This is a genomic window from Kitasatospora sp. NPDC096204, assembly GCF_044763205.1.
In the GTDB taxonomy this organism is placed as follows: domain Bacteria; phylum Actinomycetota; class Actinomycetes; order Streptomycetales; family Streptomycetaceae; genus Kitasatospora.
In genome coordinates, this window is record NZ_JBIWFT010000043.1 from 1 (window position 1) to 57,671 (window position 57,671).

A 57,671-nucleotide genomic window follows, 5' to 3' on the forward strand; every position below is an offset into this window, starting at 1 on the left:
CGGCGCAGGGTTCGGGCCAGCTCGGCCCCGTAGGCGCCCGTTCCCTCCACCCCGACCGCCGTGATGGTGCCGAACGAGCGCAGCCAGGACAGTAGTTGGCGGTATCCGGTGCCGGTGGCGGGGAACTCGCGGTCGGCCAGATGGCGGCCGATCCGGTCGATCACGGCCGCATGGTGCGTCTCGCCGTGGGTGTCGACACCGCCTATGACTTCCAGGGCCTGATCCGTCATGCTGGTCACTGCCGTCCTCTCACTGAACCGGGTGGGGCGGCACGCGCCGGCCGGGCGGGCGGACAAGACAGTGGCGGGGCTTCTGACCAAGCTCCTATAAGGTCACGAGCGCCCGTCCGGTCGCGTGCGGTGGCTCCTTCGAGCGGGCCGACATATCCACTAAAGGACAGCCTGTCGGCGTCGGTCAGTCCGTGAGTCAGACCCACCGAAGGAAGCCACACACATCCTCACTGTCAGTCCTGGTGGTGCAGTTCGTACCAGCGGGCGATGGAGTTCTTGTAGCCCTGCGGCATGGCCAGGCCGGGTACCTCGTCGCGGTGGAAGAGGCCGGCTTCCTTGTGTTCGTGGCTGACGACCGGGGCCTGGTGCGCGTCGGTGGCGGTGCAGCCGTAGGTGACGATGAAGACCTGGCGGCCGGGGATCGGCTCGTACATCCACACGTCCAGGAGGGGGCCGGCGGTCGCCGTCCAGCCGCTCTCCTCCTGGATCTCGGTGACGACCCGTTCTTCGGGGGTCTCGGTGCCCTCCAGCTTCCCGCCGGGCAGCTCCCATTCCTGGCGTTCGTTCTTCAGCAGCAGCACGCGCTGCTGCGGGTCGAGCACGACGCCCTTGATGGAGATCGGGAAGGCCTTCGGCACGTAGGGCTGTTCTGTCTCGGTCATCGCTTCTTCCGGGGCGCGCGGGCGGTCACGGGCGTGTCGAACGTAGCAGTTTCGGACCGGCGCGATACCTCGCAGCCTGATGATCGCGCTTTGACAATCTGTCACTTTCCATCCGGTGGCCGAGGCGTGGAGAGTGTGTCGTCTCCCACCCGCTCGGCCCCACGAGGGAGCTTCACCATGCCGTCGTTCGACACCAGTGGCATCAGCAGCGACAAGTTCACCGCGGGCGGACTGGACGGAGTGGCACGTGAGCAGGCCCGTGAGGCGCTGCGCGAGGACGGACTGCTGAGGCTCGCCAGGTTGGGCGGGCGCGACGATGTACTTCTCGCCGCCGGCTGGTTGATGTCCTCGTTGCGGCAACACCGGGATGCCGACCCGGACAGGCTCACCGTCATCCGCGACACCGGCCGCCACAGCGGGCGGCCGGGCTTCGCGGGCCTGGGGCGCGGCGCGCTGGCTCTGCACACCGAGTGCACGCAGCACCCGGATCCGCCGCGTCTGCTTCTGCTGGCGTGCGCGCGGGCCGGCGACAGCGGTGGTGAGACCCTGCTGGTGGACGGCCGGGCCGTCCTCGCCGAGCTGGCCGTGCAGCACCCTGCCGCCATCGAGGCATTCTCCGCGGAGCGGGCCGCCTACTTCGGCGGGTCGAGTGGCCACTTCGCCCCGGTGTTCCAGCCGCTGCCCGACGGTCGGTGGCGGTTGCGGCTGCGCCAGGACGACCTGGCCCGGTTCTCCCCCGACGCCCAGGCGCATCTGCCCGCCCTGCGCCAGGCCATCGACCGCAACACCCAGCGGCTTCGGCTGGCCCCTGGACAGGGCGTCGTGCTGGACAATCATCGTCTGCTGCACGGCCGCACCGGCTTCTCGGGTGAGCGGCTGTTACTGCGGGCGCTGGGCGATCCGCACCCTGCGCTCGCTCTCGGGCCCGGATTTCTCCAGTCGTGCTGCCCTAGCAGCCACTCCGCCCCTCGCGAGCGCACCCACCCCGCGGGAACCTCCGTCGGACCGCCCACCTCGCAGGGCAGCTAACCCTCGAAACGCGGCATTGCCGCCCCATCGACTCCTGGTGACGCGGGGCGCACCCGCGCTCCGGCTCCAGGTCCCGCAAGGGAAACCCTCAAGGAGGAGCCACCATGGCTCAGATGATCCAGGCCGAGACCAAGGCCACCACGGCCGTCGCCGTCGGCGACGAGTTCGACCTCGACGTGCGCACCGTCGAGACCGCCGACGCGGCCAGCCTGCAGGTCCTCACCGACGACGGCTGCGGTTCCACCTGCGGCGCCTGCACCACCGGCGTGCACTGACCCTCCCGGGTGGTTCCCCGGGACCTGCTCCCGGGGAACCACCCGTCCTCGCCCCGCATCTGTCTCCGAATCCCGAGGTCCGCAGCGATGCGCCCACCCGTTCCCAAGGCCGCCTACCGCGCCGCTGACGCGGCGCTCGTACGCGCCGTCGCCCACCCCGACCTGCCAGTGCCGAACTGGCCCGACCTCTCAGCCACCGGACCCGCCGAGACCCTCCAACAGGCACAGTGGCTGCGAACCCTGTGGGCCGACGACCACCTCGCCCAGGCCCTCCAACTGGCCAGCCCAACCCTCGCCGATCGCATCGCCCAGCTGATCGGCGCCCCCCAGCCCAACCCGCGCTCAGTGCGGCGCGCCGCGCTCTCCACCGCCCGCTACCTCCTACGCGCGGCCGGCCGCGCCACCCCGTTCGGACACTTCGCGGGTGTGCAGGCGGCATCGTTCGGACCGTCCTGCGTCGTACGTTGGGGCGACAGACACCACGCTGTCACCAGCGCCTCGGAGTCCTTGATCGCACAGGCTGTCGACGTGTTGGAGCACCGCCCCGCCGTGCTGGCGCTCCTGGACGTGACGGCGAACAACACCGTCCAGGTGCAGGGCGATCGCCTCATCGTCCCCCACCGACCGGTCTCCCGGACCGACGGCAGCACGGCCGCGGCCGAGACGACTCTGCGCCGCACTCGCCCCGTCGCCTTCGCCCTCTCCGCTGCCCGGCTTCCGCTCCGCTTCCAGGACTTGGCCGAGACCATCCATGCCGATTTCCCCACCGCATCGGCCGAACAGGTCACCGGCATCATGTCCGAGCTCGTCGCCCAGCGTGTGCTCATCACGAACCTGCACGCTCCGGCGACCGACCCTGACCCGCTCGGGCACCTCCTCACTGTCTTGTCGAAGATCAGCGCCGAGCGTGTTCCCGAGGCAGCCGAGATTCTGACGGTCCTCCGGACCGCCAGCAGGTGTAGTCCGGTGCCCGCCGTCGACCTTCGACTGGACGCCGACCTGGTCCTCCCCCGCTCGGTGGCCGACGAGGCCGCCCGAGCCGCCCACCTACTGGCCCGTCTCAGTGCCGCGCCCAACGGCACAGCAGCGTGGCGGGCCTACCACCAGCGCTTCTACGAGCGCTACGGCCGCGGCGTGCTGGTTCCGCTGCTCGACGTGGTGGCCGACAGCGGGATCGGCTGGCCGGACGGCTATCCCGGTGCCCGGCCGTCCGAGAAGCCGCGCTTCGACGAACGCGACGAGCTGCTCGCCGCGGTCGCCCAGCGAGCTGCTCTCGACGGCGAGCGTGAGGTCGTCCTCGACGAAGCGCTGTTGGCCTCCCTCCAGCTGGGCCCGGACGAACCGCGCCTTCCTCCGCACCTGGAGGTCATCACCCGCGTCCACGCCCGCAGCCGGGAGGCACTCGACCGGGGCGAGTTCCGGCTGGAAGTGGTCTCGGCGTCCCGGGCCGCCGGCGTCTCAGTCGGCCGTTTCCTCCATCTCCTCGAACCCGAGCACCGGGCGGCGTTCACCACCCTGCTGGCGGACCTGCCGACGATGGACGAGCACGCCGTCGCCGCCCAGATCTCGTTCCCGCCTCTGGACCCGGCCAGCGGGCACGTCGCCCGGAGCCTGCCGACGGGCCAGCTGATGATCAGCCTCGCCGAGCACCGCCCCGCCACCGAAGGCGTGCTCGGCCCGCAGGACCTGGCGGTGGGTTGCGACGGGCGGCGTATGTACCTGGCGGCACCGGCACTCGGCGTCCGGATCGAGGCCTCCGCCACCCATGCCCTCAACCTCCGCCACCACACCCCGCCGCTCGCCCGGCTGATCACTGAGCTGTCCCGCGCCCAGGCCGCACAGGTCACCCGATTCGACTGGGGCTCACTCCACGCCCTGCCTTTCCGGCCTCGGCTGCGGCACCGGCGGGTCATCCTCTCCTCCGCCACTTGGCGCCTCACCGCCGCCGAGCTTCCCTCCGGCGATTCCTCACAGCGAAGGTGGAACGAGGCCCTCACGTCGTGGTTGACGCGGCACCGCGCCCCGCGGCACGTGCTGCTCGCCGCCGACAGTCAGGGCCTTCCCCTCGACCTCGACCATCCCGGCCACCGGACCCTGTTGCGCGATCACCTGCGCTCCGCACCGCACGCCGTCCTCGTCGAGGAACCCGACCCGGTCGACCTCGGTTGGGCCGGCGGCCGGGCCCACGAGATCGTCGTTCCCGTCACCGCCACCCGGGCACCGGCGTGGCCACGTCTGCCCAAACCCACCCCGAGTCGGATCCTGAGGCGAGGCCACGGCGACGCCCCTGGCACCTCACGCGTGCTGCTCGCCTCCCTCTACGGCGACCTGGAACGCCAGGACACCGTCCTCGCCCGGCACCTGCCCGACCTCCTCGCACAGCTCGGGCAGCCGAGGTGGTGGTTCGTCCGCTTCCGCGACCCACGCCAGCACCTGCGGCTGCGCATCTCCCTGCCCGAGCCGGCCGCCTTCGGCCCCTCCGCCACCGTGATCAGCACCTGGACCGCCGAACTCCACCAGGCCGGCCTGCTGTCCGAGGTCGCCTACCCCACCTCGTACACCGAAACCGGGCGCTGGGGCGAGGGACCAGCCTGGGACGCGGCGGAGGAGGTCTTCCGCGCCGACTCCGCCGCCGTCCTCGCCCAGCTGTCCCAGCCCGCTCTTCCCGATCGGCAGGCCCTGCTCGCCGCCCACGCAGTCGCCATCACCGCAGGATTCACCGGATCGACCACCGCCGGCCTGCGCTGGCTCCTCGACAACGTCCCCAGCCAGGCGCCGACCGCCGTCCCCAGGCCGGTGTTCCACGAAGCCGTGCGCCTGGCGGACCCGGCCCACGGCTGGGCGGCGCTGCGTGCCGAACCCGGCGGCGCCGCGACCGTGGACGCCTGGTCCGCCCGACACCGGGCGCTCGACTCCTACCGCCGTTTCTTCCCCAGCCCGTACACGGAAGGCGTGCACGCGGACGACGTGCTCGGATCCCTGCTGCACTGCGGCTTCGTCCGCGCGCACCGCATCGACTTCGACGACGAAGCCCAGGTCCTCTACCTGGCCCGCGCCGCCGCCCTCGCGCGCCTCTCCCGGGACGGTGACCAGTGAACACCCCACACCCCGCCGTCCGCCTGTCCGACCGGATCGCCGAACTCCTCACCGACCCCGAAGCGGTACCGGCCACATGGTCGTCGCGCCCGCAGTGGCGCCAGTCCCTCGCCCACGGCACACCCGGCATCGCCCTGCTCCACATCGAACGCGCCGCCACCGGACGAGGCCCATGGGAGCCGGTACGCGCCTGGCTGGCCATCGCGGCCAACGGGCCGGTGACCAGCGGCACGGACAGCTACCTGCACTACGGCGCCCCGGCTCTCGCGCACGTTCTCGCCTGTGCCGCGCAGGCACGGCCCGGCTCCTACAGCAGCGCCCTCACCCACCTGGACGACGTCATCGCCGTCGACGCACTGCGCCGCTGCGACGAAGCCCTCGCCCGCATCGCCCGGGGCGACCTGCCGGTGCTCGCCGAGTTCGACGCCATCCGCGGCCTGACCGGCGTCGGCACGGTCCTTCTCCGCCGCGACCCGAGTGGCGAGGCGATCCACCGCATCCTCGGCTACCTCGTCCGCCTCACGGCCGACGTGAAACACAAGGGCCGAGCACTGCCCGGCTGGTGGACCCCGGACGGTCCCTCCGGCACGCCGGACGAGCGCTTCCCCGGCGGGCACGCCAACACCGGCCTCGCCCACGGCATCGCCGGCCCGCTCGCCCTTCTCTCCCTCGCGCTACGCCGAGGTGTCGAGGTGGACGGCCAGCGCGAGACGACCCGCACCATCCTGGCCTGGCTGGAGCGCCAGCGCGACGGCCACGCCTGGCCGTACTGGATCACCCCCAACCACCTGGACGGTACCGCCCGCATGCCGCTGGCGCCGCAGCGGCCGAGCTGGTGCTACGGCACCGCCGGCGTCGCACGCGCCCAACAACTCGCTGCCCTCGCTCTCGGCGACTCCCGCTTGCGCCACGATGCCGAGCACGCCCTCGCCACCGCGCTGACGGACCCGAAGGCGCTCGCCGCGACCACCGACCTGTCGGCCTGCCACGGATTCGCCGGGCTCGCCCACATCGCCCACCGCGCCGCCGACGATGCCCTCCCGGACAACGCGGCCCGCCTACGCTTCGCCGTCGCGCTGCTCCTCGATACCGCCCATCCGCCGCGCGCCGACCCCGACGAACAAGCACACCGCCTCCTGGCAACGGCAGGACCCGAATTCCTGGAGGGCGCCGCCGGCACCGCCCTCGCCCTACTCGCCCCCGCCACCGGCACCACCCTCGCAACCAGCTGGGACACCTGCCTCCTGACCTCCTGACCAAGGACTCCTTCAATGACCACCAGCTGGATCCAGCACGACCTCACCATCGCCGACCCCGGCACCGTCCACCAGATCACCGCCCACCACCTGACCCCCGTCCTCGCCCACGCCCAGAACTCCGGCGCACTGGAGAACTGGTGGTACATCCGCAAAGGTGGGCTGCGGCTGCGCTACCGCGCCACCGCTCCCGTCCCCGTCCTCACCGCGCTCCTCGACACCCTCGTCGACGTCGGACTCCTCTCAGGCTGGGCCACAGTGGTCTACGAGCCGGAGACCGAGGCCTTCGGCGGCCCCGAGGCCATGGAGATCGCCCACCGACTCTTCCACGCCGACAGCCGCCACCTGATGGCCCGTGCCGCCAAGCCCGACCCACCAGCACTCGGCCGCACCGAGACCTTCGTCGTCCTCGTATCCGCCATGCTCCGCTCCGCCGGCCTCGACTGGTACGAACAGGGCGATGTCTGGGCCAAGTTCGCCGCCGAACGCCCCGCACCTCCACCCCTCGCACCCGAACGGGCCGCCGCCCTGACCACCGCGATGCGCCGCCTGATGACCCTCGACACCCGACGGCTGTCCCGCCCCGGTGAACCGCTCGCCGGACACGCCGACTGGGTCAAGGCCTTCGAGGAGACCGGACAGGACCTGGTCCGTCTCGCACGGGGCGGCCTCCTCACCCGCGGACTGCGCGCCGTCCTCGCCCACTTGATGATCTTCCACGCCAACCGTTCCGGCCTTCCGGTCGAGCACCAATCCGCAGCCGCCGCACGCGCGTTGGACACCATCTTCCATTCCGGCGAAGGCCCCAAGCCCTCGCAGTCCACCATCCGCACAACCACTAGGGTCGCCCACGTGACTACGCTCAGCAACAACAACACCACCCCCGTCGAGCAACTGCGCGACAGCCTCACCGACAGGCTGCTCGACCAGGGCGCCATCCGCACCGACGCGGTCGAGACCGCCTTCCGCACCGTCGCCCGCGAGCACTTCCTGCCCGGCTTCCCCCTGGAGGCCGCCTACGCCGACAACCCCACCTACACCAAGACCGACGGCTCCGGCACCCAGATCAGCGCCGCCTCCCAGCCCGCGATCGTCGCCCTGATGCTGGAGCAACTCGGCGCCCGGCCCGGCCAGCGCGTCTTCGAGGCCGGAGCCGGGACCGGCGTCAACGCCGCCTACCTGGCCACCATCGTCGGCCCCGACGGGCACGTGGTCTCCGTCGACGTGGACGACGACCTCGTCGACGGCGCCCGCAAGCACCTCGCGGACGCCGGGATCACCAACGTCGACGTCGTCCTCGGCGACGGCGCCCTCGGCCACCGCGACGCCGCCCCGTTCGACCGGCTGATCGCCACCGTGAGCACCAGCGAGATGCCCACCGCCTGGCTCCAGCAGGTCAAGCCCACCGGGCGCATCGTCCTGCCCCTGCGCCTGCGCGGCACCGCCTCGCGCACCATCGCCTTCGAACGTGCCGAGAACAGCTGGGTGTCCGTCGACGACCAGCTCGCCGTCTTCATGCCGCTGCGCGGCAGCATGGACGACGCCCGCCGCACCGTCCCCCTCACCCACGAGGGCGACGTCACCCTCCAGGTCCACAAGGACCAGACCGACGCGGTCGACACCGACCTGCTGCTCGGCGTCCTCGACACCGAGCGCCACGACATCTGGACCGGCGTCACCATCCCGGCCGGCACCACCTACGAGTACCAGGACCTGTGGCTGGCCCTCACCCTCCCCAACTCCCTGATGCGGATGAGCGTCACCGGCAACGCCCGCGAACGCGGCGTGAACCCCATGTTCGGCTGGGGCGCCATGGCCACCGTGGAAGCCGCCTCCCTCGCCTACCTCACCCTGCGCTCCGGCGAACCCGACGCCGCCGGCCGCAAGACCTACGAGACCGGCGTCATCGGCCACGGCCCGACGGGCGCCGCCCTCGCCGCCCTCGTCGCCGAACAGATCCACACCTGGAACGTCGGCTTCCGCGGTCGGCCCCTGCGCTTCGAACTCCCCGACGCCCCCGCCACTGCGGACACGGCCGCCGGCCGCTTCGTCCTGGACCGCCCCCACCACCCGATCACCGTCACCTGGGAGTAGCCCGCGTGCACCCGACCGGACCGATCGCCCAGCGCTTCCCGCTGGTCGCCCGCCCCCGGCCCGCGTGCCTGCCCCTGACCGACCGTGTCAGCCGGCTCACCGAGCTGGCCGACACGGCCTCCCGGCAGGCCGACCCGAGCCTCGCGTCCACCGTCTTCAACCAGGCCGCCCTCCTCGCCTCCGACCTCGCCCTACCCGACTACGCCCGCGAGCTGTGCCACCGCCACGCCGCCCTCTACCTCACCCGCGGCCCACTCCCCGCAGCGAGCGCCATCCGCGGCCTGGAACCGATCGTCAACCTCGCCCGCCTCCACATCCGTGCCGGCCACCACCAACGCGGCCACCAACTCCTCCTCGACCTCTACCACTCGGTCACCACCGCCACCGAGACAACGCTCGATGGCATCACCGTCCCCGCCCGCCTCACCGAAACCTCCGAGCAACGCGCCGAAGTCCGCCAGTGGCTCTGGCGCATCGTCATCGCCGACGGCACCCGCGCCCTCACCACCGCCGGCCGCTGGACGGACGCCCTGCACCACATCGAGAAACACCGCGGCATCGGCCAGCGCATCCTCGACGGCCGCCAGGTCGCCGTCCTCGCCCGCGCCACCACTGGCGACCTCCCCGGCGCACTCGCCCTGCTGGCCGCCACCGAGCCCGGCGAACCCTGGGAGAACGCAGTCACCGCCGTCCTCACCACCCTGTGCCGCCCCGGCGACCGACACGCCGCCAAAACGGCAATCGACCACTGCCTCGCCCTCGAACCAGCCGAGGGCCTGGCTGTCTTCACCACCCGCCTCACCCTCGCCGCCCTCGACGCCCCAGCCCCGAGCGCCCCCGCTGCCCGAGTCCTCGCAAGCCTCCTGGCCATCCGAACCGCCGAGTCCGGTGACGGCTACGCACTTCGGGACCTCCTCACACACCCCACGGCCCTCTCCTACCTCTTCCCCTCACAGGTCGATCCGCTCAAAGAGTCGCTGGCAACCTGTGCGTTGAGCACCAGCAACCTGCCGCTGCCCCTCGAAGCCGCCTTGGAGAACGCGCTCGCCCATGCGAGCGCTGTGCTGGAAGACTCCGCATCGGACCCGACCACGCCCGGAGGCGACCCGCCCAAACGCCGCCGTACGGAAGCTCATCGCCGTCACTCGCACCTGACGCACGAAACCGACCCAACAGAGGGATCCGGTCGACAGTGATCGGTTATCCGAGGATTTCCCGCCTAGAGTCATCGATCGGAACAGTCGCCCGCCGCCCCGCTTCTCCGGAGGTGATGAGGCGTCCCGTGATGCCCATATGGTCGCGACCCTCACCGTGGCCGCCGAGGCGGCCGTCGGCAACGCGAAAATGTACGCCCGCGCCCGCCGGCGGCAGCGTTGGCTGGAGGCGAGCGCCGAGGTGACGAACAGCCTACTGTCGGGCAACGGGAAGCAGGTCTGCTGCCGGTCGAGGGCTCGTTCCTGGGGAGCGGCCTTCCGCGCCGGCAGGATGGTGGCTCCGGAAGGATCCCCGGATCGTGGCAGGACCGCCTCTGTGACAGGGGCTCGGCCCGACGGTCGCGGTGCCCGTGGGCACCGCCGAGCGCGGCATCCGGGGCATGCTGCCGGCCCACTGTTCCAGGAGAACGAGTCCGGTCCGCTTTTGTGGTTCACAGGCCAGGCGGCCGTGGCAATGGAGATCGCCGAGCCCCGCCGCGACTCCAAGCAGGTGGCCCCGCTGAAGGAACGCGACCGGATCGCCCGCGACCTGCACGACCTAACCGTCCAGCGGCTCTTCGCCACCGAATGACCCTCCAGGGCGCCACCCGCTTCATCGAGCGCCCCGAGGCGACCGACCGTGTCCTGCGGGCGATCGACGACCTGGACGAGACCGCGAGAGCCATCCGCGCCACCATCTTCGGCCTGCACCCGCGCGAGTCTGGCCCGGCGGCGAGTGGTCTGCGTGCCCGGCTCGTTGACGTCGTCGACCGGGCCGCCCACTCCCTAGGTTTCACCCCCACCCTGCAGATGACTGGCCTGCTCGACGCCACCGTCCCCGCCGAGATCGCGGACGCGGCCGTCGCCGTCCTGGAGGATGCTCTGTCCAACGCCACCCGCTACGCCCGGGCCAACGCCGTCACAGCCACACTCACGGCCGACACCGACCTGTCCATCACCGTCACGGACTGGGTCGGCCTCCCCGAGGGCGGACGCCGCAGCGCCCTCGCTAACCTCCCCCGACCGGACCGCTGCTCTGGGAGGCACCTTCGCGCCCGCACCCTCCCCGAACGCGGCACCCAGTTGGTCTGGCAGGTGCCGCTACCCAACGATTAGGCGTCAGTTCGGTGAAGGGACTCACTGTGCGCGCGTCACGGATCAAAGAGGCCGTACGGTGCTCTCTCAAGCACCACGTATGAGGGAGAGACATGCTGTTCGAGGTCCTGGACCGCCGACGATTTCCATCTTCGGATGGCCCGAGAGCATCTATCCTCGTACCTGACGGCTGGAACGACTTCGGCTATTACACCCTCTACGACCTCTGGTTCCGCGATGGAAACGGTGACGCCACACAACTCGGCTCTTTGAAGATCGGCCGATTGGGCCTTGAAATCGACCAACGACCTGTCACTGCGGGTTTGTTCAACTCTCTGGACCACGATCAGTTCTCTGTTGGACAAGACGACAGCTACTACGAGGAAATCCAGAAGCTCGGGGATGACACCCGCCTGGCGATCCTCCGTGGTCTTCGTGACATCGCCCTCGACGAGGGCATCTTCGACCTCGCCATCGACGAGGACGTCACCCAGACATCGCTGTTTCGCTCTGTCGAACTGCCGACGGTCGAGCACCAGTTCAGGAGAATGGCTCGCGGGGGCGCACGCCTGACCGACTACCGCTTCCAGTACGTAGCACCGGCACCAGGGGATGACCCGGGCGAGACAGGCAAGGCTCTCACCTTCGAAGTGACGGTCGGAGCCACCCCGTCGACGAATATCCATGTACTGATCGGGAGAAATGGGTCAGGTAAAACGACGGTACTGCGCAACATCGCGAGTTCGCTCGCGCTCCCGGATCCCGATCATGCAGCAGTCGGCACTACAAAGATGATCGATCCCATCATCGATGCCGCATTCACCAACTGCCTCATGGTCACGTTCAGCGCATTCGACGTTTTCGCCCCGCTCCCTGATACCACAGCGGCCGAGGGAGTCGTCGGGCACGCCTTCATTGGCCTGAGAGAAACGAACGATCCGTTCCGTCGTGACAGGGTTCAGCTGCTGGACGACTTCGCCGAGAGCATTGAGGATGTCCTCCGACTGGGGAGACAAGAGCGATGGCTTCGCTTGGTCGAAATCCTCCAGAGCGACCCTTACTTTGAGCAGATACCAGCAGCGTCAATGATTGAATCCCTACTTGAAGACCAGGCCTTGCTGGATCTGGACGAGTTCCGCGGAGAGTTGTGGGAGAAGACAACTGATGTCTTTGAAAAACTGAGCGCAGGACACAAGATAGTTCTTCTGACCGTCACCCGACTGGTGACGGCGGTCGCCGAGCGTTCCCTGGTACTGGTCGACGAACCCGAGACTCACCTCCACCCACCGCTGCTAGCCTCCTTCGTCCGGGTTCTGTCCGACCTTCTTATCGACCGCAACGGCGTCGCGGTGATCGCCACTCACTCTCCTGTCGTGCTCCAAGAGGTGCCTCGCAGCTGTGTGTGGAAGGTGACCCGATGGAACGACGGTCGCGCACCCGAGCGGCCCCAGATCGAGACATTCGGAGAGAACGTCGGAGTACTTACGCACGAGGTCTTTGGGTTGGAGGTGCAGCGCTCCGGTTTCCACCAGGAACTGACGAACGCCGTCAACCGCTTCGAAACGTACGAGGAAGTCCTCAACCACTTCGGCCGCCAGCTAGGCAGTGAGGCCAAGAGCCTTGTCCGCGTGTTGCTGGCCGCCAAGTTGTCCACCGGGTGCCGCTAATGTGGCCCCTTGAGCCACCAGCCGTCTCGGCCCAGGAGTGCTACGAGGCCTGCATAAGCAGTATCCAGTCCACGGAGGAGAATCCCCATCTCCCCGAAGCGCTGACATCCGCGACCGGGTCGGTGCTCGATGCCGCCGAGCGCTTCGAGCACGCAGCCAAGGAACGGGCACTCCACACACTTGACGGTACCGACTTCCAGGTCAGCGGCCTCAAAGCCACCGATGCAGCCGCAGCAATCTACAAGCGGGGAATGGTTGCCAACAAGCCAGGTCGGCGTATCTACAACGTGATCATGGCCGCACCACCTCACCAACGGTGCCCGCTTTGCGGGCAAGGCCTGGTAAGGCAGATGGACCACCACCTGCCGAAGGAGAGGTTCCCTGCCCTGTGCGTGGTTCCCCTCAACCTGGTGCCGGCCTGTGGCGACTGCAACCACCGGAAAGGAGCGAAGACACCGGAATCCGCTGAGGCAGCCCTCCTTCATCCCTATGTCGACCGAATCGATTCCGAGCGGTGGCTCAACGCACGTGTCAGACACGACGACGATCCTTCGTTGGAATACTTCGTGGATCCTCCCGGCTCCTGGGATCCAGTGCTTTCCGCACGCGTGCAGAACCACTTCGACTTCTTCGACCTCGCTCGGCTGTATGCCACACGTGCGGCTGCGCTGATCTGCGACATTCGACGCCAGATAGCCCGGTTGGTCAGCGCAGCCGGGCCAGAGGAAGTGAACGCATACCTGGCAGACGAAGCAGAGACGCGATTCGCCCACCAGCTCAATGGCTGGGAGGGGGTGGCTTACAAGGCCCTCGCAGCGGACGACTGGTTCTGCCGGGGCGAGTTCTTGGTGCCCCGCCCGTGACCAGTCAGGTCGGCCCACCACCTAACCGGCGCCCTGATCGGCCTGCCCACGGTACCGCCCGGCTGGCAGAGCGGAGACGTCCTGTAGCCGTGCCGGCCACGCCTACGCACCGCGCCGCCGGTGAGGCCCCGCCCCTCCAGCGGACGACGCAGCGTTGTCGCGATCTAGTCTTCAGGGTCCTGCTGCGGAATCGGGGCATCGAAGATGTCAACGACGAACTCCGAGGTACCGCTGCCCTCATAGTCGACGTCACGATCGCTGTGAAGCAGCGTGTGGATCCTCACCCACCGGCCCCCGGCGCTCGCGCTTGCTGCCACGCCGAGGGCAGCACGAACGGGCCCCTTCCCGGGATGCGGTTGCTTGCTGGTCCAGGTCTCCAGGAGTTCGACTCCAGCGGGGAGTTCCCAGGAGCGCGGCTCGGCACTAGCCGGTACCGAGACCTCGTCATTGCGGAGCTGGACAACCCAGTCGACATCGCCATCGCTGCCGCGCTCATTCGACATCCGGATTCCCAGGCCGATCATGTAAGCACCCTGGAGGTAGTCCTCAAGTTCGTCGTCGGCCTGGCTGAAGTAGACAGCCTCGCGGACGATCTCGATCGGGCAACCGAAGCCGGTGAAGGCTCCCGCCTCCGGCGGGCACTCTTCCTTGAGGTAGCGCTTCGTGGCCATTTGAACGGCCTTGGGGGTGCCGTCCAGCACCGCCTGCAGCGCGCCGTCGTCGCGGTCCGCCAAGTAGTTGTTGAGGGCCCCGACGAGGTCGTCGGTCAGGTGGAGGTCGCCCCCTCCGAGCGTGGTGACCGCCTCCAGACGATCGTGGGGGTCCTTGTGGAGGGCGAAGACCCTGCTCCGCCCCGGGCTCGTGTGCGCGATGAACGAGTTGACCATTGTTCTGTCCTGCCGGACCTCTCATGAGCCGTGCCGCTGCGCGCACGCGTGCGTCAGCGCCACCAGGGATAGGGAGAATCCGCACAGCGACGTGTCGCTCGGATTACGAATCCGAGCGCATGGTCCACCAAGCGGCGCCGTCAGACCCGGCACTTCAGCCCGGGTCCGCATAGCAAAGGGAACGTACCGCGGGACCGTGGCCCTCCCAAACCGCCCTGTGTAGAGCAACTTTGGAGCTCCCGGAAACACCGACGGCACCCGGCCGGTACAGAGGAGAGTCCGTGTCTTCGCACTTCATGACCGTCAAGCAGACCGCAGAGCATCTGAACATGTCCGTTCAGTGGGTCTACCGGGAGGCGCCCAAGGCCGGTCTCGTCCCGTACCAGTTCGGGCGTGGTCGGAACGCCAAACTACAGTTCAAGGTCGCCGAGGTCCAGGCCTGGGTGAAGCAGCAGCGGATGTCCGGCGGCTGATGTCGGGCAGCGACACATGTGGGGCCCTGTTCGGCGGCGAACAGGGCCCCACATGCTTCAGGCTGCGAGTCCGAGGTCGAGGACCTGGGCGGCGTGCCCGATGGAGCCGGGCATGAGGTGGCGGTAGATCTTGAACGTGACGTCGATGCTCTTGTGGCCCATCCACTCGGCGACGTCGGTGATCGGGATGTTGTGGCTGAGGCAGTTCGAGGCGAAGAAGTGCCGCAGGCCATAGAGCGTCATCCCCTCAGGAATGTCGGTCTCGCCGGCCCGCTTGATCCGGTCCCACTGGTTCTGCAGGTAGTAGGACGGGTACGGCTTCGCGATGTCCAGCGGGTGGCGGAGCAGGTAGCCGTCGATGGTGCCGTACGTGTCCGCGTACGACAGCAGGCTGAGCCGCGTCCGCGTCGGCAGCGGGACGTCCCGGTAGACGCCCTCCTTGCGGTGCTTCAGCGGCGCGTAGTCCTTGGTGGTCTGATTGACCTGCTCGGTGACGCGGTAGACGTCGTCGGCGACGATGTTGTTGACGTTGACGGCCAGGGCCTCGCCGTTGCGGAGGCCGCAGCCGCTCATCAGCTCGGCGACGAGGTTGAAGGTCTCGTCTCCGGCCTCGCGTATCCCGCCGAGCTGGACGAGCGAAGGGATGATCGCGCGCTTCGGGTCGTACTGGGGCGGGGTGACCCCGTCGAAGGGGTTCTCCGGGTAGAGGCCGAGGCGGTGGGCGTCGAGCAGGATCGCCTTGAGCTTGTCGAAGGCGTTGGCCTGGGTGGCCAGGCCAACGCCGTTGCGCTCCATGGTCTGGATGAAGGCGTCAACGACCTTGTGGTCGAAGGTGGCCATCCGGCGGCTGTGGAACGCCGGGTAGAGGTGGTGTTCGAGGAGCGAGTCGAGGTGCCGCAGCGACGCCGGGGCGAGCGCGCGTTGGCCGGCCTTCCACTCCTCGGTGTACGTTCCGAAGTTCATCGCGCCGTACTTGCGGTTGCGCTCGGCCTTGCTCTGGCTCCAGGGGTTCTCGCGCTTCGCCCGGTAGATCTCGGTGAGCCGGTCGATCGCCTTGTCCTGGGTGGCGAAGCCGGACTCCTCGGTCTGCCTCCCGGAGGCGTTGCGGAAGCGGATCACGTAGGTGTGCGGGCACTTCGACCACCGCGCCTGCGGGTGCTCGCAGGTCTTGAAGAAGGTGCCCATGCCGCGGGCCAGGGTCCTCGGGGCCATCGTCTGCGGTCTCCATCCCGTCCGATGCTGACGTTTTGCTGACCGCAGATGGTCCGCCACACCCCTGACCTGGGAAGAAACGCAAATCACGTGGTATGTGGTGGAACTTCATCGGACGGTCCCACGAGGACATCGTCCAGGCCCGCGAGGAGTGGCAGGCCGCCTCCGACCGCTTCGGCGCCGTCGAGGGCTACCCGGGCGACCGCCTCCCCGCCCCGGAGCTCCCGGGAATCCCCCTCAAGCCCCGCGGAAACGCGCGCTGACCTGGGAGTTTGCCAGTCAGGGGTGCGGCGGCCGGATCCGCCGCACCCCCGAGCCGGAGTCCCCTACACCCACCCCGAAGCGCCCCTGTCGACAGTCGCCTCCGCACTCGACACGTGACACCGTTCGACCATCCATGACAGCGCCTGACAGGACTGATGCTGACCCAATGCCGAGTTAGCTGACAGACCATCATGACAGACCGGAGCACTCACGGAGCCCGGGAAGTCATCGTCAGATGCCGCCATGAGAACCGGCGGATGCCCCGGCACGGCCCCTCGCCGGCTGCCGAAGGACGGTCACCACCGGAGCGGCGCGGGCCGGAGAAGACAGCCACCATGCCGCCCGCCCCTCACCGACGATCTTGCTTCAGGCCAGTTAAGCGACAAGAGCGGGCCTGCCGCCCCAGCGGATGCCCTTCTCGCTGCGGATGCGGGTGCGCTCGCGGCGTTGGGCGGCCAGGACGTCGGGGTGGCGGGCGTTGGCGTTGCGCCAGCGCAGGTAGGCGTGCAGCGCGCGGTTCTGGACCATGTGGTTCGGATGGTTCGAGTTCGCCAGCGTGAACTGCCGCAACGGTCCGGAATGCGCCTCGATCGGGTTCGCCGTGCCGACCGACCCGAGGCTCGCCCTCTTCGGCGCCCTGGTCGAGCCGCTGCCGCTGGACTGCACGGAGGAGTCGGCCGCCGAACTCACCGTCCGGTGCCGCGAACTCGCCCTGGACGGACCGTTCGGCTACAACGACGAGTACGCGATGCTCGCCCTGCGCGCCTTGCAGGACGCCGGTGTGGACGTCCCCGGGGCGGTGGCCCTGGTCGGCGCCGACGACCTGCTGCTCGCCCGGCTGCTGCGGCCCCTGCTGAGCTCGGTCCGGATGCGGCTGCCGTCCGGCGAGGAGCTGGCCGAGCTCGTCGACCGCATGGTCTCCGACCCGGAGGCGCCCCCGGTCAGCCTGGACCTGATGACCGTCGAACTGATCGCCCGCGGCTCCTCGTAGGGCCCTTCGCCGCACCCCCGCCGTCGCTCGGCGGGGTTCGCTCCCCGGTGCGCGGACGCCCGGGGAGTGGCGTGTTGACGGACCGTCGACGCCCGATCGCCGAGGGTCGGCGGTGTGACCGGGGACACATCAGTGACATGTCACACCCTATTGCTGGGTCTGTTCATTACATGAAACGGTTCCTCACGCGCTCGAACGCCTCCACTTCCCCTCCACGGTGCATTCACCTTCCCCACACCCCCACCCCTTTCCTAGGAGCGACGTTGCGTCAGCTTCCCCGCCTGCCCGGACTGCTGGCCGCAGTCGCCGCGGCAGGCGCCCTGCTGCTCGGTGTGTCCACCACGCCGAGCCTCGCCGCGGCCCCCACGCCCAAGCCGACGGCCACCCCCACGACCGCCCCGCTCGGGAACCCGACGGCCGGTGACCACCTGCCCCCGAGCGGTGCCACCACCGAGGACCCGGCGAGCCCGGCCGCGCCGCTGGACCACCGTCTGACGGCGGCCCAGCTCCCGCCGCTCAGCCCGCCCGTGCCCGAGGCGGACACCGCGTCCGCACGGACACCGCGGTCCCGCGCCCTCGTCCAGGCGGCCCCGGCCGACGCCGCCGCCGCGTCCTGCACCGTCGGCGACTTCAGCGGCCGGTCCGGGGCGGACCTGGTCTCCTTCGTCAAGGCCTCGACGCCCGACTGCATCAACACCCTCTTCGGCGCCTCCGGCTCCAACGCCTACTGGACGTTCCGCCAGGCCCAGATGGTGACGGTCGCCGACGCCCTGCGGACCACCGCCGCCACCTACCCCGGCGACAACTCCACCGGCGCCCTGCAGCTCGTCCTGTTCCTGCGCGCGGGCTACTTCGTGCACTACACCTACCCGAGCACCGTCGGCAGCTACGACGCCGCGCTCACCGACGCGGTGGCGCGCGGCCTCGACGCCTTCGTGTCCTCCCCCCACTTCACCGACGCCACCGAGTCGAACGCCCCGATCGCCGGCGAGGCCCTGGTCCTCACCGACAGCGCCGATCTGCAGGGCCGCTACCTCGCGACCTACCGGCAGGTCCTGAACGCCTACACCAGCGCCTACAACGACTCCCGGCCGCTGGTGAACTTCGTCAACAAGGTCTTCACCCCGCTCTGGCGCGGCCACCAGAACCCGGCCTACGTCGCCGCCGTCACGGCGGACCCGGGCATCATCGACACCCTCGACGCCTTCGCCCTGAACCACCGGGACGTGCTGGGTACCGCCAACTCCTTCCTGGCGTCCAACGCGGGCATGGAGATGTCCCGCTTCGTCAAGTATCCGGCCCTCCAGCCCAAGGTCCGCCCGCTGATCAAGGGCCTGCTCGACGTCTCGTCGATGACCGGCTCGACCGCCGCGCTCTGGGTCGGCGCCGCCAACTCGGCTTCCTCCTACGACCAGGCCCAGTGCTCCTACTACGACGTCTGCGACCTGTCGAAGCGGCTGGTCAAGGCGGTGTTCCCGACCAGCCACACCTGTGACACCCGCACCATCCTGTCCCAGGACCTGACCGCGGCCGAACTCGCCGCCGTCTGCGACGACCTCAAGGGCGAGGACGCCTACTACCACCGGTTGGTCCGCGACAACGGCCCCATACCCGGCCAGTACGAGTCGACCGTGCAGATCGTGGTGTTCGCCAGCCGCGAGGACTACCAGACCTACGCCGGGGCGATGTACAGCGTGCCCACCGACAACGGCGGCATCACGATGAACGGCGACCCGGGCGACCCGGCCAACCTGCCGTACACACTGATGTACCGGCACCCCAACGAGAACGGCTTCACCGCCCGGATCTGGAACCTCAACCACGAGTACGCCCACGTCCTGGACTCGCGCTACAACATGAAGGGCAAGTTCGGGCAGCAGATCAGCTACCCCGCCCTGTGGTGGATCGAGGGCTCGGCCGAGTACGCGTCGTACACCTACCGCAACGTCACCGACACCCGGGCGATGGCCGAGGCGGCCAAGCACAGCTACCCGCTCAGCAGCCTGTTCCAGAGCACCTACAACAACAGCGACACCAACCGCACCTACATGTGGGGCTACCTCGCCGCCCGCTACATGATCGAGCGCTACCCGACCACCGTGCAGACCATGCTCTCCAAGTACCGCACCGGTGACTACGCCGGCGCCTACAACTACGTCAACTCGATCGGCACGCTCTACGACAGCAGCTTCGACAGCTGGCTCGACCGCTGCGCGGCGGGCGACTGCCTGGCCGACGGCACGCCGACCGCGGACTTCGACTCGGCCGTCTCGGGCCTGAGCGTGAAGCTGACCGACCGCTCCACGCAGACCGGCAACGGCTCGATCGCCTCGCGCGTCTGGGACTTCGGCGACGGCACCACCTCCACCGAGGCCGCCCCGACGAAGACCTACGCCAAGGCGGGCACCTACAAGGTCGCCCTGACCGTCACCAGCAGCACCGGGCAGACCGCCACCCTGAAGAAGCACGTCACGGTCTCCGTCCCCGTCCCGCAGCCCTGCACCGGCAGCAGCCGGCAGGAGATGGGCCAGTTCTGCTACCGCACCGACCGGGCAGCCGGCGCCGGCCAGCTGGACTACCTCTACGTCTACCTTCCGGCGGGCGCCACGACCCTCACCGTCACCGCCACCGGTGGTACCGGCACCGCCTACCTGTACTACAACCCCACCACCTGGGCCACGAACACCAACGCCACCGCGTCCTCGACCACCAACGGCACCACCCAGAGCCTGACCGTCACCAACACCACGGCCGGCTACCGCTTCATCAGCCTGTACGGCGCGACCGCCTTCAGCGGCGTCACCGTCACCACGCAGTACTGATCCCTCCCTGCCCCCGCCGGACCGCCCCGCGTGGCCGGCGCACGGCCAGCGGCCCGGGTGAGCAGTCACCTGCTCGCCCGGGCCGCCGGCCGTGCGCCCTCCCGTCGTCAGGCCCCGTCCAGGGTCTCCACCAGCGCCGCCAGGAACTCCTTCGGCCGCTCCAGGTGCACGCTGTGCCCGGCACCCTTCCTCATGGGCCGCGGTCACGTAAGTCCCCAAGTCCTCGGACCTTGCGTCCGTATCCTGTGATTCCGATGCCGCCCTTCGGCCGGCACTCGGGTTCGTCGGTGCTGAGGAGGGATGAGACTACTGTGACCGGTCTTGAGGCCACTCGCGCCGCGTTGCGCGCGCTGGAGGGACGGCCGTTCACGGCCATCGGCCGGGCCGCGACGCTTGTCTGGCTCACGTTCGGTGACGACGCGCCATGGGTGGACCACCGTGGCGAGCACACAGTCCGCCCGGAGATGTCGCTGCACTTGCAGTGCCGCTGGCGGCTGCTCAACGGCGTGTCCACGATGGTCCAGGAGGGCGATCTCTATGTTCCGGGCGCGCGGGCCGAAGCCGGATTCGAGGCCGGGGGCGAGATCGGGACGAGCCGGTTCGACGACCGCACCGAAACCGTCATGCAGCTCATCGCAGCAGATGCTCCCGTCGTCGACCACGTGCGCATCGGCGACGAGTTCGACCTTCAGCTGATGCTTTCGTCCGGCATGTCCTTGGAGGTGTTCCCGGCAGGGCGCCCGGAGTGGGAGGACTGGCGGTTCCTCAGCTCGGGCGAAGGGCGTCCGCACTATGTGGTGGAGAACGGCTCGGTGTTCCAGGCGTGAGCTCGCCGTGCGTCCCTGCCGCTCGGAGACCAGTTCGTGGAGGTCGTCTGCCTGGGCCGCGCTCAGCTGCCGCATGGCGAAGTCGTCCAGGATCAGGACGTCGGGGCGGATCAGCTCTCGGATGCGCTTGTCCCAAGTGCGGTCCGCGTGGCCGCCGGCGAGCTCGGCCAGGACCCGGCTGGTCTTCGCGAAACGGACGTTCGCGCCCTGTCGGAACAGGGGCCCTTGCAGACGCCGCACCGCTCCGGTCGCAGTGCGGGCACGCGGGCAGCCGGGACAGGCTCGGCTTGTCGATCTTCCGGTGCTTGCGCCAGGGCGCGCTGCGCGGTCGAGCGGCTGATGCGGGAACTCGGGATCGAGGGCGTCATCCGCGGGCAGCGGCGCCGCGCCACAGTCCCGGAGCCGGCCGCGCCGGGATGCCCGTCTCGCCCATCCCCGCACTTCTCCTGCCGACCACGACGTCCCCGCGTCCCCACGTCCCGTCCGACGGCCGACCACCGCCGCGCGGTTCACCGGAACACCCGTGCGCCACTCGTCGGCGGTCGCCGGGAGCAGCCACCGCACAGCGGGAAGCACGGCCGGAAGGGCTTCCGGCCGTGCTTCCCGCAGGACTTCCGGTAGATCTACCAGATGCGCTTCGAGACCACCGAGTTGTCGGGGAACAGGCCGCTCCTGGCGCCGTTCCACCTGATCGTGATCGTCCACGAGGTGTTCCCCAGGGGCGTCGGGAACACCGCCGGTGTCGAGGCCGACGGGGCCAGCGAACCGGCCGGGCGGCGCCAGCCGTCGAAGGTGCGGCCGCCGTCGCTCGACGTGGTCTCCCACACGTATCCGTCGTTTCCGATGCAGGAGATCATGGCGCGCTGCTGCTCGGCGTAGCCCGACTGACCGGGGCCGACCACGGTGGACTGGTTCCCGAGTCGCGCCGCCCCCACGCCGCTGGCGCACTCGCCACCGCCGTTCACCTCGGACAGATCCAGGACCGCGCCGGTCGTGGCATCCGTCGTCTCGCGCCACACGTGGTGGTCGGTTCCCGTGAAGAAGCTGCGCAGCACCGATCGGTAGTACTCGGTGCCGTAGACGGCGATCTGGCTGTCACCCTCGATGTCCGTGGCGTTGGTGCCGAGGAGTGCGTGCGAGTCCACCCGCCAGCCGCTGGACGTCAGTGTTCCGTTGTAGTTCCTCAGGAACGTGGTGTTGATGCGCCGGTAGGTGTTCGGTGCCTCGATCATGAGGTCCCGGGTGGCCGAGCTGATGGTGAGGATCGGGCTGCCGATCGCGTTGGCACCGGCCGGGAGCCGCACCCAGTCCGCCCAGAAGTTCAGGGACCCGTTGTTCGCCTGGCTGTACCAGATCTCCCCGTCCATGCCTCGGATGACGACCATCGCGCGCCCCGGAGGGAACTCGACGATGCGCGGCGGCGACGTGGTCCGGGAGGCGTTGTTTCCGCCGAGCGGGTGCCAGCTCCCGCCGTTGTAGCGGAACCAGATGTTGTTGTCCGTGCCCCGGGCGACGTCGTACGTGGCACCGCTGATCGTCACCGAGTACACCGCCGACAGCACCCGTGACTGATTTCCATCGAGACTGATCCACTCCGTCTCCGCGGCCTGCGCCGGACCGGGCGTGCCGGCCAGTACCAGGACCACCCCGGCGAACGCGGCCAGCACCGCGTGCCAGCCGCGGACCATACGCTGACGAACCAAGGACACAACGACCTCCCTGCCGTTTACCTGCGACGTCCGACGTTCCGTACGTGGCGTTCGACGTTCCGTACGGACCGTTCGAGTGAGGAGTCTCGTCCGTCGTGGTCACGGTGGTTGCCGCTGCGCGCACTGGCGGATGCCCCCGAGCGCACGAAGCCGCACCGCCTACTCGCCGCGCCACGCACACCATCAGACGAGGTGTCAGGCATCATCGGGCGGCCCCACGAGGACATCATCCAGACCCGCGACGAGTGGCAGGCCGCCTCCGACCGCTTCGGCGCCGTCGAGGGCTACCCCGGCGACCGCCTCCCCGCCCCGGAGCTCCCGGGAATCCCCTTGAAGCCCCGCGGCAACAAGCGCTGACCCGCGCCGCTACGCAATCGGGGGTGCGGCGACCAGGTCCACCGCACCCCCGAGCCGGAGCCCACTGGCGCTCACCCCGAAGTACCCCTGTCGGCACTCGCTTCCGCACTCGACGCATGACACCGTTCGACCATCCGCGACAGCGCCCGACAGGGCCAATGCTGACCCAATGCCGAGTTGATGATGGCCCGTCAGGACTGACCCGGGGCACTCACGGAGTCCGGGAAGTCATCGCCGGGTGCCGCCGCAGCAACCGGCGAATGCCCTGCCGCGGCCCCCTCGCCGGCTGCCGAACGCGACGTTTCCCGCACCCACGGCGCGGGAAACGTCGACTCCGCCCGCCAGGGCGCGTATTGGTCGTGATCAAGCGGCAGCTCTGGTGATGTCCCTGATCCAGATCATCGCGCCGCGAAGGTGGAGGCCGGCCCGCGAAAATCACTGTTACGTCTTCGCCGCACAGTGATAGGCCTTCTACGGTCGCATCCCGCTGGACTCCCAGAAGCTCGAAGGCGACCGGCACCTCTTCGACCTGCTGGAAGAGTGGGACATGGAATAAGACTGCCTGGAGTGAGACCGCGCACCCAGGGTGCGTATTTGGTTGTGATCATTCCGGGAAGTTGCTCTCGCGACGCGGTCTGATCCGGTGGACCGTGTTCCGTGACGCGAGTGCAACTCTCCGATGTGGAGTGGCAGTTCATTGAGCCGTACCTGCCTTTCGGCGAGTACGCCGTCACGTCCTGGCCCAGCTCCTGCCCGAACGGCGGGTCCGTACCAAAGCCCACATCGTCAAACGAGCGGTTTCCGAGTACAACGCACGCGGACCCGCTGTCGACCGAGCCACCTACAGGCCCACCATCAGCATCAACATGCTCACAACCGACCCTTGACGCAGCCCAGACCGCCCTGACTGAACGGCGTTGGTGCTAGAGACGGACTCGGTCCGCGGGTGCGACACCGGCGGCGAAGACCCCCCGATCGATCCAACCTCCGCTGTTTCCGCCGTTGTTGAGCCATGCCTGCACCGAACCGTCGTCGGCGACCAGCAGGTAGTCGGCCCTGAGGTCACCGTTGACGTCGGCGAAGCGGACCCGGCGACCCGAGCCGTTGCCGGCGGGGCCGGAGGCGAGGGTGCCGTAGGCGGTCCACCCGCCGGCACCGTCGCCGCCGTCATTGAGCCATGCCTGCACCGAGCCGTCGTCGGCGACCAGCAGGTAGTCGGCCCTGAGGTCACCGTTGACGTCGGCGAACTGGACCCGGCTGCCCGACCCCGCACCGCCAGGCCCGGCGGCGATCTGGTGGTAAGGGCCCCAGCCACCGCCGCCGTCCATGCCCTGGTTGAGACAGGCCATCGTCCTGCCGTTCTCGTCGACGGTCAGGTAGTCGGCCTTGCCGTCCCCGTTGACGTCGGCGAAACGGACCTGTCCCCAGGGCGCGAGCCCCCCGGCGACCCGCGAGCGGGCCCCCCAGCGTCCGGTGTCGGAGACGCCACCGGTGTTCAACTGGGCGTCCACCGAGTTGTCGGCGTTGACGATGATCCGGTCGGCCGCGCCGTCCCCGTTGAGGTCGGCGTACTGCTCGCTGCTGTAGCCGGGCACCGAACCGGTGGAACGGACCATGCCACTGCTCCCGGCGGGGTCGGCGCATTCGGCACGGGTGCCGGTGCCGGCCCAGCCTCCCTGGCCGTCGCCGCCACGGTTGGCCCAGACGCACGGCTCGTAGGGCCGGCTGCTCCAGCTGTACGCCGTGCCCAGGTAGTCGGCCTTGCCGTCACCGTCGATGTCGGCGAAGGCGGTCTGGTGGATCGGGAAGCCGACCCCGGAGGCGATGCGGCCCCGGGCGATCCAGCCCGGCTGGTCGCTGTCGCCTCCGTTGTTGATCCACGCCGTGACCTGTCCGCTGTCCCCCACGATCAGGTAGTCGGCCCTGCCGTCGCCGTTGATGTCCGCGAACCTGACATGGCCGGGATCGGCCCCCGCGGGGCCGGAGGCGAACTTCCGGGCTGCCGCGAATCCCCCTGCTCCGTCGCCGCCCCGGTTGATCCAGACATCGGCCGCACCGTTGTCCCGGACGATCAGGTAGTCGGCCTTGCGGTCCCCGTCGACGTCCGCGAACCTCACGTTGCCGAGGTTCGCGCCCTCGGGGCCGGAGGCGAAGGGCCGCTCGTCGAAACCGGCGAACCCGTCACCACCGCGACTCACCCAGGCCCGCACCTGCCCCTGGTCGCTCACGACCAGGTAGTCGGCCCTGCCGTCGCCGTTGACGTCCGCGAACCTGACACGGCCGGGATCGGTGCCGGCGGGGCCTGCCGCCCACACCTTCGCCGGGGCGAATCCGCCTGCGCTGTCGCCTCCGTTGTTGGTCCAGGCGGTCACCTGCCCGCCGTCCCCCACGACCAGGTAGTCGGCCTTCCCGTCGCCGTTGACGTCCGCGAACCCGACGTTGCCGGGATCGGCGCCGACGGGCCCGGATGCGAACTTGGACTCGACGAACCCGCCGTTGCCGTCGCCGCCCCTGTTCAGGTAGGCCGTCACCTCTCCGTGGTCACCCACGACCAGGTAGTCGGCCTTCCCGTCGCCGTCCACGTCGGTCTGGTGGTCACGTCCCGCCGCGCCCGCCATGGGAGGGGCCGGTGCGATGGCGACCGTCTCGGTGATCCACCCGTCCTGGGCCGCCTGCGCGAGCCCCTCGGAGAAGGCCCCGGCGATCTTCGTGTAGCCGACGGCGGTCGGGTGCAGGCCGTCGCCGCCCCGCATGTCGGCGCTGTCCACCACGCCCATGTCCACGAACCGCACCTTCATGTCCTTGGCCCGCCAGGCGTCCACGAGCGGAGGAAGGAGCCGGTTGTAGGCGGTGAACAGCGGCTGGAAGCGGGCCCAGCCGCTGGTCGGGTCGGTGGGAGGGACCGAGCCCAGCAGCACCGTCATGTCCGGCGCCATCGCGTGGATCTTGCCCAGGAGCTTGTCCATCCGGTCCCGGGCCTGCTCGGGCGTTGTGGGCGCACCGCGGTTGAGGTCGTTGGTGCCCGCGATCAGCGTGATCACGTTGGGCTTCGCGGCGGGAAGCCAGGTGTCGAGGTCACCGGCCGGGTAGCCGTTGTCGGTCAGCTCGTCGATCCGCCAGCCCGAGTGGCCCTCGTGGTCACCGTCGAAACCGCCGTCGCCGTTCCGGAGCGAGCCCACGAAGTCCAGGTTCCCGGCATGTTCCCGCAGCGTCTCCGACAACTCCTTGCGATAGCCCAGGCTGTCGCCGCTGCTCCCCACTCCCTGCGTGATGGAATCGCCCAGCGGCATCACCGTGAGCCGTGGCACACTCCAGTCCTGCCCGGTGTGCGTGGTTCTACCGGGAGACTTCACCAGGGCAAGCATGTGTCGGAGAGCGCTGAGCGTGTACGTCACGCCGTCGACTGTCACGGAGCCGACAGCACCGCCCATCGCGGTGAAGTAACCGGCCGAAAGATGCACCCAGCTGGTGATGATCGTCTGATAGGCAGCACCCACCGTCCAGCTGCCCGTAGCGGATCCGTTCAGGACGGCACGGATCTTGTTGCATATTTCCGGGAATCTGGCCGACTCGGCGAGGGTCACCGCCAGCCGGTCGATCCAGGTCTTCACATCGGCCTGGTTACCGCCCCCAGTGTATGAGGCAAGGCCCCTGAGTGCGGTCTCAAGTTTCGGGATCGATACGGAAATTCCTTCGAGGTTGGCGTAGTTGACAGCCTGGAAGATGGTCTGGACGGTTTCACCGGGGAACGCGGCACGGACCCTGTTGGCATACTCGTTCAGAACGAACAGGTTTCCGACGGAATTGCGAAACCCCACCAGATAGGCGTCACCCTGCTGGAATACCGCGGTCAGGCCGCCGACCGCGTCCGAAAGCTCGCCGAGCGGCACCTCGAAGTACTTCTGCGCACGGTCCACCACCGGAACGGTGGAGAGGGCGGAGCCGGCCCACTTCCACTCCTTGCTGCCCACCGCGCCCGTCACACCGTTCCTGATGCTGTTGACCGTGTTCAGGAACCCTCGCGAAAGCGACGAGTTCTTCGCCGCGTGGGCCGGCTCGGGGAAGGTGGAACCGAGGGTCGTCAGGCAAGCGGTGAGGAGGACGACCAGAGCCGATCTCATCGCCGCATGTGGCATGAAGCGAAACTTCGTGATCATTTTTCGCGATCCTCTGTCATGCCCAGTAGTCGAATGTCGCTACGGGTGTTCCCTGCGAGACGGTGCCGCCGTCCCGGTAGTAGACGATGGTGTACTGCTTTCCGCTCTGGAGCTTCTTCTCCACGGTGCGGGTGCAGTAGGAGGAGCAGTCACCCAATGCCCATTCCCAGCGGAACGGCTTCGTGGACGTTCCTTCGTAGACGGCGATCCAGTCTCCCGAGCCGTAGGCGTCCCGGCCGTCCGGCACCATGTACGTGACTGCGACGCCGCCGACGGCCCCCTTGGAACCGCGGGCATTGGTGGGCGCGACGTCCACGATGTGGAACTCGGTGTTGACGCCCCCGATCTCGTCCGTCCTGGGCCTGCTGGTGGAACCGTCGCCGGGGGCCGGACAGTCGCTCTGGGGCTCGCATTCCTCGGGAGCGGCCAGACCGGCGGACGCCGCCCGAGGGGCGTCCTCCGCCGAGGCGTAGGCGCCGCCGCCCAGGAGGAGGAATCCGGCGACAAAAGCGGAGAGGGCTTTCTTCCTGGTGCTGATCATTCTCAATTCTGGTCTCTTTCTCGTCTGTTGTGATCGCGAGTCACCGGACGGTCCGGGTGGATCGACGGAGGGCCCACCGAACCGGCGAGCGGCGCGGGCGGGCCGACCGCAAGAGCGGAGCGGCAGGGACCGCGGCGGGCCCCCGCCGCGCACCGGCAGGTCGAGGAGGTCGAGATGAGAGCCGCCCCCGGTCCGAGGGGTGCGGGTGCCGCCTTCGTCGCGTGCGATCGCCCCCCGGACACGCCGACGTGGTCGAGCCGCCCATCCCCCTGCTACGTCTCCTGCGAGGCGGCTCGCCGGCGACGCTACGCTCCCCGTACGACCTAATGCAAGGGGCCTCGCATTACGCTCGCCCTCAGGATGTGGCGTTACGCTCGGTTCCGTGAGCGAACAGGAGAAACCGCAGTCACGGCAGCCCGCGCCGAAGGGATCACCGCAGAAGGCACCTCCGCTACGGCGTCGCGGCGAGGCCATGCGCCAAGCGGTCTTCGAGGCCGTGATGCGCCTGCTGACCGAACGCGGCCCGCAGGGGGTCACCATGGTCGGCGTCGCGGCGGCGGCCGGCGTCCACGAGAGCTCGCTGTACCGGCACTTCGGCAGCCGGGAGAAGCTCCTCTACGAGGCCGCGTCGCGCTACTCCGACGGCGCCCTGCAACAGCACCCGATCAGTGACGACGTCAGAGCCGACCTGCGCGCGACCCTGGCATCCCTCGTCGACTACCTGAACACACCTCAGGGGGCGGCCATCGTACGCATGGCCACCGTGGCGGTGTCACCGGAGTTCGACCGCGAGAGCACCGCCTACTGGCACCAGCGCCTCGACCACTCACTCGACATCGTCCGAAACGGCATCACGACCGGTCAGTTGCGCGCCGACACCGACCCGAAGCTGGTCGTCGACGCCCTGATCGGGCCGGTGTTGGCACGGTCGGCCCTGTTCCGCCAGGTGATGGCGAAGCCTGACGCGATGCGCCTCGTTGACCAGGTGCTCCGCGGAGTCCTGGCGTAACCGCGCGGATTCGACCCGGAGCACATCCTCCGCCTGTTCAAGGCACCCCGGGCCGGACCGCTCCGCACTTCCGTGCCGCGGACATGGCCGATCTCCGGACCCGCCCGGCCGTCGCCGCCTCCAGGTCGGGCCCCCTCAACACCGGCGGATCTTCAGGTCCTTCAGCCCGTTCTGGAAGATGGAGACCAGCCGCATCGGTCGTCCGCCCGCTGGAGATATTCTCCGCTCCGGCCCTCGTCGGCGACCGGCCCGTCACCTTCTGGCTCGTCGAATCGGCGGACAGCACCGTCGCCGTGGGGGCTGCGGCGTGAACCCGAACTCGACCAAGGCCCCGACCCGCCCGCGGCGCCCGTTGCCGCTACCCGATGTCCTCGGCACCGTGCACATCCCCGACCCGCTCAGCCCCGGCATGGCCGGACTGGCCTCCTACCTCACCCGACGCCACGCCCGGGTCACGGTCTCCCCCGTGCGGGCGAGCCTTCATACCGGGCTGGTCGCGCGACTTGAGCGTCGCGGGGCCGTTCTCCGAGCGCGTACGCCGCCGAGCCCAATGTGCCGATCCGAACGGCTCCGGCCGCCGAGGACACCCCGATCTGGACCGCCCCGGCTTCCGAGAGCCTCCCGATCTGGACCCTCTCCGGCCAGTGACCAACGTGGGGCGCCGCTCCACGCACTCAGCGGCGCCCCACCACACCGTCCCAGATGGTTCACCTGCAACGCACACCGGCCGCGAGTGCGTCCGGAACGTGTCATCCAGCTCCCGGATCCCGGCGACCGGGGCCGGTGGCTCAGGCGCGGTGGCGCCGGCGGAGCCAGAGCCCGGTGCCGACCAGCAGCACGGCCGCGGCGGCGGTGCCGACAGCGGCCCAGGTGGTGGAGTCGGAGGTGTCGCCCGCGGAGCCGGAGCCTGCGGCCGGTGCGGACCCGGCGGGAGCGGGCTCGGACACCGGCCCGCCGGTGGGCACCGGGACGGGCCCGGCGCTCGCCCCCGTCGACGGCGACGCGGCCTGGGACGACGCGGCCGACGGCACCCCGGCCGGGGGCGACGCGGCCGCCGTACCGGCGGGCACCGGGTCGTTGATGACGGCGTCCGCCACGTCCAGTTCGCGCTGGGCATGGCCGAGCGAGGGGAAGGCGCAGTCCACGGTCACCTGCCAGTGCCCGGCGGGTAGGATCTCCCGGGTGGTGTACGTCCCCGGGCGGCCCGGGACGCCGACCAGCCGCCAGGGGCCCACCGCCCGGCCGTCCGCGGCGGTGGCGGAGAGCGTGCCGGCGAACTCCTCGGTGGCCGGGTCGTGGTCGTTCTCCCAGGTGGCGACGGTGCTGACGTGGCCGTTCTGCTGGCCGGTGACGTCCAGGTGGACGCTGTCGCCGTGGGCACCGGCCGGTGCGGCGGTGGGCAGGACGGCGGCCGCCGCGAGGGCGCAGGCGGCGAGGAGCGGGCGGGTTCGCATGACGGGCGTTCCTCGGGCAGTGTGGGGGGACGGGAGCGGGAAGCGGGGGCGCCGGGCGCGGCCACCACGGAACGGGTGGCCGCGCCCGGCGTACGGGTCGCCCGGCCCACGGGTCGGGCGACGCGCGGGTCGGGCGGCCCGCGGGCGGTCGGAGGGGCCCGCCTACGTGGTCTTCAGGAGCGACCAGTTCTGCTGCGGCCGGCCGTTCGCCTGCTGCAGCTCCAGCAGCCAACCGCCGTAGTACCAGCGGGTGCTGAGCCCCAGCACGAGCGTGGCGCCGTCCGCGGTGACCGTGAACCCGCCCTCGGCGGCGTTGAGTTGCCACTTCTGCGCGGCCACGCCGGAGCAGGGCTGCTGGGCGACGTACTGGCCGGCCACCGGGGCACCGCCGAGCTGCAGGCACTTGCCGGAGCGCGCGGACTTGATCCGCACCGCGCCGTTCCCGGCGTCCTCGAACTGCCACTTCTGGTTGGCGTAGCCGGTGCGCTGGTAGGCGATGGCCACGGTGCCGTCGTTCATCGAGCTGCCCCACAGGTCGGCGGCTTGCCCGGTCAGTCCGTTGACCATGGTGTAGCGCGTGCCCGGCTGCGGGCGGCCGGCGTCGGTGACCGTGCGGAAGGTGGCGGCGCGACCGGGCTTGCCGACCGCGCCGGCGGCGTCACGCACGGCCACGGCCACGGTGTACGAGGTGCCGGGGGCGAGGCGGACCACGCCGACCACGGTCGAGCGGACGGTGCCGATCGCCTGGCCGTTCAGCAGCACGTCGTAGCCGGCCGCAGCGGGTACGGCGGTCCAGCTGAGCACGGCGGAGTTCTGGGTGACCTGGCTGACGCTCACCGCGGGCCCGGTGTTGCCCGCCGTGGGGGTCGCGGTCGGAGTCGGAGTCGGAGTGGGAGTCGGGGTCGGGGTCGCGGTCGGCGACGGGGAGCCGGTCGGCGTGGGGGTGGTGCCGCCGGTGGGCGTCGGGGACGGCGAGGGCGTGCGGGTCGGCGTGCCGGTCGGAGTCGGGGTGGGCGTCGGGGTGGGCGTCGGGTTCGGGCCACTGCCACCACCGGCGATGAGGAAGCGGTTGTTGGCGACGTTCCAGTGCGTGGTGAGGTAACTGCCGGGCGACGGTGCGGTGTTGTAGTAGTCGTCGTGGTTGCAGTCGAGCCGGTCGTCATGGGCGCGGTCCGGGCAGACGGTCCGCATCTGCGGGTAGTCGGGGGCGTCCGAGTAGCACATCACGTCCCACTCGTCGACGCAGTGCCCGGCCTTGCTGGAGTTGGGCGCGCTGTTGTTCACCGCGCCCAGGTTGTGGCCGAGTTCGTGGGCGGCGGTGCTGCCGCTCCAGCAGCCGGAGTCGGTCCGGCCGTACGAGGGCCCGAAGTTGCTCAGGTTGTCCTGGCCGGGGCGCTCGTCGCCGGCGAAGGTGCCGATCCCGCAGTACACCTTGGCGTCGGTGAACATCATGTACTTGCGGTCCTTGCGGTTGAACCCCTGCGCGGCGAGGGCCCGGTTGCTCGCGTTGAAGTCCTGGATCTCGGCGTCGGAGATCTGCACGTTCAGCACCGAGGCGCTGCAGTCGGACTCGGTGACGAAGCGGACATGCCGTTCGCCGCCGGTCTCCGCGGCGCTGGCGTTGTAGATGACGTCGACGTCGGCGGCCCACTTCTTGAACGAGGCCAGGTACTGGGCGAAGCGGTCGTTGCCCGGGCCGTGGACGTACACCGCCTGGACGCGGTTGCCGCTGCTGCCGTCGCCCTCGCAGACCAGCTTGGACCCGGCGGGCGCGGCCGATCCGCTCGGGGCGGCGTCCGCGGCGGCGCCGGCGCCGCCGAGCAGTGCCTTCTGCGTGGCGTCCAGGACGGGCGCGGAGCCCTTCAGCAGGTCGGCGGCGGCGGGTGCCTGGGCTCCGGCCGCGGGGGTGAGCGCGGGTGTCTGGGCGGCCGGGGCCGCGACCGGCGGGACGTCCTGGCGGATGTCCACACCCTTGGGCGGCACATCCGGGCCGTGGCTGCACTGGGTGCTGCCGGTGACCTCCAGCGTGCCGCCGCAGCGGTCGCTGCCCGGCAGGCTCAGTCCGGCGTAGACCAGGCCGCGTTCGGGCTCGTCCTTGGGTATCGCCTTGAGCGGCGCGGCCTTCTGGTCCCGCTTCGGGGCGGGCGCCTGGGTGGCCCCCTCGGCGGTGCCGGTCTCCCCCGGTCCGCCGTCGTAGCCGACCAGCCCGGCCTGCGTCCCGGAAGCGTCGAACCCGTCGGCCGCGGCCGTGACGGCGCCGTTCAGGGCCGCCGGCTCCAGCGCGGTGCGGATGCCGAGCGTTCCCGCCACCAGCCCTGCCGCCACCGCCGCGGCCACCAGGGCGCTCCTGCGGGTGAGCCTGCGGCGCTTGCGCCGGCGAAGCCCGGTGCTCCGGTGTCCCATCGCGTTCCTTTCCTCGTGCGATGACCCGGACCCTGTGGTGAAGGGGTCCGGGCCTTCCGACACTCCGGAGAGCACGCGGTACGCCCGGCGATAACAGAAACCTCTTGCGAAAACATTCAGCGCGTTCGAAATCGCGGGCGACGGCGACGGCGACGCCGACGCCGACGGCGCGCATCGCGCATCGCGCGCAGCACGACGCGCCTGGTCAAGACCTGACGCGGCGTCACGCGGGGCGGCTGGCCCCGTCGGGTGATCTCAGGGCGCGGGTTCCGCGTCGGCCGGTCGACGGCTCGCATAGTCGGACCGTCACACCCACCGATCATGGGACGAGCCGATGATGCGATTCCCGCGCCGAGAGATCCTCACCGCCGCCACCGCCCTGCTGCTCGCCCTCGCGGGGTGCGGGGCACCGCAGGCCCGACAGGCCGCGCCGTCGCCGTCGTGGGATCCCGGTGCCACGGCCGCGCCGACCCCGCCGGGGCCACGGGCGTTCACGCTGGTCGCGACGGGGGACGTGCTGCCGCACACCGAGATCATCCGGCAGGCCCGGGAGGACGCCGGGGGCGACGGCTACGACTTCACCCGGATGCTCGCCGGGGTCGAGCCGGTCGTCGGCACCGCCGACCTGGCCATCTGCCACATGGAGACGGTGTACGGCGCCGACGGCGGTCCCTTCACCGGCTACCCGTCGTTCAAGTCGCCCCCGCAGGTGGCCCGGGCGCTCAAGGAGACCGGCTACACCTCCTGTGACACGGCCTCGAACCACACCCTCGACGACGGGCCCGACGGCATCCGGCGCACGCTCGACGCCATGGACGCCGTCGGCCTGAAGCACACCGGATCCGCCCGCAGCGCCGACGAGGCCGGCCGCCCCGCGCTGCTCACGGCAGGTGGCGCCACGGTGGCCCAACTCGCCTACACCTACGGAACCAACGGCATCCCGCTGCCGAAGGAGCGCCCCTGGGCGGTCAACCTCATCGACCGGGAGCGGATCCTCACCGACGCCAGGGCCGCCCGGGACCAGGGGGCGGACATCGTGGTGGTCAGTCTCCACTGGGGCACCGAGTGGCAGGACGCCCCGGACGAGCAGCAGCTCGCCCTCGCCCACGACCTGGCCGCCGGGCAGAGCCCCGGTCGGCCCGACATCGATCTGGTCCTCGGCACCCACGCCCACATCCCGCAGGCCTACGAGAAGATCAACGACACCTGGATCGTCTACGGCCTGGGCGACCAGCTCGCCGGACACATGTTCAACCCCACCGGTGCGGAGGACCCACGGGGGAACTGGAGCTCGATCGCCCGGTTCACCTTCTCGCCGCCCGCCGGACCCGGGCAGCGCTGGACCGTCGCCAAGGCCGAGTTCGTCCCCCAGCTGACGGACCTCGGTCCGCCCTACCGGGTCCTCGACCTGACCGAGGCCGTCCGCCGCGAACCGGGCCGCGCCGACTACGCCCGGGCCCTGGACCACATCCGGTCGGTCGTGCTGAGCCGTGGCGGCGGCGCCGCGGGGCTGACCATGGCCTCCTGAGCCGCCGTCCGGGCGCCGGTGGCGGTACGTACGGCTTCCGGGAGGGACAGCGGCGCGCGGAGGAACCCCGCGGTGTCACCGGTGGCCGCGACCGCGCCGGCCCTGTCCGGCAGGCGCGGGCGACGTCGGGGGTGACGAGGTCACGGCTGCCCGGGTCGGGAAGTCAGGCGAATTCGCGCAGGCGCGGCCGCACGCCCAGCGCGGTCAGGGCGAGCGCCGCCGCCAGCACCGCCGCGCCGAGCCCGGCGGTGCCGGCGTCGAGGTCGCCGTCGGTGCCGGCGACGGCGTCGTCGAAGGCGTGCTGGTTGATGGCCTGGTTGTCGTCCAGGGCGGCGCTGAGGACACCGAAGTCGGCGTTGGACTGGCCGGGGGTGAGGCCGGTGTTGAAGGTCACGGCCTCCTTGAGCCTGCCCTGGGTGTTGAGCTCGCGGATCTTCCGGTCATCGCGCTGGTACTGCTGGAAGGCGGTCAACACCCGCTCCGCCGCGTCCTGTTCACCGGCGAAGGTGATGTTGCGAAGCTCGTCACCGAGGTATCCGCCGAAGCCCACCCGGCCGTGGTCGGCCCGGTGCCGGTCGGCCACCGCGGCGAGCCTGTCGTTGTACGTGGCGAGGGTGGCGCCGTCGATGTGGGCGAAGGACTGGGTCTTGTCGACGAAGCTCTGCTCGTAGGCGGCCGCCCGGGACGGGTCCGTCAGGTAGCGGCTCTCGTCGGCGTTGAGGTCGTAGGCAACCGCGCGGGCCCGGCTGAGGGCGATCACCGAGTCGAAGGAGTTGCGCTTGGCGACCACCAGGTTGTGGTCCGCTCTGGAGACCAGCGTCAGCGAGGCGACCAGGCCGACGGCGACGAGCAGGGTGGTGGCGGCCAACGGCAGGTTCACCAGCCGCCGGAAGCGCGCCCTGAGCAGCCACTGCAGCAGCCCGAGCGCGACCAGGGCGAGCAGACCGCCGGCCAGGATCCCCCACCGGTCGTCGGCCAGGGCGTGGCGCTGGTCGGCGTAGCCGCGCTCCACCACGGAGGCGTTGGCCGCTGTCACGCCGTCGACGGCGGGCAGCAGCCGCTGGCGCAGGAGGTCGGTTGCCTGCCGGTAGGCCGCGAGGGCATCCGCCGACGGGCGCCCCGCCGGAGCGTGGGCCTGCTCCTCCAGCAACTGCGCGCGGGCCACCATGGCTTCGTAGCCGCCGAGTTCGCCGATCACGGCGTGTACGGACCGCTGCCCGGCCTCGTCCCCCGCCACCGCCTCTGTGACGCGTTGGAGGTCGGTGTCGGCCTGGGCGCGCCGCTGTTCGTAGGTGTCCAGGGTCTGCGTGCGCAGCGCCGCGTAGTCCGGGTCGGCGCCGAACAGCAGCAGGTTAGCGGACTGGGCGTCCATGTCGTTGAGCGCGAAGTACAGGTCCGCCGAGCGCACCACCTGTGGGGCGGCCTCGTGACCGATCACGTCCGTGCCGTTCCGGGCCCCGCCCAGGGCGGTACCGGTCACCGTGCCGGCGGCCAGCAGCACGGCCAGGCAGAGTCCGGTCAGCCCGCGCACCAGGCGCGGGGTGTTCCACCAGGCCCGGACCCGCCAGGAGCGGACGAACCGGTGGCGGGGGGCGCGCGGCCCGGGACCTGGTACGGCGGCTCCCTGTCGCGCCGTCTCCGGTGCGACTGTGTTCCCCACGACCGCCGTACCGCCCGACGTACCCGTTGGCATCGCCGCGCGCCCCCTCCCCCTGTTTTTCACTGGCCGCCGAACCATTCCCCGGACGAACCGGCCGGGGGATCGGGATTCGGCAAACGGTCCGCCGTTGGGCCCATGCCCGGGCGGCGAATCGTTTCCTCGCAGATGACGCTAGGTGCGCTCCGGCGCTCCGCCGCCCGCCCTGACGCGCCCTTGACGCTTCCGAGGCCCGTCTTGACGGGGCATTGGCGCCGGATCGGTCCGGCCGCACCGCTCGGCGAGGGCCTCGGAGGCCGGGGGGTGCACCCGGTGCCGGTGGCACGCGGCACCGGGTGGGTCCGTCGGGCTACTGCCCGGCCTTGCGGCCGTGGTTCGCCTTCTTCTTCCGGCGGGCCTTCTTCTTGCGGGCACGCTTGGACATCGCGGTTCCTCCGCTCTCTCGGGTCGTACGGGTCAGGCCGCCTGGGCCACCAGCTGGTCGGCGAGCTTGGCCAGCCGCTTCAGCGAGCGCCCCTCCTGGGCGGCAGGCGCCGCCTGCGCGACCGAACCACCGTCGTAGTAGGCGCCGTTGGCCACGACCGTCTCCGGCAGGCAGAGCCGCACCACCGCCTCCGCCCCCTCCGCGGCCGGCGCGCCGGTGCGCCCGTAGAGCGGCAGCAGCGCGGTGGCGCACTGGCCCGGGTTGAGGCTGACGGCGGTGATGCCGGAGCCGGCCGGGGCCATCTCGGCGGTCGCCATCGTGAGCGCGAGCTGCGACTGCGCGTACGCGGCGACCCGCGAGTACTTCTTCGTCCGGTGCGGGTCCGACCAGTTCATCGAGGCGGTGCGGTGCAGCGAGGAGGAGACGTTGACGATCCGGGCGTCGCCGGCCGCCGAGAGCGGTGCGCGCAGCAGCTTCGCCAGCAGGTGCGCGGCCAGGAAGTTGACCTGGAGCGAGACCTCGTTGCCGTCCTCGGTGAGGATGCAGCGCTCGGGGGCCATCGCGGCGGCGTTGTTCACCAGCAGGTCCAGCGCCGGGTAGTGCTTGACGACCGTGCCGGCCAGCACCGCGACCTCCGCGAGGTGGGTGAAGTCGGCTGCCAGCTCGACGAGTTGGTCCCTCCGGGCGCCCGCATCGACCAGCCGGGCGACGGCCGCCTCGGCCTCACCGGTGGTGCGCGCGTGCACGAGGACCGTCACGCCGTGCCCGGCGAGCAGTCGGGCGGTCTCCCAGCCGATGCCGGACGAGGCGCCGGTGACGAGGGCGGTGCGGGCGGACAGAACAGCGTCGGACATGACCCATCCAAGGGTGGAAGGGCACCGGCGGGGTGCGGAGGAGGTGCGGCACGGAGCCGTACGCCTCCGGGGCCGCCGGTGCGAAAAGGGGGTTGATGCGATGGACCGCCGTCCGTTCCCCCGCCCTCGGAGCCCTCCGGAGCAGGGGAACGGACAGCGGTGACCCACACGGGCACGACGAACGGCACCCGGCCCGTGCGCGCGGCCGGTGGAGAGCGGGAAGGGGCTCGACCTACCGGACGACGATGGCGACCGCGACAGCGACGATCCGCGGCCGACTATGCGGCGGGCGGTCGTGGTGACGTGTCGAGCGGTGCATGCCCCCCATCAAAGCCCTCCCCGAGGCCCGGAGCAAGTCGCTTCACCCTCCCTGACGAACCCCTGACGATCTCCTGACGCCCCGCCGACGACTCCTCGGCGACGCAACGGCCCCGGACCCCACCGAGGGCGCCAACCCTCCTGAGGCCACCGACAGTTGCAGATCACCGCGCCAGTCGGGCATCGGCGGGCATCACACCACCGCGCGGGCCAGGCTGATCACGTACGCGGTACCACCGCCGGCCGCCTCCTCGACGGCCAGCTCACCGTTCATCGCCTCCACGAAGCCCCGCGCCACCGCCGGACCCGTGGGCTCCACGGCACCGGCACCGCGGCCGTGGACGGTCACCCGGACGTCCACTCGCCCGGCCACCACGCCGGCGTCCACCACCGCCGTCCCACCGGAGACCAGGACGTCCGCGATCGCCCGCTCCAGCAACCCCGGGTCCGCGAGCACCCGCGGCAGAGCCGCTCCGAGGTCGACGCGGACGCCGGCCAGCCCGTCGGCGGCGGCCCGCACCACCTCGGCCAGCGCCGTCGGCCTCAGCACCACGGGCATCACCCCGGCTCGCAGCCGGCTCAGGTCCAGCAGGTTGGCGACCAGCCGCTCCATCCGTTCCACCTCGGCACCGATCCGCTCCCCGGCTTGCTCCGGCAGCCGCCCGGCCTCCCGACGAACCGTCGCCAGCGGCGCCCGCAGGTCCTTCCCGAGAGCCTCCAGCAGAGCGGTGTGCATCGCGTCGGTGTGCGCGAGCACCTCCGCCGCCGCCGCCTGCGCGGCCAGCCGTTCCCGTTCCCGGGCCAGCCTCAACTGCGTGACGTACGGCCCGAGCAGCCGGGTGTCCTCCTCGGTGAGCGGTGCGCCGCGCAGCGCGAGCACCGCTCCGTCGCCCAAGCCGACGGAGAACGACGCCTTGTCAGGCTCCGACGGCGCCTCCACCCCGGCCGAGGCCACCGGTTGCCAGAGCGCCTCCCCCGTACGCAGCAGCACGGCGGCACCCTCCAGACCGAACACCTGCCGCAGCTCCGCCACCAGATCGGACAGCGCCCGCGGCCCGGACTCCACCGTCTCCCCCGCCAGCCGGCCGAGCACCGCCGCCTCCGCCCGTGCCCGGTCCGCCTGCTGCGAACGGCGCGTCAGACCGTCGATCAGGTGCGAGATCACTCCGGCCACCGCGAGGAACACCAGCAGCGCCGCGACGTCCGCGCCCCGTTCCACCGTCAGGCTGTGCCGCGGCGCGGTGAAGAACCAGTCCGCCGCCAGCGCCCCGGCGGCCGTACTGCCCGCCGCCGGCAGCAGCCCGCCCAGCCGGGCGGTTCCGGTCACCACCAACAGCAGGCACAGCAGCACCCCGGACAGCCCGAGCGAGTACCGCAACGGGGACAACGCCCACGTCAGCGCGACCGCCCCCACCGGCCCCAGCAGCCATGCCAGGCGGCGCCGCCGGACCGGGAGCAGCGCCGGGCGCCGGCGCCGCGGCGAGGGCGGCACGGTCAGCAGCCCCGGCTCCGGCGGCGGCAGCACGTGCACGTCGATCGGACCGGCCAGCCGGATCACCCGGTTGATCACCGAACCGGAGAGCAGCTCGCGCAGCCTGCTGCGGCTGGTCGGCCCCAGCAGGATCTGCGTGGCGCTCTCCGAGCGGGCGAAGTCCACCAGCGCCCGGGCCACGTCGCCGCCGCTCACCTCGACGTAGCCGCCGCGCAGCTCCCGGAGCAGGTCCCGCTGCGCCGCCAGCCCCGGTGGCTCGTGCTCGGCCGTGCCGTCGTCCAGCCGGACGTGCACGCCGAGCAGGTCCCCGTGCACCCGGGTCGCCGTGCGGGCTCCCCGACGGATCAGGTGCTCGCCCTGCGCGGCACCGTTCAGGGCGACAAGGATCCGCTCCTTGGTCTCCCAGGGTGCCCGGATGCCGTGCCGGGCCCGGTAGTCGGCCAGCTCCTCCTCCACCCGGTCGGCGAGCCAGAGCAGCGCCAGCTCCCGCAGCGCACCGAGGTTGCCGGCGCGGAAGTAGTGGTCCAACGCCACGTCGATCCGGTCCGGAGGATAGACCTCCCCCTGCGCCATCCGCGCCCGCAGCGCCTGCGGGCTCAGATCGACCAGCTCGATCCGGTCGGCCGCGCGCACCACCTCGTCCGGGATCGTCTCCCGCTGCGCGACACCGGTGATCTGCTCGACCACATCGTTGAGACTCTCCAGGTGCTGGATGTTGAGCGTCGTCGCCACGTCGATCCCCGCGTCCAGCAGCTCCCGCACGTCCTGCCAGCGTTTCCCGTTCCGCCCGCCGGGCACGTCGGTGTGCGCGAGCTCGTCCACCAGCGCGAGCGCCGGGCGGCGCGCCAACAGCGCGTCCACGTCCAGCTCCGTCAGCTCCACCCCGCGGTACGCGACCGGCTTGCGGGGCAGCACCGGCAGGTCCCCCAACTGCTCCTCGGTCCCGCGCCGACCGTACGTCTCGACCAGGCCGACCACCACATCCAGCCCCTCGTCGCGCAGCCGGCGCCCTTCCCGGAGCATGGCGTACGTCTTCCCCACCCCCGGTGCCGCGCCCAGGAACACCCGCAGTTTCCCGGCCACCGCCGCCACCCCGCCGTCTCTCTCCGCCTCCGGTTCCACGCCCCGCCCTACCCGACGCGGACGAGCGGGCGCCAGGAGCGATCCGGCTCGGCCTCACGCAGGCCCGCGCGGGTGACCGCGGCGACCACGGCGACCACGGCGACCACGGCGACCACGGCGACCACGGCGACCACGGCGACCACGGACAAATCCTCCGACAGCCGTGCCCGAAACCTCGTCCGCCGCGTCGACACGGCGGCACCCGACGAACTCACCCTTGCCCCTGTCCGCGTCCTCGGCCGGCGCCACCGCGGCGCAGGGCGCAAGGCTATGCGACCAGCCGCTGCGCTCCCGGCAACCGCCGGCGCGGATTCGCCCCGTCGGCCCAGCGGTCCAGCGGCCCCGGCAGCCGGCCGCATGGCGCGGCCGTGTGTCCGGCACCGCCGGCGACGACCCCGGCCGGCTCCGCTCGGAGGCGTCCTTCGCCCACCTGTGCGCGGCGGCCCCCTCCTCACCAGGTCACGGACGCGATCCCGGTGCGGCGGCGCTGCGGGCGGTCGGATCCACGCCCGACGGGCCCGCTCCTCGCCGGTGCGGATGCGGAACCCGAGTCGCCGGCCCTGGACCGGTGTCAGCCGCCGGCGGGGTGCTTGGGAAGGGCGCGGTGGGCGTACCAGGCGTCGCGGGCCTGGGCTCGGGTGCCGGCCGGGTTCGCACGGTGCCAGGCGCTGGTGAAGCGGTTGAACTCGAACTGCTCCCCGATCTCGCGGGGCCGGACCGTCTCCGGGCGGGTGGCGTGCCAGTGGGCGACGGCATCGGCCAGGGTCCGGCCGGCGCTCCGGGCGATGAAGTCGCGCATGAAGGCGTCGAAGTGGAAGCCGGGGCCGATCGTCTCGACGAAGTACCTCCGCAGGACCTGGCTGCACCGCTGGCCCGGCGGGATCACCGTGTCGCCGTCGACGGGCGCGGCCAACTGCGCGGTCGCCGGGGAACGGCGGGCCGGGGCGGCCGGTGGCGGCGTACCGTCCAGCGTCGCGGCGAGCCGGGCGGTGAGCGCCGCCTTGCCGCCGTGCCGCGCGACACCCATCGATCGGGCGAGAGCCGTCAGCTCGTCCAGTGTCCAGTACCAGCGCAGCAGTTCGGAGCCGGTGAGGCCGGCCGTCAGTGGGGGCCTGGACTCGGTGGCTGCCGCTCCGGCGTTCCGGTTCTCGATCACGGCTGTGATTCTGCCGGATCGTGTTCCAGGGGTTCGTCCCGGCCTTGTTCCCCCTCTCCCCCACTCCGCTGCCCCGGAGTGACGGCATCGGCGGTGCCGGCCGCCGAGCCCGAGTACCGGACCGACCGGCTGTCAGCAGGGGAACAGCCGACTGCCGGTGACCTGTGAGCGGAGCCTGGGAGCGTACGGATCGCGCGAACCGCACGAACCACACCGCGCCGCACCGCGCTGAACCGAACGATGCCGAACCACCGGGAGCCCGCCATGCCCTTCGTATCCGAGACCCGGCCGTGGGACGTCCACCGGCTGCCCCGCGCCGAGGGGCGGCGCTTCCTGGTCACCGGCGGCAACGCGGGCATCGGGTACTTCGTCGCCGAGCAGCTCGCCGCCACCGGGGCCACGGTCGTGCTGGGCAGCCGCGACCCGGCGAGGGCGCGGGCGGCGATCGCCTCCATCGGCTCGCGCGTCCCCGGCGCCGACGTGCGGTACCTGCCCCTGGACCTGGCCGACCTCGGCTCGCTCCGCGCGTCCGTGGACGCGCTCGGGCCGGACCGGCTCGACGCCGTCGTCCACAACGCCGGTGTGGCGCTCGACCACCCGCCGCGCCGCGAGACCACCGACGGGCACGAGCTGATGCTCGCCACCAACCACCTCGGCCACTTCGCGCTGACCCACCACCTGGCACCCCTGCTCGCGGCCACCCCCGGAAGCCGGGTCGTCACCACCGGCAGCTTCGCCGCCAAGTCCGAGCATCTGGACCTCGACGACCTCCAGAGCACCCGCGACTACCGGCCCAAGCGCGCCTACGCACGCTCCAAACTCGCCCAGATGCTCTTCGCCCTCGAACTCGACCGCCGCCTGCGCGCCGCCCGCAGCACCACGCTGAGCGTCCTCGTCCACCCCGGCGGCGCACTCGACGCCCTCACCCCCTCGCGCCCGCCCGTCCACATCCGCACCACGGGCGCACGGCTGAGCCACCTGCCGCTCGGCCTCGTCGTGCAGGGCAAGGACGCCGCCGCGTGGCCCGCCGTCCGGGCCGTGCTCGACCCGGGCGTTCGCGGCGGCCAGATGTGGAGCCCCCGCGCGTTCGGACTGCGTGGCACCCCGCGCACCGAACCCCTCTGGGACCACCTCAAGGACACCGCCACCGCCGCGCGCCTGTGGGCGGCCAGCCGCGAACTGACCGGCACCGATCCGTCGTTCGCCGGGTAGCCGACCGGGCGGCCGACTCGCCGCCGACTCGCCGCCGCGGGCGAGGGCGGCTCCGCGGCGCCGGGCCCGTGGTGCCCGCAGGAGTCCGTGAGGTGTGACGTCAACCTCGCCTGCCGGCAGAGGACTTGATGCCCCGGGCGCGATGGCGGGCACGGTGGGCTCAGAGCCGGTCGTAGACGGCGGACAGCCGCTGGAGCACTTCGGTGGCCTGGTCGAGGGCGGCGTCGTCGTAGTCGTCCAGATCGGCATGCAGGGCCTCGGCCAGCGCCTTCTGGCGCTGGCCGTGCCGGGCCCGGCCGGCGTCGGTGAGGGCGACCAGGACGGAGCGCTTGTCCTCGGGCTGGCGGGTGCGGGTGACGTAGCCGGCCGCGACCAGGCCGTTGACCAGCTGGGTGGTGGCGGCGCCGGTGGTCTCGGTGCCGGCGGCGAGCCGGCCGATGGTGAGGGGGCCCTGCTCGGCCAGGGTGCGCAGGGCCCGGGCGTGGGTGAGGGAGAGTGCGCCCGGGGTGCGGGTGGCGCGTCCGCGCAGCCGGGCGTCGGCGGCGCTGAGGCGGTAGGCGGCGCGGGCGAGGCGGTCGAGTGCTCCGGCACGGTCGTCGGTGGGTGGGGTGCTGGTCATTGGTCGTCCTTCTCGTCGGGGTTGACAACAGATTAACCAAAGTACTTAATGGCTAAGTACTTATTCATTAAGTACTTAGCCATCTGGATCCCCCAGGAGGAGACCCATGACCATCCGATCGACCGGCCAGAGCTGGGCCCTGGACACCGCCCTCGCCCAGGGCGGCTTCGACGCGCTGCACCCCGAGGCCGTCGGGACCATGGAGCAGCTGGGCCACGACCACACCGACTTCGCCAAGGTCTTCGCGCTGGTCAGGAGCGGTGCGATGCTGCCCAAGGCGTGGGCGACGGTGGCCGGTCAGACCGAGGAGCGCGCCGCCCACCACGAGCGCGGCGGCTTCGCCCAGACCGCCGCCGACCTCTACCTGAGGGCGGCGGTGATGTGGGGCCGGGCCCAGTACTCGATCTTCGACGCCACGGACCCGCGCAAGACGGCCATGCGTGCGCGCGCCAACCACTGCGTGGAGCGCCTGGGCGCACTGCGCGACGGCCGGGTGCGGCGGGTGGAACTGGACTTCGAGGGCTCGCGGATCCACGCCCTGCTGCACCTGCCGGCCGGGCCGGTCGAGAACGCGCCGGCCGTCATCCTCGGCCCCGGGATGGACATGATCAAGGAGGACTACATCTGGGCCGCCGAGCGCTACTACACCTCGCGCGGCATGGTCGCGCTCTCCATCGAGGGGCCGGGCCAGGGCGAGAGCCGCGCCGGCGGACTGACCGTCGACCTCGGCAACTACGAGCGGGCGATCGGCCGTTACATCGACCACCTGGCCGCGCTCCCGGAGGTCGACTCCGACCGGATCGGCATGTTCGGCATCTCGATGAGCGGCTACTGGGGTTCCCGGGCCGCCGCCGTCGACGGACGCCTGGCCGCGCTCGCCGCCTTCGAGGCCGTCACCGGGGACTTCGCGACCATCTTCGAGCGCGCCCAGCCGACCTTCAAGAACAACTACATGTACATGGCCGGGTACACCGACGAAGCGGCCTTCGACCGCGACCTGACCCACCGGATGCCACTCGGCGACCTGGTGGCCGACATCACCTGCCCGGTGCTGTACGGGATCGGCGAGTTCGACGAGCTCACCGACCTCGGCCAGGCGCTGGAGAGCTTCGAGCGCGTCCGGGCGCCGAAGGAACTGCGGGTCTACGAGGACGAGTTCCACCCGCTCGGGGGCGTGGCCGCCGAAGTCTTCCGGTTCGGCGCGGAATGGCTGCAGCGGGCCCTCGCCGGCGAGTTCGCCGAGCCCGGGCGGGATGTGCGCCACTACGTCCACCGCGACGGCCGCACCACCGACGGCAGCGCCGACCCCATCTGGTGGCTCGGCGGCGCACCGACCGCGCTCACCGACGTCCGGCTCGCCCAGCACCGCCGGAGCTGACGCCCGTTCCCCCGGGGTGCCGACGCGCGAGCGCCGGCACCCCGCCGGGCGGGGCGACCGCGTCGGCCCGCCCGGCGCGCCGAGAACAAGGCCTCCGCCCCGTCCGAGGCGGCTGTGAGGCTTGTCGGTTCGGCCAGGTCGGCTACCGCCGCGCGGCGCGGGACAGTGCGGTGGCGGTCGGCCTCGACGGCGGATCCGGCGTGGCCGGGTGGGCTGGCGGTGTCACGGCTCCTGGCGGGCGCGTTCGGTGATGTTGCGGGCCATTCCTCCGAACACCACCGTGTGGAACGGCGCGACCGACCACCAGTAGGCGTGGCCGGCCAGGCCGTGCGGGTGGAAGAGCGCCCGCTGGCGGTAGCGCGTGCGGTGCTCGCCGTCCGGCGTGACGGACAGTTCGAGCCAGGCCAGGCCGGGCAGCCGCATCTCGGCGCGCAGCCGGAGCAGCCGGCCCGGCTGGATCTCCTCGACCCGCCAGAAGTCGAGGGAGTCGCCGACCCGCAGCCGGGCGGGGTCGCGCCGGCCCCGGCGCAGGCCGACGCCGCCGGCCAGCCGGTCGAGCCAGCCGCGCAGGGCCCAGGCGAGCGGGAAGGAGTACCACCCGTTGTCGCCGCCGATGCCTTCGATCACGCGCCAGACGGCGGCGGGTGACGCGGTCACGGTGCGTTCCCGGACGTCCTGGTAGAGGCTGCCGCCCGCCCAGTCGGGGTCGGTGGGCAGCGGGTCGCTGGGGGCGCCGGGCAGGGAGGCGGAGGACCAGCGGGTGGCGACGTCGGCGTCCTTGATCCGGCGCAGGGCGAGGGTCACGGCCTGGTCGAAACCGGTCAGGCCCTCCGGCGGGTCGGGCACCCACCGGGCGATGTCGTGTTCGCCGCAGACGACCTCGTGGCGCAGGGACTCGACGAGCGGACGGGCGATGGAGTTCGGCACCGGGGTCACGAGTCCGACCCAGTGGCTGGAGAGGCGGGGAGTGAGGACCGGCACGGGGACGATGAGGCGCCGTCGCAGTCCGGCGAGCCGGGCGTAGCGGTGCATCATCTGCGCGTACGTCAGGACGTCGGGGCCGCCGATGTCGAAGGTGCGGTTCACTCCGGGTGGCAGACCGGCGGCACCGGCCAAATAGCGCAGGACGTCCCGGACGGCGATCGGCTGGATCCGGGTGGAGACCCACCGTGGCGTGACCATCGCGGGCAGGCGTTCGGTGAGGTGGCGAAGCATCTCGAACGAGGCGCTTCCTGAGCCGATGATCACCGCCGCACGCAGTTCGGCCGTGGGCACACCGCTGCCGCGCAGGATCCGACCGACCTCGGCGCGGGACCGCAGATGGGGCGAGAGGTCCGCTTCGGGCACCCCGACGGGGACGAGACCGCCCAGGTAGACGATCCGGGTGACGCCGGCGGCCGCCGCGGCGGCTCCGAACGCGCGGGCCGCCGCCCGGTCGGTCGCCTCGAAGGCCGGTCCGGTGCCCAGGGAGTGCACCAGGTAGTAGGCCACGTCGACGCCGTGGAAAGCCGCTGCGAGGGTCTCGGGTCGGCTCACGTCGCCGGCGGCGATGTCGACGTCCGCCCGCCACGGCTGGTCCCGCAGCCGGGCGGGGTTGCGCACGAGGCAGCGGACACGGTGTCCCCGGGCGAGCAGCTCGGGCACCAGGCGGCCGCCGATGTAGCCGCTCGCACCGGTCACCAGGCAATGCCTCGCTGCGGCTCGCTCTGTGTCCATCTCGACTCCTCGTCCGAAGGCCGGGCCCGCCCGCCGGGTCCCGTGGTGGACCGGAGCAGCGGAATCAGGATCACGCATCCACTTCGGAGCCCGCGACCCGGTCGGCACCGTCGATGCCCGCCGTGGCGGGCTTCGAGGACTCGGCGGCCGCGGCCCCGGCGCGGCCTGGCTTCGGTCGAGGACCCGGTGGGCGCCGCGTCGTTCCGCCCTGCCGTCAGGTTGCCTGAACCGCGCCCCGCGAAGGGGGGCAACCCCTTCCGGCTCTGAGCCGATGATCCCGTGAGAGCTCGTGCCCGGTCCTGGTGCCTTCCAGGGCCGGGCACGGGCGTTTCGGCGGTCCGGACCACCGGCAGGGCGCCCGCGCCCGGCACCGCCGCGGCGGTCAGCCCGTCGCGCCGGTCGCCGCCCGGGCCCGGAGGGCGTCGACGGCGAGGCGGGCGGTGGTTCCGATCGCGGCGTCGGCGGCGGGCAGTGTGATGGTGGTGGCGGCGGCGCGGGTGAAGACGGCGAGCGCGTAACGGCCGCCGTCGGGGTACTCGACGACACCGACCTCGTGGCGCAGCGTGGGGAGGGTGCCGGTCTTGCCGTGGACGCGGACGTCGTCGAAGGGGAAGCCGGAGGCCAGGCGGTGCGGCCAGACCTGGAGGCCGAGGAGGCGTCGCAGGGCGGCGCCGTATTCGCCGGGGCAGGCGTCGCCGTGCCAGAGGGCGGCGAGCAGGGTGGTCATGTCGCGGGGGGTGCTGTGGTTGGTGAAGGCGGGGTCGAGGACCCTGAGGCGGGCCACGACGGCGGGGTCGACCGGGGAGTCGGGGCCGGTGTCCTCGGCGAGGGCGGCGATGAGGTCGCGGAGCTTGTGGACGGCGACGGTGCGGCTCAGGCCGAGGTCGGCCATGGTGCGGTTGACGGCGTCGAGGCCGATCTCGTCCCACAGGGTGTCGGCGGCGGTGTTGTCGCTGACGGCCACGGTGAGGTAGGCGAGGTCGCGCAGGGAGAGGCGGGCCGGGTCGAGCATCGCGCCGAGGCCGGTCCCCCCGGGGGTGCGGCCGGCGGCGGGGACCTCGACCTGCCGGGTCAGGTCGATCCGTCCGGCGGCGGCCTCGCGGTACAGCGTCACGAGCAGGCAGAGCTTGTGGACGCTGGCGGTGCTGACGGCGGTGTCCGCGCCGAGGGCGATCTCGGCGCCGGTGTCGAGGTCGCGCGCGTGCAGCCAGCCGGTGACGCCCGCGTCGGTGAAGGCCGCGGCGATGCGGGTGCGCGCGGCCCGGCTGTGCGGGGTCCGGTCGGCAGCCGTACGGTCGGCTCGGGTCCGGTCGGCTGCCGTGCGGTCGGCTCGGGTCTGGTCGGCTGCGGTGCGGTCGCTGGTCACAGCGGGAACTCCATTGCGGGCCGGGGGTAGAGCGGGCGGTTGGGCGGCTGGGGCAGCAGGCCGCCGGGGCCGGTCAGCGCCTCGTGGGCGGCCTGGGCGAACAGCCGGACGGCGGGCCCGCCCCGCCCGGCCGGCCAGGCCGTGGAGGTCCGCCAGGCCAGCGGGGTACCGGTGAGCGGACGCCACACCGTACCCGGTGATGGTGTGGTGCGCGGCACCAGGGCGATGGCGCTGCCGGTCAGCACGAGCGCGCCCGCGACGTCCGGTCCCGGCGGGTCGACGACGGCCTCGGGGGTGCAGCCGTGCCTGGTCAGTGTGGTGAGGACCTCGTCGTACAGGGCCGGGGCCGCGGCGCGCGGGAAGAGGACCAGGCGCAGGCCGGTCAGTTCGGCCACCGCGAGCTCCGGGCGGTCGGCGTACGGACTACGGGCGGCGAGCAGGACGCCCAGCGGCTGGTGCAGGACGGGCCCGAAGGCCAGTCTGTCGGCCGGGCAGGGGTGACGGACGACCGCGACGTCCACGGTGTGCTGGCCGAGTTCGCGCACCACGGCCGCGACCGGCAGTTCCCGCAGTTCGAGCCGGGTGCCCGGGGAGGCGGCCTCGAAGCCGGTGAGCAGCGCGGCCAGGGCGGCCGGCCCGAGTTCGGGCGGGACGGCCGCGCGCAGGGTGCCGGCCCGTCCGCTGCGCAGGTCGGCGGCGGTGGCGAGGAGACGGGCGGCGCTGTCCAGCGTCTCCTCGGCCTCGGCGAGCAGCAACCGGCCCGCCGGGGTGAGGTCGACGCCGCGCGGGCCGCGGTCGAACAGGGTCACGCCGAGTTCGCGCTCGAGGCGCTGGATCCGCTGGGAGAGCGAGGGCTGGGCGATCCGCAGGCGCTCGGCGGCGCGGCCGAAGTGCCGCTCCTCGGCGACGGCGCGGAAGTGGCGGAGGTGCCCCAGCAGGTCCATGGGCAGCAATCATAGGTGTTTTCTTATCGTCCGCTTCACGATTGCGGTCTTGGACTGGACGGTCGGCGGCCTGTTTAGCTGAGCGCGACGGCGCAACGACGCGAAAGCGCGACAGCGACCTCGACCGCACGGACCAGCTGGGAGACCACCGATGACGCACGCCCTCCACCGCCCCCGCACCGCGCTGCCCGCGGTGGCCCTGCTCGTGGCCGCGCTGATCGGCGGGTGCGGCCGGGCGAGCAGCGCCTCGACGGCGTCGGCCCCCGGCGCGACGGCCCCGAGCGCGGCGGTGGCGAGCGCGGCGGCGACCGGCTCGGCGGACGCCGCCTTCGCGGCACTGGAGCAGCAGTTCGGCGCCCGGCTCGGCGTGTTCGCGGTGGACACCGGCAGCGGCCGGGAGGTCACCCACCGGGCCGACGAGCGGTTCGCGTTCGCGTCCACGATCAAGTCGCTCGCCGCCGGGGCCCTGCTGCGGAAGGCGTCCGACGCGGACCTGGACAAGGTCGTCCCCTACCGTCAGGAGGACGTGCTGACGTGGGCGCCGGTCACCTCGCAGCACGTGGCGACCGGCATGAAGCTGCGTGACCTGGCCGCCGCCTCCATCCAGTACAGCGACAACACCGCGGCCAACCTCGTCATCGCCGAACTCGGCGGCCCGGCGGCCGTCCAGCGGTCCCTGCGCGACCTGGGCGACTCGACCACCAACGTCGACCGCACCGAACCCACCCTCAACGAGGCGGCCCCGGGCGACACCCGCGACACCAGCACGCCGCGTGTCCTCGCCGCCGACCTGCGCCGCTACGTGCTCGGCGACGCCCTCCCGGAGGACCGGCGCGGGCTGCTGACGGACTGGCTGGTCGGCAACACGACCGGCGGCCCGTACGTCCGCGCGGGGGTGCCGGCCGACTGGAGGATCGGCGACAAGACCGGCAACGCGGGCTACGGCACCCGCAACGACGTCGCCGTGGCGTGGCCGTCCGGCGGGCGCAGCCCGATCGTGATCGTCGTCCTGTCCGACCGCGGCAAGGCGGGCGCCACCTCCGACGACGCCCTGATCGCCCAGGCGACGAAGACCGTCGTCAGCACCCTCGGCTGACCTTCCCCGACCGACCAGGAGCCCCGAGCGCGATGATCCGCCCCACCCGCCGGACCGCCACGGAAGCCGACTTCACCCGGCGCCGCCTCGCCCAGCTCGCCCTCCTCGGTCTCACCGACGAAGCCCCGCCGGCCGCCCCACCGGCCGCCCCACCGGGCCCGGCCTCGGCCGCCACGCCCGCTCCCCCGACGGCGCCGTCCACCGCGCGCGCTTCGACGAAGTCGCCGCCCGCCGCCCGCGCGCACTACGACCGCGCGCGCCGCCTCGCCGCCGACGACCCCGTACTGCGGGCCCTGGTGACAGCGCTGACACCCGGCTCCGGCCCTCCCCCGCCGCCCGTGCCCACGCCCGAACCCGTCAAGCCGTTCGACAACCTCGTGCTGCTGAGCGCGGGCCGGGTCTCGGCGACGGCGGTGCTGACGGACGACGGCATCGTGCTGGTCGACGCGCTCACCTCACCCGCCGACGCCGAGGACGTGATCATCCCCGGGCTGCGGGCGGTCGGCGCCGACCCTGCGGCGATCCGGCACGTCGTCGTGACCCACGGCCACGCGGACCACTTCGGCGGCGCACAGACCCTCGCCGACCGCTACGGCGCCCGCGTGCACATGGCCCCGGCCGACTGGGACCTGCTCACCCGCACCCGCCCCTCCGACGCCCCCGTCCGCGACCTCGACATCGCGGACGGCGCCCAGCTCACCCTCGGCGGTACGACGATCGAGCTGCACCACACCCCGGGCCACACCCCCGGCACCGTGTCCCCGGTCATCCCGGTCCTGGCGGGACGCCGGCACCACAGCGCGATGCTGTGGGGCGGCCTCACCCCGCCCTCGGCGGTGGCGGAACTCCGCACCTTCCTCGCCTCCGTCCACTCCTTCCGGGCCGTCATGCGCCGGACGAACGTGGAGGTCGAGCTCTCCAACCACCCGAACGACCACGACCTCGAACGAGTCGAACACCTGCGGCACCAACCGCCCGGCGCCGCGAACCCCTTCCTCCTCGGCGGCCCCCGCACCCAGCGGTACATGGCCGTCATGGATGCGATGCTGCGCGGCCGCATCGCCGACGCGGAGGCGGTGGAGGCAGCGGAGGCGGCAGGGGCGGCGAAGGCAGCCGGGAGAGGAGCCGGCGCCCGCGTCGCCGGTCCGGGCAGGCCCGCGCGTGACGCCCGCACCGGCGTCGGGCCGTCCGTGACCGAAGCACGAGGAGTCTCGTTGTGGGGGCATGAAACTGGATGACCGGTGACCGAGCGTCCCTCTCGTGCCGGGGGTGCGGCGCGCCGTGTCCGCCGGCCGGCGGCGCGCGCCGGGACCGCCCGCGGTACCGGCGACACCGCGGCCGCCCCCGAACCCGCGGCCAAGCCGCCGGACGACCGGAGCAGGGCGTTCCTGGAGAAGGCCGCCTACGTCGTGGCTCCGGGATCGGTCGTCGTGGGCCTGCTGTACTACGTCGGCAGAACCTACACGACGTCGTACTACGGCCACCTCGGCGTCCCGACGAGCGACCTTGAGCTGTCGCGCGAGAGCTACCTGACCGTCAGCCCCACCGCCCTGTTCCTCCCGCTCTGGGCGCTGCTGTGGTGCGCGCTCCTCGTCCTGGCGCTCTTCGCCCTGGTCGAACACCGGCTGGCGCGTCCGCGGGAGAAGCCGCTGCGGCAGCGAGCCGCGGCCGCGTTCGGACTCGCCGGCGGCCTGCTGCTCCTCACGGGATTCCTCGTCTTCACCCAGCCGCCCTGGTGGACCCACAGCGTCCTGTCACTCCTGGCACCCGGCTGGCCGCGCACGGTCATTCCGCCGCTGGTGGTGGCGCTCGGCGCCACGCTGGCCCTGTTCTCACTGCGCCTCTACCGGGCCGGCCTCCGGGAACGGGGCAGTCCGCTGGCCGGCGGGCGTATCCCGATGCTCGCCGGCGCGGTGCTCATCGGGCTGCTGACCATGAGCATGTTCTTCTCCCTGTCGCACTACGCGGACGAAGTCGGGGACGACCAGGCCAGTCGCGACTCGGAGGCCGGATTCGCGAGACGGGTCAGCGTCCTGATCCTCTCCCGTTCCCTCATCGCCCACGATGCCAGCGGCATCGGCTTCAGGGACCTCGGCGATTCGGGCGGGCCGTTCCGCTACCAGTACATGGGGTTCATGCTGCTCGCCAAGTCCAGCACCCGCTATTACCTCGTCTCGCACGACCGCCGCCAGCCCCGGGACGTGACCGTGGTCCTGCGGGACAACGACGACATCCGCATCGAGACGCTCGGCTGACGCCTCAGCTCACCGTTGCTTCGGCCGAGGGCGACGTGGCCCGGGGCGATGTGGCCTGGGGCGACGTGGCCTGGGGCGACGTGGCGCGGGGCGATGTGGCCGGGGGCGACGCGGCCGAGGATGTGGTCTCGGGCGTGGGCGAGGTCTCCGAAGGTGAAGGTGACAGTGAAGGTGACGGCGACGGTGACGGCGAAGCTGAGCTCGACCCCAGCCCCTCACCGATCAGCTCGACGCGGTAGTCCGCGTCGGCCGCCGAGGTGTCGACGGTGAGTTCGGCGCTCTGCGTGCCGACGGTCGTCGGGGCGAACGCGACCGTCAGGGTGCAGGTGTCCCCGGAGTGAAGAGTCCTTCCGGTGCACGGGTTGTCGGTCACCGAGAAGCTTCCTGCCGACAGGTGCACGGCCCCGATCGTCGTGCCGGTGGCGGAGGCGGCGTCAGCGGCGACGCCGCTTTCGGGGGTGCTGGGACGTCCGGCGAGCACCACGGGTTCGGTGGTCTCCCCGCCGAGCGAGGTGGCGGGGAGTTTCGCCTTGCTCACCGCCGGGTTGCCGTTGCTGCCGGGAAAGAGCGTGGCGATCGCGTTCGGGCTCGGACTCGGATTCGAGCCGGACGGCGCTGCCGTCGCGGGCGTCTGCGCGGTCGACGGGGTCGACGCGGGCGTCGTGCCGGAGGACGAGCCGCCGCCACCGCCGCCGCACCCCGTTGCCAGCGCCAGCAGCACAACCGGCGCGGCCACCCGCACCAGCCGCCCCACACCGACATTCCGTCCAGCAGCCACGATCGCCTCCGCGTCCGCGAGAAAAGGGTCGTCGCCGCACCCTTGCGCACTCGCCCGTCAGGACAGCCTCAGCTCGCTTCCACGCCACGAGTCGTCACTCGCACGAGCGGCGAGGAGGACCCGTTCGGAGCCGCCGGGCATTCGGGGAGCGCCGGGCCTCGGGAGCGACCGACAGCGCGCGTGAATAGGGTGCCGCTGTCATGGGTGGTGATTGGCGGGACGACAGGATCGGCAGCGCCCTGGGAGGCGTGAACCCGGATCTCGTCGGTCACCCGGTGTGGCTGTATCCCGCCGAGAACTGGCACGACCCTGCGAGTGCGCTCGGACCGGAGCATGAGGCCCTGCGCGAGGCGATCGGCCACGAGCTCGATGTGCTGTCCGCGCCGGCCGCCGGGGCGGACGGCGCGGAATGAGACACACCGGGGAGGGGCGACCCGACGGCCGGCGGAGGACAGCCCCGCTCGCCCGGTCCCGTCACAGCCCCGGGATCCCGGCCCTGCGCGCGTGCAGCTCGGAGCGGACGAGTTCGAGGAGACGGCCCGCCCAGTTGCGCCCTTGGCCGGCGTTGTCGCCCCAGAAGGCCGACTGCATGTCGTCGTAGATCATCGTGGCGTCGTCCGTCGCCAACAGGATCTCGGCCAGCTCGGGGTGCTGGTCGTACTTGGCGCGCAGCAGCCGCGTCATGACGGCGGTCCGGGCCTGCTCCCAGCCCTCGCGGCGGGGTGCCTCGGCCGCGAGCCGGCGCGCCGCAGCGGCGGTTTCGGCCGTCGCGATCGCACTACGGACCTCGGGCTCGACGACCGACAGGGCCCAGTAGGCGTGGGCGACAGAGGGGTAGCTGACCTCTCCCACCGTGATCGGGGCGGGGTAGTCGTTGCGCAGGCCGAGCTTGCCGGGATCGTCCACCTGCTTGTTCGGGTCCGACTGGTAGAGCCGGACCGCCGGGGCGTGCGAGGCCACCGGTCCGTCCGCGGGGACGCGCTCGGGCCTCTCGGCCCTCCGGCGGGCCCGCTCCTCGAAGTACGCGAGGGCACTGTCGTAGTCCTTCTGCGTGACCGTTCCGTCGAACGGCAGGTAGGTCCGGCCTCCGGGCCCGGCCACCAGCACCCGCAGCGGCCGGTCCTTGCTGTCCATGTCGCCCAGCGCGTAGCGGCGCTGCGACTCCGGGACGGCCAGGAACGCGGCCCGGGCCGCGGCCCGGTTCTCCTCGGTCCGGTCGGCGAGGAACACGTCGACGGCGGCCAGACAGCGGCCGGTCGAGTCGGGCCGGCCGTTCAACTGGTCGATGGTGTCGCGGACTTCGGCGACCAGCAGGTCGGGAGTCAGCCAGCTCTCCGGCTCGCTGAACTTCCAGGCCGCCAGGTCGTGCGCGGACGCCTCCCCGCCCTCCGGGAAGGTCGTGGCCACCCAGCCGGTGCGCAGCTTCTCCTCGAACTCCTCGACGGTGACCAGTCCCCAGCAGTTGACGAGCCCGTCGGCGTAGATGAAGAGGTCGGTGAGGAAGTAGCGGCCGCCGTTGCGGATGAAGGCGTGCCGCCAGGTTCCGGGTATGCGGACGCCGTCCGCGGTGCGATGGGTGATCCGGTTGCCGATCATCCTGGGATTGTGTCGCAGCGGCCGCCGAGGAGCCCGCGATTTTCTCCCGACGCCTTCGAACGTGACTGGGCTGCGGACGAAGGACAGGAAGGCTCACGTGGTGGTCGGAAGTTCCAGGACCGTGCGCGCGGCCTCACGGACGTCGTTGTCTTCGTCCCCGGCAAGCCGCTCGAGTGCGGTGCGTACCGCCGGGCCGGGCCGGCGGGCCAACGACCACGCGACCCAGAATCGGACCCAGTGGTCGGTGTCCTCGGTGCGGGTCACCAGCAGGTCGGTGACGGTCTGGTCGTGTGCCGGCCCGAGAGCCTGCACGGCGGCTCGCCGTACCTCGGGGTCCGCGTCACAGGCGCCAGCCATCAGAAGGACCCGGGCGCGCGGAGGGTCCCCCACGCCGAAGATGCTTCCGAGGGTGCTCATCACGTCGGCACGCACTCCCGAGTCCGGGTCGGACGCCGCATCGGCGACGAGTTCGAAGTACTTGGCCCCACCGAAGTCGGTGACGCTCAGACCCCAGATGCCTACTCGCCTCGTCCCGGGGTCACGCGAGGCGACGCAGCCGAGCAACAGATGATGCGCCGTCTCGGGCCAGGCGGAGAGCAGTTCGAGAAGGTCGAGCTGCAGGGTGTCTCCGTCATCGTTGCGATCACGAACGCTCGCGCGCAGCAAGGCCGGCAGGGCCGCCTCGCCGCAGGCACCTGCCAGGGCATGGGCGATCTGGTCCCGGGCGAACGAGTCGTTCGCCTCGACATGGTCGGCGAGTCGACGCTCCAGCTCAAGCCGGAGGAAGGCGGCTGCTGGTGTCCGCAGCCGCTCGACCAGGGACTCGAACCGGCGGTGTGCACCATGCCCGCGCTCGATGCCGCCAGCCAGCCCGACGTCCAGCTCGCTCAACGCACCCAGCAGCTCCGCACGCCCTGCCGCCACGGATCCATCACTTCCTGACATGCCCGCACTCTACGCACATGTGCTGTCAGCACCGAACGGCAGGCACGGCTTCCCGAAAGCGCCAACGGGTGACCAGGCCTTCGGCAGTGCCGGTGGCGGTCTCGAAGGCGCCGATCGCCGCTTCAGTCCTCTTCGTAGTACCGAGCGGCGTCCATCTCCGCTTCGAAGGCGTCCTGCTGGGCCTGCCGCATCAGGGATACGAGCAACATGATCGCGACGATGCTGTGACCGGTGTTCAGGTGCTCAAGAGGAAGACGGTGCAGCACAGCGTGCCGTGAGAGGGTCTCGGGGATCGGGCTGTTCCTCTCTGGGAAGTACTGGGTGAACAGCGGCTCGATCGGCGCGAGGGCGAGCTGGGTGTCGACCATCCACGGTCGTTTGCGCAGCGGCCGGCCGGCAGCTGCGGTCAAACCCTTGTACTTCTGCGAGCGGTCGACCTTGGCCACCGCGAACATGACGTCTTCTGCTGCCGCCAGAGCCAGGCACGCCGCTGCTTGTCGGTGTCCGTCGTCCCAGGCCGCCAGGACGTGGCGGCCGACTTCCGGACCCGTCTCGGCCCATGAGGACGTGCACTCGTCCATCAGCGTGTGGCAGTGGGCGCGGATCTCGTCCTCGGCTGCTTCCAGGACGGACAGTTTGGCCGCGTGGCCGGACCCGGCATCCACGAGATCGCGTAGCACCCGTGCCGGAGGCGTCCATGCCACCGGGATGCCGTGCGTGATGGCAAGGTGGTGGAGCTGCTCCGCCGTGGCCCCTGTTCCCCACCAATTCTCGTAGCGCAGCGCCGTGTAGAAGAACGGCATGTGCGCAGGTCCGTCCTTGCGCTCGTCGTAGGCATCCCAGATCAGCGCAGCGGCGTGGAGCTCTGCCATGGAGGCCGTGTTCCTGCCGGCAAGTGGGTCGGTGAAAGTCACCCTCATATCCTGCCTGACCGTTCGTAGGGAGCCTCCGTGAAGCGCGTCGTTCCGACAGCAGCCGTGAACCGGCCGTACGTGCCTTCACCGCGCTTCGGGGAACCGGGCTGTGGTGGCCGCCCGGCCCCGGCGGTCGGGCCGCCGGGACCGGGGGTACGTCACGCGGGAGGAGCCCCGTCGCGGGTGGTGGCCGCACGTCGGGCGGGCCGGCCGACGGTCACTCCCGGTGGATGACGGCCGAGAGGGCGCGCTCGCGGACGTCCGCCGAGGGGTGGCCGCGCAGTTCGCGCAGCAGGGCCCGCCATTCCCGGGGCCAGCCGAGGCGGTCCCCGAACACCTCGGTCAGCGCCGTTGCGAACAGTCCGGCGGCCGGGTCGGTGTCGTCGCGGCGGGCGGTGTGCGCCAGCGCGTCGAGTGTCCCGGGCGGCGGCAGCGGGCCGGAGGCGTGCTCCTGCAGCAGCGTCAGCGCGGTGAGCGCGGCCGCCGCCGGGCGGCCTCGGTGGGCGTCGGCGAGGGCGCCGAGCGCGTCCGCCAGTGCCCGGGGGCCGGCCGTCGGGTCCACCAGGCGGCACAGCGCGGCCGCCCGGACGCCCGCCAGGTCGGGTTCGGCCGCGAGCAGGTCGGCGGTGCCGGCGAGCAGTGGCCGGTGGCGGTCGTCGGCGGGGAGGTCGGCGAGGTGGGTGAGCCTCCGTCGGGCCGGGAGGTCCCGGTCGTCGTCGGCGTGGAGGTCGTCCGTCCGCGTGGCGGCGGCGAGTTCGGTGAGGGTGCGGTGCAGCAGGCTGCCGGGGGCGGCGCCGCCGAGCGGGTGCGGCAGGCCGGAGGCAGCGAGCGCGCGGACGGCGCCCGCGGCCTGCTGCCAGCCGCCGCGGTTCGCCGGGTCGGTGACGGCCCGTCGGGCCACGTCGGCGGTCTCCGGGGCCCAGACGGCCCACCGCGGCAGTGCGGCGAGGGCCGGTGCCGCGACCTCCGGGTCGGCCGCGGCGGCGACGGAGGCCACCAGGCGGGCGTAGCGGGCGCGGTGGGCCTCGGGCAGGTGCGCCGGGTCGGCCCGCAGGACGGCGCGGCGCACGGGCGGCGGGGCCTGTTCGGCGGCTTCGGCGAGCAGTTCCCAGACCGGTTCGGCGTCCAGCAGGCCGGCTGTGAAGGCGACCGCCGCGGCGCGCACGTCGTGGTGCTGGCCCTCGACGCGGCACGCGGCCACCAGCAGGTCGGCGGCGGTCGGCGGCGGCAGGTGCTCGGCGGCCAGCCGCACCGCCTCCTTGCGGCTGGTCACCTTGCTGCCCCGGGTTCCGGACAGCAGGGCGCCGAGCTGCTCGGCGAGCTCGTGGGGCGGGGCGAACCTGGCGGCCCGGGTGGCCGCGTACAGCGCGACCCGGGCGCGGTCGCCGCCCGCGTGGGCGAGCAGGTCGCGCAGCGCGTCGGCGGGCCGGTCCGTCCAGACCAGTGCGGCGAGCGCCGCCTCGGCGAGCACCACCTCGGCGGAGTCCAGCTGGGCGCGGACGACCGCCTCGCCGTACTCGGGTATCGCGGCGGCGGCGCGGACGGCCGCGGCCCGTGCGTGCAGCGGCAGGGTCGGATCGCCGGCCGCCGCGGCGGCGAGCCGGGCGGCGGCCCGCCACTGGCGCGGGGTCCAGCGGCTCGCCGACCAGGTGGGGGGCAGGACCGCCCGCTGCGGGCGCTTCAGGAACCTCCCGTACGGCGGCTCGGGGGCGAGGAGCGGGTCGAGGAGGTCCGT

Annotated in this window: 46 protein-coding genes and 3 pseudogenes (1 of these 49 running past the window's edge); 24 read left to right on the top strand and 25 right to left on the bottom strand. The window is 71.7% G+C overall.

Annotated features, from left to right (window positions below):
• Both ACIQ87_RS33825 and ACIQ87_RS33830 read right to left on the bottom strand, forming a co-directional pair.
• Positions 1-230: transposase (locus tag ACIQ87_RS33825; protein ID WP_402414448.1), on the bottom strand; the 230-nt coding region annotated here is incomplete at its 3' end.
• A gap of 233 nt (positions 231-463) precedes the next feature.
• Positions 464-892, bottom strand: coding sequence for an NUDIX domain-containing protein (locus tag ACIQ87_RS33830; RefSeq protein ID WP_402414450.1), 429 nt, complete (start codon positions 890-892; stop codon positions 464-466).
• Between the two features lie 177 nt (positions 893-1,069).
• On the opposite strand from ACIQ87_RS33830, the gene ACIQ87_RS33835 reads away from it, so the two are divergent.
• From ACIQ87_RS33835 to ACIQ87_RS33880, 10 genes are all read left to right on the top strand, one after another.
• Positions 1,070-1,921, top strand: coding sequence for a TauD/TfdA family dioxygenase (locus ACIQ87_RS33835; RefSeq protein WP_402414453.1), 852 nt, complete (start codon positions 1,070-1,072; stop codon positions 1,919-1,921).
• A 104-nt stretch (positions 1,922-2,025) separates the two neighbouring features.
• Positions 2,026-2,196, top strand: a complete 171-nt coding sequence (locus tag ACIQ87_RS33840; RefSeq protein WP_402414455.1) for an FxLD family lanthipeptide — start codon at positions 2,026-2,028, stop codon at positions 2,194-2,196.
• An 87-nt stretch (positions 2,197-2,283) separates the two neighbouring features.
• Positions 2,284-5,292, top strand: a complete 3,009-nt coding sequence (locus tag ACIQ87_RS33845) for a lantibiotic dehydratase (protein ID WP_402414457.1) — start codon at positions 2,284-2,286, stop codon at positions 5,290-5,292.
• Positions 5,289-6,548 (top strand): lanthionine synthetase C family protein, encoded by a 1,260-nt coding sequence (locus ACIQ87_RS33850; protein WP_402414460.1) that lies wholly within the window; start codon positions 5,289-5,291, stop codon positions 6,546-6,548. Before ACIQ87_RS33845 ends, ACIQ87_RS33850 begins: the two co-directional genes overlap by 4 nt.
• Positions 6,549-6,563: 15 nt before the next feature.
• Positions 6,564-8,642, top strand: a complete 2,079-nt coding sequence (gene fxlM, locus ACIQ87_RS33855; RefSeq protein WP_402414462.1) for a methyltransferase, FxLD system — start codon at positions 6,564-6,566, stop codon at positions 8,640-8,642.
• A gap of 5 nt (positions 8,643-8,647) precedes the next feature.
• Complete coding sequence (locus ACIQ87_RS33860) at positions 8,648-9,838, top strand: hypothetical protein (protein WP_402414464.1); 1,191 nt, start codon at positions 8,648-8,650, stop codon at positions 9,836-9,838.
• Between the two features lie 472 nt (positions 9,839-10,310).
• On the top strand, positions 10,311-10,427 hold the full coding sequence (locus ACIQ87_RS33865; protein ID WP_402414467.1) for a histidine kinase: 117 nt from the start codon (positions 10,311-10,313) through the stop codon (positions 10,425-10,427).
• Positions 10,424-10,951 (top strand): hypothetical protein, encoded by a 528-nt coding sequence (locus tag ACIQ87_RS33870; protein WP_402414469.1) that lies wholly within the window; start codon positions 10,424-10,426, stop codon positions 10,949-10,951. Before ACIQ87_RS33865 ends, ACIQ87_RS33870 begins: the two co-directional genes overlap by 4 nt.
• A 92-nt stretch (positions 10,952-11,043) precedes the next feature.
• Positions 11,044-12,597, top strand: coding sequence for an AAA family ATPase (locus tag ACIQ87_RS33875; RefSeq protein ID WP_402414471.1), 1,554 nt, complete (start codon positions 11,044-11,046; stop codon positions 12,595-12,597).
• A gap of 122 nt (positions 12,598-12,719) precedes the next feature.
• Complete coding sequence (locus ACIQ87_RS33880) at positions 12,720-13,460, top strand: HNH endonuclease (protein WP_402414474.1); 741 nt, start codon at positions 12,720-12,722, stop codon at positions 13,458-13,460.
• A 164-nt stretch (positions 13,461-13,624) separates the two neighbouring features.
• Here the strand turns inward: ACIQ87_RS33880 and ACIQ87_RS33885 are convergent, their stop codons facing one another.
• Positions 13,625-14,347: a hypothetical protein gene (locus ACIQ87_RS33885; RefSeq protein WP_402414477.1), complete on the bottom strand. Its 723-nt coding sequence runs from the start codon at positions 14,345-14,347 to the stop codon at positions 13,625-13,627.
• A 281-nt stretch (positions 14,348-14,628) separates the two neighbouring features.
• Between ACIQ87_RS33885 and ACIQ87_RS33890 the strand changes: the two genes are divergently transcribed.
• Positions 14,629-14,820 carry a helix-turn-helix domain-containing protein gene (locus ACIQ87_RS33890; protein WP_402414480.1) on the top strand — a complete coding sequence of 64 codons (192 nt, stop codon included), beginning with the start codon at positions 14,629-14,631 and terminating at the stop codon, positions 14,818-14,820.
• A 57-nt stretch (positions 14,821-14,877) separates the two neighbouring features.
• On the opposite strand, the gene ACIQ87_RS33895 is transcribed toward ACIQ87_RS33890, so the two are convergent.
• Complete coding sequence (locus ACIQ87_RS33895; protein ID WP_402414481.1) at positions 14,878-16,032, bottom strand: tyrosine-type recombinase/integrase; 1,155 nt, start codon at positions 16,030-16,032, stop codon at positions 14,878-14,880.
• Positions 16,033-16,127: 95 nt separating this feature from the next.
• Here ACIQ87_RS33895 and ACIQ87_RS33900 point away from each other — a divergent pair.
• A pseudogene (locus ACIQ87_RS33900) lies at positions 16,128-16,295 on the top strand (pirin family protein); the annotation flags it as partial.
• Positions 16,296-16,671: 376 nt separating this feature from the next.
• Here the strand turns inward: ACIQ87_RS33900 and ACIQ87_RS33905 are convergent.
• Positions 16,672-16,896: pseudogene (locus ACIQ87_RS33905) on the bottom strand (IS630 family transposase); the annotation flags it as partial.
• On the opposite strand from ACIQ87_RS33905, the gene ACIQ87_RS33910 reads away from it, so the two are divergent.
• The 3 genes from ACIQ87_RS33910 (at position 16,823) to ACIQ87_RS33920 (ending at position 20,936) form a co-directional block, all read left to right on the top strand.
• Positions 16,823-17,287 (top strand): substrate-binding domain-containing protein, encoded by a 465-nt coding sequence (locus tag ACIQ87_RS33910; protein ID WP_402414484.1) that lies wholly within the window; start codon positions 16,823-16,825, stop codon positions 17,285-17,287. The pseudogene ACIQ87_RS33905 and the gene ACIQ87_RS33910 sit on opposite strands and share 74 nt — an antisense overlap.
• Before the next feature lie 263 nt (positions 17,288-17,550).
• Positions 17,551-20,109: a collagenase gene (locus ACIQ87_RS33915; protein WP_402414486.1), complete on the top strand. Its 2,559-nt coding sequence runs from the start codon at positions 17,551-17,553 to the stop codon at positions 20,107-20,109.
• 311 nt (positions 20,110-20,420) lie between these two features.
• The gene (locus ACIQ87_RS33920; protein WP_402414580.1) at positions 20,421-20,936 is read left to right on the top strand and encodes a hypothetical protein; all 516 of its coding nucleotides are present in this window, start codon (positions 20,421-20,423) and stop codon (positions 20,934-20,936) included.
• 15 nt (positions 20,937-20,951) lie between these two features.
• On the opposite strand, the pseudogene ACIQ87_RS33925 reads toward ACIQ87_RS33920, so the two are convergent.
• Both ACIQ87_RS33925 and ACIQ87_RS33930 read right to left on the bottom strand, forming a co-directional pair.
• Positions 20,952-21,641 (bottom strand): annotated as a pseudogene (locus ACIQ87_RS33925) (ATP-binding protein); the annotation flags it as partial.
• Positions 21,560-22,639, bottom strand: coding sequence for a hypothetical protein (locus ACIQ87_RS33930; RefSeq protein ID WP_402414489.1), 1,080 nt, complete (start codon positions 22,637-22,639; stop codon positions 21,560-21,562). The pseudogene ACIQ87_RS33925 and the gene ACIQ87_RS33930, both read right to left, overlap by 82 nt.
• A 198-nt stretch (positions 22,640-22,837) precedes the next feature.
• Between ACIQ87_RS33930 and ACIQ87_RS33935 the strand changes: the two genes are divergently transcribed.
• Positions 22,838-23,002 carry a hypothetical protein gene (locus ACIQ87_RS33935; protein WP_402414491.1) on the top strand — a complete coding sequence of 55 codons (165 nt, stop codon included), beginning with the start codon at positions 22,838-22,840 and terminating at the stop codon, positions 23,000-23,002.
• A 923-nt stretch (positions 23,003-23,925) separates the two neighbouring features.
• Here the strand turns inward: ACIQ87_RS33935 and ACIQ87_RS33940 are convergent.
• On the bottom strand, positions 23,926-27,159 hold the full coding sequence (locus ACIQ87_RS33940) for an FG-GAP-like repeat-containing protein (RefSeq protein WP_402414493.1): 3,234 nt from the start codon (positions 27,157-27,159) through the stop codon (positions 23,926-23,928).
• A 16-nt stretch (positions 27,160-27,175) separates the two neighbouring features.
• Positions 27,176-27,700 carry a hypothetical protein gene (locus ACIQ87_RS33945; RefSeq protein WP_402414495.1) on the bottom strand — a complete coding sequence of 175 codons (525 nt, stop codon included), beginning with the start codon at positions 27,698-27,700 and terminating at the stop codon, positions 27,176-27,178.
• 382 nt (positions 27,701-28,082) lie between these two features.
• Between ACIQ87_RS33945 and ACIQ87_RS33950 the strand changes: the two genes are divergently transcribed.
• A complete protein-coding gene (locus ACIQ87_RS33950; protein ID WP_402414498.1) occupies positions 28,083-28,709 on the top strand; it encodes a TetR/AcrR family transcriptional regulator in 627 nt (208 codons plus the stop codon).
• A 788-nt stretch (positions 28,710-29,497) separates the two neighbouring features.
• Here ACIQ87_RS33950 and ACIQ87_RS33955 read toward each other — a convergent pair.
• Together ACIQ87_RS33955 and ACIQ87_RS33960 are read right to left on the bottom strand one after the other, a co-directional pair.
• Entirely contained in the window at positions 29,498-30,163 is a 666-nt protein-coding gene (locus ACIQ87_RS33955; protein ID WP_402414501.1) for a hypothetical protein, read from the bottom strand.
• Between the two features lie 162 nt (positions 30,164-30,325).
• The gene (locus tag ACIQ87_RS33960) at positions 30,326-32,566 is read right to left on the bottom strand and encodes an RICIN domain-containing protein (protein ID WP_402414502.1); all 2,241 of its coding nucleotides are present in this window, start codon (positions 32,564-32,566) and stop codon (positions 30,326-30,328) included.
• 334 nt (positions 32,567-32,900) lie between these two features.
• Between ACIQ87_RS33960 and ACIQ87_RS33965 the strand changes: the two genes are divergently transcribed.
• On the top strand, positions 32,901-34,094 hold the full coding sequence (locus ACIQ87_RS33965; RefSeq protein ID WP_402414505.1) for a CapA family protein: 1,194 nt from the start codon (positions 32,901-32,903) through the stop codon (positions 34,092-34,094).
• Positions 34,095-34,257: 163 nt separating this feature from the next.
• On the opposite strand, the gene ACIQ87_RS33970 is transcribed toward ACIQ87_RS33965, so the two are convergent.
• The 5 genes from ACIQ87_RS33970 to ACIQ87_RS33990 form a co-directional block, all read right to left on the bottom strand.
• Positions 34,258-35,754 (bottom strand): hypothetical protein, encoded by a 1,497-nt coding sequence (locus ACIQ87_RS33970; protein ID WP_402414508.1) that lies wholly within the window; start codon positions 35,752-35,754, stop codon positions 34,258-34,260.
• A gap of 453 nt (positions 35,755-36,207) precedes the next feature.
• The gene (locus ACIQ87_RS33975) at positions 36,208-37,029 is read right to left on the bottom strand and encodes an SDR family NAD(P)-dependent oxidoreductase (protein WP_402414511.1); all 822 of its coding nucleotides are present in this window, start codon (positions 37,027-37,029) and stop codon (positions 36,208-36,210) included.
• A 511-nt stretch (positions 37,030-37,540) separates the two neighbouring features.
• Positions 37,541-39,922 (bottom strand): DUF4118 domain-containing protein, encoded by a 2,382-nt coding sequence (locus ACIQ87_RS33980; protein WP_402414514.1) that lies wholly within the window; start codon positions 39,920-39,922, stop codon positions 37,541-37,543.
• Positions 39,923-39,969: 47 nt separating this feature from the next.
• Entirely contained in the window at positions 39,970-40,104 is a 135-nt protein-coding gene (locus ACIQ87_RS33985; RefSeq protein WP_402414516.1) for a hypothetical protein, read from the bottom strand.
• Between the two features lie 428 nt (positions 40,105-40,532).
• Positions 40,533-41,117, bottom strand: a complete 585-nt coding sequence (locus ACIQ87_RS33990; protein WP_402414519.1) for a DUF6434 domain-containing protein — start codon at positions 41,115-41,117, stop codon at positions 40,533-40,535.
• A 264-nt stretch (positions 41,118-41,381) separates the two neighbouring features.
• On the opposite strand from ACIQ87_RS33990, the gene ACIQ87_RS33995 reads away from it, so the two are divergent.
• Positions 41,382-42,329, top strand: coding sequence for an SDR family NAD(P)-dependent oxidoreductase (locus ACIQ87_RS33995; RefSeq protein ID WP_402414522.1), 948 nt, complete (start codon positions 41,382-41,384; stop codon positions 42,327-42,329).
• 160 nt (positions 42,330-42,489) lie between these two features.
• On the opposite strand, the gene ACIQ87_RS34000 is transcribed toward ACIQ87_RS33995, so the two are convergent.
• Positions 42,490-42,948, bottom strand: coding sequence for a MarR family winged helix-turn-helix transcriptional regulator (locus ACIQ87_RS34000; protein WP_402414525.1), 459 nt, complete (start codon positions 42,946-42,948; stop codon positions 42,490-42,492).
• 106 nt (positions 42,949-43,054) lie between these two features.
• Here ACIQ87_RS34000 and ACIQ87_RS34005 point away from each other — a divergent pair, with 106 nt between their 5' ends.
• The gene (locus tag ACIQ87_RS34005) at positions 43,055-44,326 is read left to right on the top strand and encodes an alpha/beta hydrolase (RefSeq protein WP_402414528.1); all 1,272 of its coding nucleotides are present in this window, start codon (positions 43,055-43,057) and stop codon (positions 44,324-44,326) included.
• A gap of 222 nt (positions 44,327-44,548) precedes the next feature.
• On the opposite strand, the gene ACIQ87_RS34010 is transcribed toward ACIQ87_RS34005, so the two are convergent.
• The 3 genes from ACIQ87_RS34010 to ACIQ87_RS34020 form a co-directional block, all read right to left on the bottom strand.
• Positions 44,549-46,042 (bottom strand): SDR family oxidoreductase, encoded by a 1,494-nt coding sequence (locus ACIQ87_RS34010; protein ID WP_402414530.1) that lies wholly within the window; start codon positions 46,040-46,042, stop codon positions 44,549-44,551.
• A 382-nt stretch (positions 46,043-46,424) separates the two neighbouring features.
• Entirely contained in the window at positions 46,425-47,288 is an 864-nt protein-coding gene (locus ACIQ87_RS34015; protein WP_402414578.1) for a serine hydrolase, read from the bottom strand.
• Positions 47,289-47,404: 116 nt separating this feature from the next.
• A complete protein-coding gene (locus ACIQ87_RS34020) occupies positions 47,405-48,352 on the bottom strand; it encodes a LysR family transcriptional regulator (protein ID WP_402414532.1) in 948 nt (315 codons plus the stop codon).
• 151 nt (positions 48,353-48,503) lie between these two features.
• Between ACIQ87_RS34020 and bla the strand changes: the two genes are divergently transcribed.
• Genes bla through ACIQ87_RS34035 form a run of 3 tightly spaced genes read left to right on the top strand, consistent with a single transcriptional unit; the run spans position 48,504 to position 51,703 of the window.
• Positions 48,504-49,448 (top strand): class A beta-lactamase, encoded by a 945-nt coding sequence (gene bla, locus ACIQ87_RS34025; protein ID WP_402414535.1) that lies wholly within the window; start codon positions 48,504-48,506, stop codon positions 49,446-49,448.
• A gap of 32 nt (positions 49,449-49,480) precedes the next feature.
• Positions 49,481-50,686, top strand: coding sequence for an MBL fold metallo-hydrolase (locus tag ACIQ87_RS34030; protein ID WP_402414538.1), 1,206 nt, complete (start codon positions 49,481-49,483; stop codon positions 50,684-50,686).
• Between the two features lie 3 nt (positions 50,687-50,689).
• The gene (locus ACIQ87_RS34035) at positions 50,690-51,703 is read left to right on the top strand and encodes a hypothetical protein (protein WP_402414540.1); all 1,014 of its coding nucleotides are present in this window, start codon (positions 50,690-50,692) and stop codon (positions 51,701-51,703) included.
• A 4-nt stretch (positions 51,704-51,707) separates the two neighbouring features.
• Here ACIQ87_RS34035 and ACIQ87_RS34040 read toward each other — a convergent pair whose 3' ends face one another.
• Positions 51,708-52,481: a hypothetical protein gene (locus tag ACIQ87_RS34040; RefSeq protein ID WP_402414542.1), complete on the bottom strand. Its 774-nt coding sequence runs from the start codon at positions 52,479-52,481 to the stop codon at positions 51,708-51,710.
• A gap of 200 nt (positions 52,482-52,681) precedes the next feature.
• Here ACIQ87_RS34040 and ACIQ87_RS34045 point away from each other — a divergent pair, with 200 nt between their 5' ends.
• On the top strand, positions 52,682-52,894 hold the full coding sequence (locus ACIQ87_RS34045; RefSeq protein WP_402414545.1) for a hypothetical protein: 213 nt from the start codon (positions 52,682-52,684) through the stop codon (positions 52,892-52,894).
• A gap of 61 nt (positions 52,895-52,955) precedes the next feature.
• Here the strand turns inward: ACIQ87_RS34045 and ACIQ87_RS34050 are convergent, their stop codons facing one another.
• From ACIQ87_RS34050 to ACIQ87_RS34065, 4 genes are all read right to left on the bottom strand, one after another.
• A complete protein-coding gene (locus tag ACIQ87_RS34050) occupies positions 52,956-54,077 on the bottom strand; it encodes an NADAR family protein (RefSeq protein WP_402414548.1) in 1,122 nt (373 codons plus the stop codon).
• 93 nt (positions 54,078-54,170) lie between these two features.
• Positions 54,171-54,968: a HEAT repeat domain-containing protein gene (locus ACIQ87_RS34055; RefSeq protein WP_402414551.1), complete on the bottom strand. Its 798-nt coding sequence runs from the start codon at positions 54,966-54,968 to the stop codon at positions 54,171-54,173.
• Positions 54,969-55,144: 176 nt separating this feature from the next.
• Positions 55,145-55,894: a hypothetical protein gene (locus ACIQ87_RS34060; protein ID WP_402414553.1), complete on the bottom strand. Its 750-nt coding sequence runs from the start codon at positions 55,892-55,894 to the stop codon at positions 55,145-55,147.
• 259 nt (positions 55,895-56,153) lie between these two features.
• Positions 56,154-57,671, bottom strand: partial view of a hypothetical protein gene (locus ACIQ87_RS34065; RefSeq protein WP_402414554.1) — the end only. It continues 1,845 nt past the right edge of the window; the window shows 1,518 of its 3,363 coding nt (coding positions 1,846-3,363); the start codon falls outside the window, past its right edge; its stop codon occupies positions 56,154-56,156.

Bases quoted from the DNA above. Each gene is read 5' to 3' on its own strand.
- ACIQ87_RS33965 (WP_402414505.1), top strand. From the start codon at position 32,901: ATGATGCGATTCCCGCGCCGAGAGATCCTCACCGCCGCCACCGCCCTG.
- ACIQ87_RS33955 (WP_402414501.1), bottom strand. From the start codon at position 30,163: ATGCGAACCCGCCCGCTCCTCGCCGCCTGCGCCCTCGCGGCGGCCGCC.
- ACIQ87_RS33940 (WP_402414493.1), bottom strand. From the start codon at position 27,159: ATGATCACGAAGTTTCGCTTCATGCCACATGCGGCGATGAGATCGGCT.
- ACIQ87_RS33885 (WP_402414477.1), bottom strand. From the start codon at position 14,347: ATGGTCAACTCGTTCATCGCGCACACGAGCCCGGGGCGGAGCAGGGTC.
- ACIQ87_RS33895 (WP_402414481.1), bottom strand. From the start codon at position 16,032: ATGGCCCCGAGGACCCTGGCCCGCGGCATGGGCACCTTCTTCAAGACC.
- ACIQ87_RS34010 (WP_402414530.1), bottom strand. From the start codon at position 46,042: ATGGACACAGAGCGAGCCGCAGCGAGGCATTGCCTGGTGACCGGTGCG.
- ACIQ87_RS33835 (WP_402414453.1), top strand. From the start codon at position 1,070: ATGCCGTCGTTCGACACCAGTGGCATCAGCAGCGACAAGTTCACCGCG.
- ACIQ87_RS33960 (WP_402414502.1), bottom strand. From the start codon at position 32,566: ATGGGACACCGGAGCACCGGGCTTCGCCGGCGCAAGCGCCGCAGGCTC.
- ACIQ87_RS34030 (WP_402414538.1), top strand. From the start codon at position 49,481: ATGATCCGCCCCACCCGCCGGACCGCCACGGAAGCCGACTTCACCCGG.
- ACIQ87_RS33845 (WP_402414457.1), top strand. From the start codon at position 2,284: ATGCGCCCACCCGTTCCCAAGGCCGCCTACCGCGCCGCTGACGCGGCG.
- fxlM (WP_402414462.1), top strand. From the start codon at position 6,564: ATGACCACCAGCTGGATCCAGCACGACCTCACCATCGCCGACCCCGGC.
- ACIQ87_RS33840 (WP_402414455.1), top strand. From the start codon at position 2,026: ATGGCTCAGATGATCCAGGCCGAGACCAAGGCCACCACGGCCGTCGCC.
- ACIQ87_RS34050 (WP_402414548.1), bottom strand. From the start codon at position 54,077: ATGATCGGCAACCGGATCACCCATCGCACCGCGGACGGCGTCCGCATA.
- ACIQ87_RS34045 (WP_402414545.1), top strand. From the start codon at position 52,682: ATGGGTGGTGATTGGCGGGACGACAGGATCGGCAGCGCCCTGGGAGGC.
- ACIQ87_RS33865 (WP_402414467.1), top strand. From the start codon at position 10,311: ATGGAGATCGCCGAGCCCCGCCGCGACTCCAAGCAGGTGGCCCCGCTG.
- ACIQ87_RS33945 (WP_402414495.1), bottom strand. From the start codon at position 27,700: ATGATCAGCACCAGGAAGAAAGCCCTCTCCGCTTTTGTCGCCGGATTC.
- ACIQ87_RS33830 (WP_402414450.1), bottom strand. From the start codon at position 892: ATGACCGAGACAGAACAGCCCTACGTGCCGAAGGCCTTCCCGATCTCC.
- ACIQ87_RS34060 (WP_402414553.1), bottom strand. From the start codon at position 55,894: ATGGCAGAGCTCCACGCCGCTGCGCTGATCTGGGATGCCTACGACGAG.
- ACIQ87_RS33875 (WP_402414471.1), top strand. From the start codon at position 11,044: ATGCTGTTCGAGGTCCTGGACCGCCGACGATTTCCATCTTCGGATGGC.
- bla (WP_402414535.1), top strand. From the start codon at position 48,504: ATGACGCACGCCCTCCACCGCCCCCGCACCGCGCTGCCCGCGGTGGCC.
- ACIQ87_RS33870 (WP_402414469.1), top strand. From the start codon at position 10,424: ATGACCCTCCAGGGCGCCACCCGCTTCATCGAGCGCCCCGAGGCGACC.
- ACIQ87_RS33910 (WP_402414484.1), top strand. From the start codon at position 16,823: ATGTGGTTCGGATGGTTCGAGTTCGCCAGCGTGAACTGCCGCAACGGT.
- ACIQ87_RS33975 (WP_402414511.1), bottom strand. From the start codon at position 37,029: ATGTCCGACGCTGTTCTGTCCGCCCGCACCGCCCTCGTCACCGGCGCC.
- ACIQ87_RS33995 (WP_402414522.1), top strand. From the start codon at position 41,382: ATGCCCTTCGTATCCGAGACCCGGCCGTGGGACGTCCACCGGCTGCCC.
- ACIQ87_RS34020 (WP_402414532.1), bottom strand. From the start codon at position 48,352: ATGGACCTGCTGGGGCACCTCCGCCACTTCCGCGCCGTCGCCGAGGAG.
- ACIQ87_RS34005 (WP_402414528.1), top strand. From the start codon at position 43,055: ATGACCATCCGATCGACCGGCCAGAGCTGGGCCCTGGACACCGCCCTC.
- ACIQ87_RS34000 (WP_402414525.1), bottom strand. From the start codon at position 42,948: ATGACCAGCACCCCACCCACCGACGACCGTGCCGGAGCACTCGACCGC.